This window comes from Clostridium thailandense (genome assembly GCF_019207025.1).
GTDB lineage: Bacteria > Bacillota > Clostridia > Clostridiales > Clostridiaceae > Clostridium_AM > Clostridium_AM thailandense.
The window spans coordinates 1-57671 of sequence record NZ_JAEEGC010000037.1 but is presented as its reverse complement, the minus strand read 5'-3'; the positions used below and the strand labels follow the sequence as shown (position 1 = coordinate 57671).

General features: G+C 30.6%; 51 protein-coding genes, 1 other RNA gene, 1 pseudogene and 2 riboswitches (1 of these 55 running past the window's edge). Of the genes and pseudogenes, 48 read left to right on the top strand and 5 right to left on the bottom strand.

The genetic code is table 11. From position 1 onward, the window contains the following. The 21 genes and pseudogenes from hrcA to I6U48_RS08820 form a co-directional block, all read left to right on the top strand. On the top strand, positions 1 to 441 hold the final stretch of the coding sequence (gene hrcA / locus I6U48_RS08920) for a heat-inducible transcriptional repressor HrcA (protein ID WP_218320065.1). Its footprint begins 597 nt before the window's first position; the window shows 441 of its 1038 coding nt (coding positions 598-1038); its start codon lies off the left edge, out of view; the stop codon is at positions 439 to 441. A gap of 45 nt (positions 442 to 486) precedes the next feature. Next, positions 487 to 1149, top strand: a complete 663-nt coding sequence (grpE, locus tag I6U48_RS08915; RefSeq protein WP_218320064.1) for a nucleotide exchange factor GrpE — start codon at positions 487 to 489, stop codon at positions 1147 to 1149. A 106-nt stretch (positions 1150 to 1255) separates the two neighbouring features. Continuing rightward, entirely contained in the window at positions 1256 to 3127 is a 1872-nt protein-coding gene (gene dnaK / locus I6U48_RS08910; RefSeq protein ID WP_218320063.1) for a molecular chaperone DnaK, read from the top strand. 127 nt (positions 3128 to 3254) lie between these two features. Next, on the top strand, positions 3255 to 4394 hold the full coding sequence (gene dnaJ, locus I6U48_RS08905) for a molecular chaperone DnaJ (RefSeq protein ID WP_218320062.1): 1140 nt from the start codon (positions 3255 to 3257) through the stop codon (positions 4392 to 4394). 165 nt (positions 4395 to 4559) lie between these two features. After that, positions 4560 to 5495, top strand: coding sequence for a 50S ribosomal protein L11 methyltransferase (gene prmA / locus I6U48_RS08900; RefSeq protein WP_218320061.1), 936 nt, complete (start codon positions 4560 to 4562; stop codon positions 5493 to 5495). Positions 5496 to 5514: 19 nt separating this feature from the next. Continuing rightward, on the top strand, positions 5515 to 6309 hold the full coding sequence (locus tag I6U48_RS08895; RefSeq protein ID WP_218320060.1) for a 16S rRNA (uracil(1498)-N(3))-methyltransferase: 795 nt from the start codon (positions 5515 to 5517) through the stop codon (positions 6307 to 6309). A gap of 43 nt (positions 6310 to 6352) precedes the next feature. Further along, a complete protein-coding gene (gene mtaB / locus I6U48_RS08890; protein WP_218320059.1) occupies positions 6353 to 7654 on the top strand; it encodes a tRNA (N(6)-L-threonylcarbamoyladenosine(37)-C(2))-methylthiotransferase MtaB in 1302 nt (433 codons plus the stop codon). Positions 7655 to 7767: 113 nt separating this feature from the next. Continuing rightward, positions 7768 to 8112 carry a histidine triad nucleotide-binding protein gene (locus I6U48_RS08885; protein ID WP_218320058.1) on the top strand — a complete coding sequence of 115 codons (345 nt, stop codon included), beginning with the start codon at positions 7768 to 7770 and terminating at the stop codon, positions 8110 to 8112. Positions 8113 to 8312: 200 nt separating this feature from the next. Beyond that, positions 8313 to 8489, top strand: coding sequence for a 30S ribosomal protein S21 (gene rpsU / locus I6U48_RS08880; protein ID WP_066618478.1), 177 nt, complete (start codon positions 8313 to 8315; stop codon positions 8487 to 8489). 23 nt (positions 8490 to 8512) lie between these two features. Then, a pseudogene (locus I6U48_RS08875) lies at positions 8513 to 8713 on the top strand (GatB/YqeY domain-containing protein); the annotation flags it as partial. A 92-nt stretch (positions 8714 to 8805) separates the two neighbouring features. Next, complete coding sequence (gene yqfC, locus I6U48_RS08870; protein ID WP_218320057.1) at positions 8806 to 9090, top strand: sporulation protein YqfC; 285 nt, start codon at positions 8806 to 8808, stop codon at positions 9088 to 9090. Beyond that, the gene (gene yqfD, locus I6U48_RS08865) at positions 9083 to 10237 is read left to right on the top strand and encodes a sporulation protein YqfD (RefSeq protein WP_218320056.1); all 1155 of its coding nucleotides are present in this window, start codon (positions 9083 to 9085) and stop codon (positions 10235 to 10237) included. Before yqfC ends, yqfD begins: the two co-directional genes overlap by 8 nt. A gap of 35 nt (positions 10238 to 10272) precedes the next feature. Then, entirely contained in the window at positions 10273 to 12354 is a 2082-nt protein-coding gene (locus I6U48_RS08860) for an HD family phosphohydrolase (protein WP_218320055.1), read from the top strand. Positions 12355 to 12369: 15 nt separating this feature from the next. Continuing rightward, positions 12370 to 12870 carry an rRNA maturation RNase YbeY gene (ybeY, locus tag I6U48_RS08855; RefSeq protein WP_218320054.1) on the top strand — a complete coding sequence of 167 codons (501 nt, stop codon included), beginning with the start codon at positions 12370 to 12372 and terminating at the stop codon, positions 12868 to 12870. Positions 12871 to 12908: 38 nt separating this feature from the next. Next, positions 12909 to 13607, top strand: coding sequence for a diacylglycerol kinase (locus I6U48_RS08850; protein WP_218320053.1), 699 nt, complete (start codon positions 12909 to 12911; stop codon positions 13605 to 13607). A gap of 236 nt (positions 13608 to 13843) precedes the next feature. Further along, on the top strand, positions 13844 to 14725 hold the full coding sequence (gene era / locus I6U48_RS08845; RefSeq protein WP_218320052.1) for a GTPase Era: 882 nt from the start codon (positions 13844 to 13846) through the stop codon (positions 14723 to 14725). 54 nt (positions 14726 to 14779) lie between these two features. Then, positions 14780 to 15544: a DNA repair protein RecO gene (gene recO / locus I6U48_RS08840; RefSeq protein ID WP_218320147.1), complete on the top strand. Its 765-nt coding sequence runs from the start codon at positions 14780 to 14782 to the stop codon at positions 15542 to 15544. Positions 15545 to 15603: 59 nt separating this feature from the next. After that, on the top strand, positions 15604 to 16254 hold the full coding sequence (locus I6U48_RS08835) for a DUF4342 domain-containing protein (RefSeq protein WP_218320051.1): 651 nt from the start codon (positions 15604 to 15606) through the stop codon (positions 16252 to 16254). Positions 16255 to 16723: 469 nt separating this feature from the next. Continuing rightward, positions 16724 to 17365, top strand: a complete 642-nt coding sequence (ccpN, locus tag I6U48_RS08830) for a transcriptional regulator CcpN (protein ID WP_218320050.1) — start codon at positions 16724 to 16726, stop codon at positions 17363 to 17365. A gap of 64 nt (positions 17366 to 17429) precedes the next feature. Continuing rightward, the gene (gene ppdK / locus I6U48_RS08825) at positions 17430 to 20069 is read left to right on the top strand and encodes a pyruvate, phosphate dikinase (protein ID WP_218320049.1); all 2640 of its coding nucleotides are present in this window, start codon (positions 17430 to 17432) and stop codon (positions 20067 to 20069) included. Between the two features lie 253 nt (positions 20070 to 20322). After that, the gene (locus I6U48_RS08820) at positions 20323 to 20910 is read left to right on the top strand and encodes an SPOCS domain-containing protein (RefSeq protein WP_218320048.1); all 588 of its coding nucleotides are present in this window, start codon (positions 20323 to 20325) and stop codon (positions 20908 to 20910) included. Between the two features lie 311 nt (positions 20911 to 21221). Here I6U48_RS08820 and I6U48_RS08815 read toward each other — a convergent pair whose 3' ends face one another. Next, entirely contained in the window at positions 21222 to 22289 is a 1068-nt protein-coding gene (locus tag I6U48_RS08815; protein WP_218320047.1) for a CotS family spore coat protein, read from the bottom strand. 123 nt (positions 22290 to 22412) lie between these two features. On the opposite strand from I6U48_RS08815, the gene I6U48_RS08810 reads away from it, so the two are divergent. The 10 genes from I6U48_RS08810 to I6U48_RS08765 all read left to right on the top strand — a co-directional run bounded on the left by I6U48_RS08810 (position 22413) and on the right by I6U48_RS08765 (position 33083). After that, entirely contained in the window at positions 22413 to 23441 is a 1029-nt protein-coding gene (locus tag I6U48_RS08810; RefSeq protein WP_218320046.1) for a deoxyguanosinetriphosphate triphosphohydrolase, read from the top strand. Positions 23442 to 23685: 244 nt separating this feature from the next. After that, positions 23686 to 25455 carry a DNA primase gene (gene dnaG / locus I6U48_RS08805; protein WP_218320045.1) on the top strand — a complete coding sequence of 590 codons (1770 nt, stop codon included), beginning with the start codon at positions 23686 to 23688 and terminating at the stop codon, positions 25453 to 25455. After that, positions 25455 to 26540, top strand: coding sequence for an RNA polymerase sigma factor RpoD (gene rpoD / locus I6U48_RS08800; RefSeq protein WP_218320044.1), 1086 nt, complete (start codon positions 25455 to 25457; stop codon positions 26538 to 26540). Before dnaG ends, rpoD begins: the two co-directional genes overlap by 1 nt. A 93-nt stretch (positions 26541 to 26633) precedes the next feature. Then, complete coding sequence (locus I6U48_RS08795; RefSeq protein WP_218320043.1) at positions 26634 to 27521, top strand: PH domain-containing protein; 888 nt, start codon at positions 26634 to 26636, stop codon at positions 27519 to 27521. A gap of 26 nt (positions 27522 to 27547) precedes the next feature. Continuing rightward, positions 27548 to 28237: a tRNA (adenine(22)-N(1))-methyltransferase gene (locus I6U48_RS08790; RefSeq protein ID WP_218320042.1), complete on the top strand. Its 690-nt coding sequence runs from the start codon at positions 27548 to 27550 to the stop codon at positions 28235 to 28237. Beyond that, positions 28228 to 29043 carry a Nif3-like dinuclear metal center hexameric protein gene (locus I6U48_RS08785; protein ID WP_218320041.1) on the top strand — a complete coding sequence of 272 codons (816 nt, stop codon included), beginning with the start codon at positions 28228 to 28230 and terminating at the stop codon, positions 29041 to 29043. Before I6U48_RS08790 ends, I6U48_RS08785 begins: the two co-directional genes overlap by 10 nt. Positions 29044 to 29185: 142 nt before the next feature. After that, on the top strand, positions 29186 to 29335 hold the full coding sequence (locus I6U48_RS08780; RefSeq protein WP_218320040.1) for a hypothetical protein: 150 nt from the start codon (positions 29186 to 29188) through the stop codon (positions 29333 to 29335). Positions 29336 to 29422: 87 nt separating this feature from the next. After that, positions 29423 to 29769: RNase P RNA component class A (gene rnpB, locus I6U48_RS08775), an RNA gene on the top strand. Positions 29770 to 30075: 306 nt separating this feature from the next. After that, the gene (gene lgt, locus I6U48_RS08770; protein WP_218320039.1) at positions 30076 to 30834 is read left to right on the top strand and encodes a prolipoprotein diacylglyceryl transferase; all 759 of its coding nucleotides are present in this window, start codon (positions 30076 to 30078) and stop codon (positions 30832 to 30834) included. A 32-nt stretch (positions 30835 to 30866) separates the two neighbouring features. Next, positions 30867 to 33083: an N-6 DNA methylase family protein gene (locus I6U48_RS08765; RefSeq protein WP_218320038.1), complete on the top strand. Its 2217-nt coding sequence runs from the start codon at positions 30867 to 30869 to the stop codon at positions 33081 to 33083. A gap of 27 nt (positions 33084 to 33110) precedes the next feature. On the opposite strand, the gene I6U48_RS08760 is transcribed toward I6U48_RS08765, so the two are convergent. Continuing rightward, positions 33111 to 34343 (bottom strand): S1C family serine protease, encoded by a 1233-nt coding sequence (locus tag I6U48_RS08760; RefSeq protein ID WP_218320037.1) that lies wholly within the window; start codon positions 34341 to 34343, stop codon positions 33111 to 33113. Positions 34344 to 34631: 288 nt separating this feature from the next. On the opposite strand from I6U48_RS08760, the gene I6U48_RS08755 reads away from it, so the two are divergent. Then, on the top strand, positions 34632 to 36020 hold the full coding sequence (locus tag I6U48_RS08755) for an MATE family efflux transporter (protein ID WP_218320036.1): 1389 nt from the start codon (positions 34632 to 34634) through the stop codon (positions 36018 to 36020). A 36-nt stretch (positions 36021 to 36056) separates the two neighbouring features. Here I6U48_RS08755 and I6U48_RS30050 read toward each other — a convergent pair whose 3' ends face one another. Further along, the gene (locus I6U48_RS30050; RefSeq protein ID WP_281421807.1) at positions 36057 to 36191 is read right to left on the bottom strand and encodes a hypothetical protein; all 135 of its coding nucleotides are present in this window, start codon (positions 36189 to 36191) and stop codon (positions 36057 to 36059) included. Positions 36192 to 36304: 113 nt separating this feature from the next. On the opposite strand from I6U48_RS30050, the gene I6U48_RS08750 reads away from it, so the two are divergent. From I6U48_RS08750 to I6U48_RS08730, 5 genes are all read left to right on the top strand, one after another. Beyond that, on the top strand, positions 36305 to 37450 hold the full coding sequence (locus tag I6U48_RS08750; protein ID WP_218320035.1) for a metallophosphoesterase: 1146 nt from the start codon (positions 36305 to 36307) through the stop codon (positions 37448 to 37450). A gap of 23 nt (positions 37451 to 37473) precedes the next feature. After that, the gene (locus I6U48_RS08745) at positions 37474 to 39246 is read left to right on the top strand and encodes an N-6 DNA methylase family protein (RefSeq protein WP_246615261.1); all 1773 of its coding nucleotides are present in this window, start codon (positions 37474 to 37476) and stop codon (positions 39244 to 39246) included. 213 nt (positions 39247 to 39459) lie between these two features. Next, positions 39460 to 39560, top strand: a riboswitch (purine riboswitch). Positions 39561 to 39636: 76 nt separating this feature from the next. Further along, a complete protein-coding gene (locus I6U48_RS08740; protein ID WP_218320033.1) occupies positions 39637 to 41073 on the top strand; it encodes an NCS2 family permease in 1437 nt (478 codons plus the stop codon). Positions 41074 to 41342: 269 nt separating this feature from the next. Continuing rightward, complete coding sequence (locus I6U48_RS08735; protein ID WP_218320032.1) at positions 41343 to 41936, top strand: YdcF family protein; 594 nt, start codon at positions 41343 to 41345, stop codon at positions 41934 to 41936. Between the two features lie 84 nt (positions 41937 to 42020). Then, positions 42021 to 42266, top strand: a complete 246-nt coding sequence (locus I6U48_RS08730; protein WP_218320031.1) for a hypothetical protein — start codon at positions 42021 to 42023, stop codon at positions 42264 to 42266. A gap of 11 nt (positions 42267 to 42277) precedes the next feature. Here I6U48_RS08730 and I6U48_RS08725 read toward each other — a convergent pair whose 3' ends face one another. Beyond that, positions 42278 to 42859: a GDSL-type esterase/lipase family protein gene (locus I6U48_RS08725; protein ID WP_218320030.1), complete on the bottom strand. Its 582-nt coding sequence runs from the start codon at positions 42857 to 42859 to the stop codon at positions 42278 to 42280. A 209-nt stretch (positions 42860 to 43068) separates the two neighbouring features. Continuing rightward, positions 43069 to 43170: riboswitch (purine riboswitch) on the top strand. Between the two features lie 131 nt (positions 43171 to 43301). Between I6U48_RS08725 and purE the strand changes: the two genes are divergently transcribed. The 11 genes from purE (at position 43302) to bcaP (I6U48_RS08670) (ending at position 56611) form a co-directional block, all read left to right on the top strand. Further along, positions 43302 to 43781, top strand: coding sequence for a 5-(carboxyamino)imidazole ribonucleotide mutase (purE, locus tag I6U48_RS08720; RefSeq protein ID WP_218320029.1), 480 nt, complete (start codon positions 43302 to 43304; stop codon positions 43779 to 43781). Between the two features lies 1 nt (position 43782). After that, positions 43783 to 44490, top strand: a complete 708-nt coding sequence (gene purC / locus I6U48_RS08715; protein WP_218320028.1) for a phosphoribosylaminoimidazolesuccinocarboxamide synthase — start codon at positions 43783 to 43785, stop codon at positions 44488 to 44490. Positions 44491 to 44533: 43 nt separating this feature from the next. After that, entirely contained in the window at positions 44534 to 45973 is a 1440-nt protein-coding gene (gene purF / locus I6U48_RS08710; protein WP_218320027.1) for an amidophosphoribosyltransferase, read from the top strand. Between the two features lie 19 nt (positions 45974 to 45992). Further along, positions 45993 to 46988, top strand: a complete 996-nt coding sequence (gene purM / locus I6U48_RS08705; protein ID WP_218320026.1) for a phosphoribosylformylglycinamidine cyclo-ligase — start codon at positions 45993 to 45995, stop codon at positions 46986 to 46988. Continuing rightward, positions 46976 to 47587, top strand: coding sequence for a phosphoribosylglycinamide formyltransferase (gene purN, locus I6U48_RS08700; RefSeq protein WP_218320025.1), 612 nt, complete (start codon positions 46976 to 46978; stop codon positions 47585 to 47587). Before purM ends, purN begins: the two co-directional genes overlap by 13 nt. Positions 47588 to 47731: 144 nt before the next feature. Next, on the top strand, positions 47732 to 49231 hold the full coding sequence (purH, locus tag I6U48_RS08695; RefSeq protein WP_218320024.1) for a bifunctional phosphoribosylaminoimidazolecarboxamide formyltransferase/IMP cyclohydrolase: 1500 nt from the start codon (positions 47732 to 47734) through the stop codon (positions 49229 to 49231). Between the two features lie 37 nt (positions 49232 to 49268). Next, complete coding sequence (gene purD, locus I6U48_RS08690) at positions 49269 to 50513, top strand: phosphoribosylamine--glycine ligase (protein WP_218320023.1); 1245 nt, start codon at positions 49269 to 49271, stop codon at positions 50511 to 50513. Positions 50514 to 50763: 250 nt separating this feature from the next. Continuing rightward, positions 50764 to 51780 (top strand): phosphodiester glycosidase family protein, encoded by a 1017-nt coding sequence (locus I6U48_RS08685; protein ID WP_218320022.1) that lies wholly within the window; start codon positions 50764 to 50766, stop codon positions 51778 to 51780. Positions 51781 to 51794: 14 nt separating this feature from the next. Next, on the top strand, positions 51795 to 52841 hold the full coding sequence (locus I6U48_RS08680; protein WP_218320021.1) for a hypothetical protein: 1047 nt from the start codon (positions 51795 to 51797) through the stop codon (positions 52839 to 52841). 445 nt (positions 52842 to 53286) lie between these two features. Continuing rightward, positions 53287 to 54702 (top strand): branched-chain amino acid transporter BcaP, encoded by a 1416-nt coding sequence (gene bcaP, locus I6U48_RS08675; protein ID WP_218320020.1) that lies wholly within the window; start codon positions 53287 to 53289, stop codon positions 54700 to 54702. Between the two features lie 496 nt (positions 54703 to 55198). After that, entirely contained in the window at positions 55199 to 56611 is a 1413-nt protein-coding gene (gene bcaP / locus I6U48_RS08670) for a branched-chain amino acid transporter BcaP (protein WP_218320019.1), read from the top strand. A 70-nt stretch (positions 56612 to 56681) separates the two neighbouring features. On the opposite strand, the gene I6U48_RS08665 is transcribed toward bcaP (I6U48_RS08670), so the two are convergent. Continuing rightward, on the bottom strand, positions 56682 to 57578 hold the full coding sequence (locus I6U48_RS08665) for an MBL fold metallo-hydrolase (protein WP_218320018.1): 897 nt from the start codon (positions 57576 to 57578) through the stop codon (positions 56682 to 56684). Between the last annotated feature and the right edge of the window lie 93 nt (positions 57579 to 57671).

The following is a 57671-nucleotide window of genomic DNA, read 5'->3' as shown; positions in this document are numbered from 1 at the left end:
ATAAATAATCTAAAGAGAGATTTAGAGGGTCATGAGGACATATTCAATGCTATTATTCCCGTTTTACATGAAAGCTTAAGTAACAACGATAGTTCAGAAATATATATGGAAGGCACAACCAATATATTTAATTATCCAGAGTATAAGGATATAGATAAGGCCCGTGAATTTTTATCATTGTTAGATAATAAGAGTAAAGTGAGTGGTTTGCTAAATAACTCCTCAAATATTTCAATTAAAATAGGTGCAGAGAATTTTACTGAGGGTGCAGAAGATTGCAGTGTCATTTCAGCTGTATATAACGTGAAAGATAGGCCAATTGGTGAAATAGGAGTAATTGGGCCAACGAGAATGCCGTATTCAAAAGTAATTCCAGTACTAGCAAATGTTGTTAGGGAATTAAATTTTATTTTAACCAATCTGTATGATGGTGACAAATAGACTTAAAGTATAAATTTAAAACACTAGATAGGAGGAAAGGCATAAATGTTCAATGAAAAAGAGAAAAAAGTAGAAGAAAATGAAGAAATTGATTTGCTAGAGAAGGAAGAAGATTTGCAGGAAAGCAGTGATGTGAAAGAAAACCAAAGCGAAGAAGATCTGAGCAAAGAAAATAAGGATACTTCAGAAGAAGAAAATTTAGAACAAGAAGATACATTAGAAGAGCTAGAAAAATCAGTAAAGGACTTAAAATATGAGAATAAAAAGCTATCAGATGAAAATTCTAAATTAAATAGTGAACTCGAGGCTTTAAAAGACAGACTTGTAAGAACAACATCGGAGTATGATAACTTTAGAAAAAGAAGTGCAAAGGAAAAAGAAGGTATTTATACAGATGCATGTGAAGATGTATTAAAAGAAATGCTTCCTGTATTTGACAATCTAGAAAGAGCAATATCAGTAGAAGGAAGTATAGAAGATCTTAAAAAGGGTATAGAAATGACAATAAGGCAATTTGGTAATGCATTAGAAAAGCTAAATGTTGAAGAAATTTCAACAGAAGGCGAGTTTGATCCTCATCTACATAATGCTGTTATGCATATAGATGATGAACAATATGGGGTAAATTCAATAGTTGAAGTCTTTCAAAAAGGGTATAAAAAAGGTGAGAAGGTTTTGAGATATAGTATGGTCAAGGTTGCTAATTAAAATATAACTTTATATTTATTAAAGTTAAAAAATTATAGATAAATGAAAATACCTTAAATATAAATTTGAAAATATAATTACATTTAATACTAGGAGGTAATTAAGAATGGCAAAAGTAATAGGTATCGATTTAGGAACAACTAACTCATGTGTAGCGGTTATGGAAGGTGGAGATCCAGTAGTTATACCAAATGCTGAAGGTGCGAGAACTACTCCATCAGTAGTATCATTTCAAGCAAATGGAGAGAGATTAGTAGGACAGGTTGCAAAAAGACAATCAATTACAAATCCAGATAAAACAATAATATCTATAAAAAGACATATGGGAACAAACCATAAGGTAAATATAGATGGAAAAGAATATACACCACAAGAAATATCAGCAATGGTACTTCAAAAAATAAAGGTTGATGCTGAAGCTTATCTTGGTGAAACTGTTTCACAAGCAGTAATAACAGTTCCAGCTTATTTTAATGATAGCCAAAGACAGGCAACAAAAGATGCTGGGAAAATTGCTGGGCTTGAAGTATTAAGAATTATAAATGAACCAACAGCAGCATCACTTGCTTATGGTATTGATAAAATGGATCAAAATCATAATATATTAGTATATGACCTTGGTGGTGGTACTTTTGATGTATCAGTATTAGAACTTGGTGATGGATTATTTGAAGTTAAAGCTACAAATGGTGATACAAAACTTGGTGGAGATGACTTCGACCAAAAAATTATGGACTATATAGCAGAAACTTTCAAAGCTGAAAATGGAATAGACTTAAGAAACGATAAAATGGCTCTTCAAAGATTAAAAGAAGCTGCAGAAAAAGCTAAAATAGAGTTATCATCTTCAATGCAAACTAATATCAATCTTCCATTTATAACAGCAGATGCGACTGGTCCAAAGCATATTGATATGAATTTAACTAGAGCTAAATTTAATGAATTAACTCATGACTTAGTTCAAAGAACAATTGAACCAATGAGAAAAGCATTAAGTGATGCTGGACTTTCAATAGATCAAGTAGATAAAATTATACTTGTTGGTGGTTCTACAAGAATACCAGCAGTTCAAGAAGCTGTTAAAAACTTCACTGGAAAAGAACCTTCAAAAGGAGTTAACCCAGATGAATGTGTTGCAGTAGGTGCTGCTATTCAAGCAGGGGTTTTGACTGGTGATGTTAAGCAGGATATAGTACTTGTTGATGTTACTCCATTAACACTTGGTATTGAGACTTTAGGTGGAGTTGCTACTCCATTAATTCCAAGAAATACAGCAATACCAATTGAAAAGAGTCAGGTATTCTCAACAGCAGCAGACGGACAGACTTCTGTTGAAATTCATGTAGTTCAAGGTGAAAGACAAATGGCTGCTGATAACAAGACTCTTGGAAGATTTACACTTTCAGGAATAGCTCCAGCACCAAGAGGAATTCCACAAATAGAAGTTAAATTCAATATAGACTCTAATGGAATTGTTCATGTATCTGCTAAAGACAAAGGAACTGGAAAAGAAGCTAATATAACAATTACTGCTTCAACTAATTTAAGTGATGATGAAATAGATAAGGCAGTTAAAGAAGCTGAAAAGCATGCAGAAGAAGATAAGAAGAGAAAAGAATCAATAGAAGTTAAAAATAATGCTGATCAAACTGTTTACCAAACTGAAAAAACATTAAAAGATCTTGGTGACAAGGTATCAGCAGAAGACAAGACAAAATTAGAAGATCAGATAAAAGCTGTTAATGCAATTAAAGATGGAGATGACTTAGAAGCTATAAAGAAAGCTACAGAAGAGTTAACTCAAACATTCTACGCAATTTCATCTAAGATATACCAAGCTGCAAATCCTGAGGGAGCTGCTGGTGCTGGATTTGACCCAAATAATATGGGTGGAGCCAATACTGCTGGTGGCAATACTGGAGCAAAACAAGATGATAACGTAGTAGATGCTGATTACAAAGTTGAAGATGATAAATAATAATTTCCTCTTCACTCTTTAAGCACATGTGTGTATAATATATAGTAATGTAAGGGAGGAGTCTATACTCTTCCCTTAATTTAAGTAGTAAACTATTTTACTTTAATTAGGTGGTGAAAAATAAGGGATGGCAAAAAAAGATTATTATGAAATACTTGGACTAGAAAAAGGTGCTAGTGATGATGAAATAAAAAAGGCCTTCAGAAAAATGGCGTTAAAATACCATCCAGACAGAAACCAAGGCAGTAAAGAATCAGAAGCGAAATTTAAGGAAATAAATGAAGCTTACCAAGTTTTATCAGATCCCGAAAAGAAAGCTCAATATGACCAGTATGGAACAACTGATTTTAATGGAGGCGGATTTGAAGGAGGATTTGATTTTTCAGATTTTGGAGGTTTTGGAGGCTTTGGAGATATATTTGATTCCTTCTTTGGTGGAGGCTTCTCTGGTTCAGGAAAAAGAAGAAATGGTCCTGAAAGAGGCGCTGATCTTGAGTATTCATTGAATTTAACTTTTGAAGAAGCTGTTTTTGGAGTAGAAAAGGAAATAAGTATTACAAGAAGTGAAAGTTGTGAAAAATGTGGAGGCACTGGGGCAAAGTCTGGAAGCCACCCACAAACCTGTGATAAATGTGGTGGAACAGGTCAGGTAAGAACTCAGAGAAATACTCCTTTAGGAAGCTTTGTAAGTATGAGCACTTGTGATAAGTGCGCAGGTAAAGGAACTATAATAACTGACCCTTGTCCTGAATGTAAAGGAAAGGGTAGTGTTAGAAAACAAAGAAAAATAAAAATAAATGTACCAGCAGGTGTAGATACTGGAAATATAATACCTATAAGAGGACAAGGCGAGCATGGAAAAAACGGTGGCCCAACAGGCGATTTATATATAAATATTAGAGTATCTCCTCATGCTACTTTTAAAAGAAAAGGCTTTGATATCTATATAGACACTCATGTAAGCTTTGCTAAAGCTGCATTAGGAACAGAAATTAAGGTTCCTACAGTAGATGGAGATGTTAAATATGATGTTCCAGCAGGAACTCAACCAGGCACCATATTTAGATTAAAAGGCAAAGGGGTTCCAAAAGTTAATGGACATGGCAGAGGCGATCAGTATGTTAATGTAATAGTTGATATACCTAAAAATCTAAATCAAAAACAAAAAGAAGCTCTTGTAATGTTTATGGAAGCTAGCGGAGAAATTCCAGCTGGAGATGGTAATAAGAAATCTTTCGTTGATAAAATAAAAGATAGTTTTAAATAATAAAAATTAAGATGTGATTTTTTAGAGGACAGTGAAGGTGAGTTTTCTTCCTTCATTGTCCTCTGTCAATTGTCAACTTTCCTCTGAAAAGTGCGTCGAATAATTTTTAAGCTACGAATTAAAATGATAAAAAATGTAAAACATTAAAATATATGGAGGTTATTTATGGATAAAGAATGGATAGAGGTTACAATAGTTACTAGTAGTGAAGCTGTAGAAGCTGTTTCAGGCATATTGTACAATACTGGAGTTAAAGGAGTATCTATAGAAGATCCAGAAGATATAGAATTTAAGAAAAAACATCCTGGAGATTGGGATTATTTTGACGAAACACTACTTGATGTAAGGGATGGAGCAATAATTAAAGGATATTATAAGGAAGATGAAAAATTTGATGAATATCTAAAGTATATAGAAGACAGCGTTAATAATTTAGAGCAATTTGGTATAGATAAGGGTAAAGGTCTAATTACAGCGAATAAAGTAAATGAAGAAGACTGGGAGAACAACTGGAAAAAGTATTATAAACCTACTAAAATAGGAGAAAGAATAGTTGTAAAGCCTATTTGGGAAAATTATGATGTTAAAGAAGATGAATTGATTGTAGAGCTTGATCCAGGTATGGCTTTTGGTACAGGAACCCATGAAACTACTAGGATGTGCATTAAAGCATTGGAAAGGTATGTTAAGCCAGAATCAACAGTATTTGATATAGGAACAGGATCAGGAATTTTAGCTATTACTGCAGCAAAGCTTAAGGCTAAAGAAGTAATAGGGGTGGATTTAGACCCAGTAGCAGTAAAATCTGCACAAGAAAATGTAAAATACAATAACATAGATAACATAAAAATAATGCATGGAAATCTAATGGAAGTTGTTGAAGGAAAAGCAGATATTGTTATAGCTAATATAATTGCAGATGTAATAATATTCTTAACTGAAGGAGTTAAAAACTTTATAATACCAGGTGGATTGTTTATATCATCAGGTATTATTAAAGATAGAAAAGATGATGTAATAAAAAAGCTTGAGGAATGTGGGTTTAAAATAGAGGAAGTAAACGTAGATGGAGAATGGGTCTGCATTGTAGCTAAAAACTAGTAGAAAGAGGTTTTATGTTATGCATAAGTTTTTTGTTGCAAAGAATAGCATAATTGACGATAAAGCATATATTGAAGGAGACGACTTAAAACATATATATAAAGTTTTAAGACTTCAAGAAGGTGAAAAAGTTAGCATAAATAATTGCGAGGGTGAAGAATTTTTAGGTGTTATAGAAAAAGTAGATAAAAAAGAAGCTATCGTAAAAATTATAGAGAAATTAGAAACAAATAATGAAAGCAATATAGAAATTTATTTATTTCAAGGCCTTCCTAAATCGAGTAAAATGGATTTAATAGTACAGAAGGCTACAGAGCTTGGAGTGAAAGAAATAACACCTATAATAACAGAAAGAGTTATAGTTAAAAATGAAATAGGTGAGTTTAAAAAAATAGATAGATATATTAGAATTGCATTGGAAGCTTGTAAACAGAGCAAGAGAAGTGTGATACCCGAGGTAAAGAACCCATTGGAGTTTGATAGACTTCTAACTAAACTCAAGGAAATGGATTTAATTTTAGTACCTTATGAAAATGAAGAAGGATACGGAATAAAGAATGTAGTAAAAGATATAGCTCAAAAAGATATAAAAAAGATTGGTATAATAATTGGTCCAGAGGGTGGATTTGAGGAAAATGAAATAAATATTTTAAAGGAACTGGGAGCATATATAATTACGCTTGGTCCTAGAATACTCAGAACAGAAACTGCAGGTTTTGTATGTACATCTTTAATTATGTATGAGTTAGGAGATTTGGGAGGTCAAAGTCCTAAATTGGGCTTTAACGAGCAATTAGCTAGCAGGAGTGAGTAATTCTAATTGCTCAGTGTTCCGACTAAAAAGGAGGAATAATCTAATGAAAGTTGCTTTTACCACTTTAGGTTGTAGAGTTAATCAGTATGAGACTGAGGCTATGACTGAAAAATTTAAAAGAGAAGGTTATGAAGTAACACCTTTTGAAGAATATGCAGATGTATATGTTGTAAATACCTGCACTGTAACAAATATTGGCGATAAAAAATCTAGGCAGATGGTAAGTAGAGCGAGAAGAAAAAATGAAGATGCTATAATAGCAGTTGTTGGCTGCTATTCACAAATCGCTCCTGAAGAAGTTTCAAAAATAGAAGGTGTAGATGTAGTACTTGGAACTAGAAATAAAGGAGATATAGTATATTGGGTAAATAGGGCTAGAGAAGAAAAACAGAAAGTAATTGAAGTTAGCGATGTACTTAAAAATGATGTTTTTGAAAATTTAAATATAAATGAATATCAAGACAGAACAAGAGCATTTTTGAAAATTCAAGATGGATGTAATAGATTCTGTTCATATTGTCTAATCCCTTTTGCTAGAGGAGCAGTGTGTAGTAAAGAACCAGAAAAAGTTATCAATGAGGTAAAAGAACTTGCGGCACATGGCTTTAAGGAAATAATACTTTCAGGTATACATATAGCCTCATATGGTGTGGACTTAAAAGGTGATTATAACCTACTTAAGATACTCGAAGAAATAGATAAGGTTGAAGGGATTGAAAGAGTAAGAATCGGTTCTATTGATCCTCAATTTTTTACAGAAGGAGTTATAGATAAACTTAGTTCATTAAAAAAACTTTGTCCTCATTTTCACCTTTCACTGCAAAGTGGATGTGATGAAACACTTAAGAGAATGAACAGACGTTATACGACTAAAGAATATAGAAATATAGTTGAAGGACTAAGAAGAAGTATAAGGGATGTTTCTATAACTACGGATATAATAGTGGGATTTCCAGGCGAAGGTGAAGAAGAATTTAGTAGTACATACGAGTTTTTAAAAGACATAAAGCTTTCAAAGATGCATATATTTAAATACAGTCCAAGAAAAGGTACAAAAGCTGCAGGTATGATTGAACAAATAAATGGAAAAGTGAAAGATGAAAGAAGTAATATACTCATTGAATTAGATAAAGAATTAGAAAGTGAATTTATGAGTAAGTTTATTGGAAGAACCATGAAAGTGTTATATGAGCAGAAGCAAAATGGTTCAGATTGTCTATATGAGGGGTATACTCCTAATTATATAAAGGTAGTATCAAAAATTAACTCTAATGTGGAAGAAAAAATTATAAATACAAAATTAACTGAGGTTAAAAATGGAGTTATAGTAGGTGAATTCATTTAAAGGAAATATCTGATTAAGTTACATTAAATTTTAAATTTTTTAAAAATATTGTTTTATTTAGAAGGATATTTTCTATTAATATTGAATACTATAAAATCAAAGGAGGTGAAATTATGGAAGATTGTATTTTCTGTAAAATAGTGAAGGGTGAAATACCATGTGAAAAGGTTTATGAAGATGATAAGGTGCTAAGCTTTAAAGATATAAATCCAGGAGCTCCAAACCATGTTTTGATAATACCAAAACAACATATAAGCAATTTAAATGAAGTCACTGAAGAGGAGTCAATGCTGATAGCGCATGTGTTTTTAGTAGCAAAAGAAATTGTTAAAAAATTAGGTATTGATGATACTGGATATAGAATTGTTTCGAACTGTGGAGAAGATGGAGGGCAAACAGTACAGCATATTCATTTTCATGTATTAGGTGGTAGGTCACTTCAATGGCCTCCAGGCTAGAATACTACTGTTTTTAGTTATAGCCTGGTATATCATTCGTTGTAAGTTAATGGGATCGAATTAGTAATATTGTAAATATGAAATGAAATTGTTGACAGTTTCTAAATTAATGTTGTATAATAAACAATGTGCTATGTGACCCACATTGGCTGCATTTAATTTTTAGAATTAAATTGAGCTAGCGGAGGGAGGGATAAGATATGTCAGAAATAAGAGTTGGAGAAAACGAAACAATAGAAAGTGCATTAAGAAGATTTAAGAGAAAATGTGCTAGAGCTGGTGTTCTTTCTGAAGTTAGAAAAAGAGAACACTATGAAAAACCAAGTGTAAAGAGAAAAAAGAAATCAGAAGCTGCAAGAAAGAGAAAATTTAAATAGAACTCTTTTGTAAGAAGGTATTAATTGAACTTTTGTTAGATTGTCTTCCTTCAGCAGTTAAGCGAAGAGGAAATTTGCGAAATTGTTCGTCAAGCAGTTAGTAAAGTGGGAGTTAATAGCATAAAAGATATGGGTAAAGTAATGCCTGCAGTAATGTCTAGTATTAAGGTAGGACTGATGGTAAACTTGTAAGTCAAATTGTAAAACAATATTTGAATAAATAAAAGGTTGAGATGTTCTCAACCTTTTTTATTTTGTCATTTATTAAATTTATATCACATAAATTTAGTATGAAAGAATTTTTAGAGGTGGTAAAGTGGAGGACAAAATATATAAGACCAAACAAAGTATTGTAAAAAAACTAGATTTACCTAGAGATATAATACTGAATATGCCCAAAATTACTGTTACTGGCGACAACGAGATAGTTATAGAAAACCATAAGGGAATTGTACTCTTTGGTGAAGATCAAGTTAAAATTAATTCAGGAGTAGGGTTGATATCAATATATGGAGAAAGATTTGAAATATTGTTTATGGGTGGAAGCACCATAACAATAGGAGGGAAATTCAAATCTATAGTGTGTGAAGGAAATGAATAGATTTAAAAACCATAAAAAAGGCATAATTACCATAGAAATTCAATCCTTAATACCTGAAAGATTTGTTAATTTGATGTGGAAAAGTGATATTTATATAAAGAACATTAAGAAAAAAAGCATTACTACTATGACTATGGAAATTAATTTAAGTGATTACGATAAGATTGAAGAAATAGCTAAAAAAACAAGAACAAAAATTAAAATAACTGGAAGGAGAGGTTTGACTTTTCTTATCATTAAAATAAAGAGAAGAATAGCTTTGTCAGTAGGAATATTAGTCTTTATGGGGGTATTATATTATTTATCTACATTTATATGGAACATTGAAATAAGTGTAGACCACAATTTATCCCCCTATGAGATAAGGCAACAATTAATATCCTTTGGAGTCAAACCAGGAATAAGTAAAAGGAATATAAATGTATATGATATAGAGGAAAAGTTAATAAAAAGCAATGAAAGTATAATGTGGGTTAGAGCTAGAGTAGAAGGTGCTAAATTAAAAATAACAGCGGCAGAGAGACAATCACCACCTAACATCATTTCAGAAGATACTCCTTGCAATTTAGTAGCAAAAAAAGATGGGGAAGTGGTTAGGGTATACACTAAAGCAGGTACTTCGGTGGTGAAAAAAGGTGACATTATTAAAAAAGGACAAATATTAGTTAAGGGCGAGCAAGGAAAGGAAGGGGCTGTATACTCAGTCCATGCAGTAGGAGATGTGATATGTAGAACCTTCTATGAAGAATCTAAAAGTGTAAAAATTGATACGGTAAAAAAGGAGAGGACAGGAAATAAAATTGAAAATTTATATTTTACTATAGGTGGCAGAGATATATATTTAAAAAAATCTGTAAATAAGTTTAATAAGTATGATAAAATAGAAGATAATATATTTTTTATTAAGAGGCAAACTTACTATGAGGTAAAAGAAACTAAAATACATGGAGACTCTAAAAAAATTGTGGAAGATACCACAAATGAACTTTATTCAAAGATAACTGCGAACTTAGATAAGTCCGTTACAATCGTAGATAAAATAGTAAATTATGAGGCTGGGGATGCTTATATGATTAGAGTTTTAGTTGTGGCAGAAGAAAATATAGCAATACCAGAAAAAATTTCGGAGCAGAATGAGGAAAAGTAATGCATTAATTTACTAAAAATAAAAAGGTGGATAAGATGAAGAATATATCATTAAATGTACTTTTAAGTAAAGAAAAAGCTAATAGGGTATTAACGTTTATATTAACATTTGTTTTTATATATTCCGTATTATTTACAACATTAGTAACTAAAAGATATAACTTGAAGGAGGGAGATATTGCAAGATCAGATATCAAAGCTCCAAGAGAGGTGAAAGACCAGATATCTACTGAAGCAAGAATACAACAGGCAGTTGATTCGGTTCCAATTCAATATAGCAAAAAAACTGAAGTTAAAACTGATACAGTAAATAAAATAAATTCTTTCTTTACACGAGTATCTCAAATAAAGGATACTTCTGGAGATGAAAAAGATAAAATTCAAGCCTTAAAAAGTGGTTCTGAAATTAGTTTATCAGATGATGATTATTTGACATTGATAAAATTAAATAAAGAAGATATAAAAACATTAGAAAATTTTTTAGATAAAACGATGGTTGATCTTTATGATAATAATAACATAAGTGATAATAGTCAAAAAGATAATATAGATGATATAAAAAAGGCACAAGAGAATATATTATTTACAGTAAATTCATCAAAAATTTCCAAATCTCTTAAAGATGTAGCTGTATCTATAGCTTATTCACAAGTAGCTCCTAACTTTTTCTATGATAAGGAAAAAACTGAGGAGTTGAAGAATGAAGCTATTAAAAAGGTTCCACCAATTATGATTAAAAAGGATCAAATAATAGTAAAAGAAGGAGAGCCGATAACAAAATATCAAATAGAATTGCTGAAGGATTTAGGACTTTTAAATGATAACTCTCATTTTCAATGGTATATATATATTAGTTTAAGTATACTGATACTTTTAGTGATATCAGTAGAATGGTTTTATCTATACAAATATCATGAACAAGTCTATAATGACACAAATACACTTATGATGATAAATATACTAAGCTGTATATCTGTACTTTTAGCAAGAATATTTTCAGTAGTTTCACCATTTTTAATACCACTTGCATGTGTACCAATGCTTTTCACACTTTTGGTAAATCATAAAATATCTCTAACAATAAATGTGTTAAACTGCATATTAATAGCTGGAGCTGTGGACTTTAATATAGAAATAATCATACTAGCCACATTAAATGCTGTCGTTGGCGCAATAATATTGAAGAAAATGCAGCAGAGAAACGATATACTTTATTCTTCCTTATATATAGCCATAATTAATGTTATTTTTACTTTTTCAGTAGGATTCTTATTGAGCAATAGCATTGGAGATGTAACAAAAAGGGCATCATATGCATGTGTAGCTAGTATATTGTCTGGGGTATTGACTATAGGTCTTTTACCATTTTTAGAAAGCACTTTTGATATAGTAACTACAATAAAATTACTAGAACTTTCAAATCCTAATAATCCTTTGCTAAAAAGATTATTAATTGAAGCTCCTGGAAGTTATCACCATAGTATTTTAGTTGGTAATTTAGCGGAAGTTGCGGCAGAAGAAGTTGGAGGAAACCCTGTACTTGCAAGAGTTTCGGCTTATTATCACGATATTGGAAAAATAAAAAGACCTTATTTTTTCAAAGAAAACCAACTTGGAAATGATAATCCTCACGATAAAATTACGGCCAATTTAAGTACTCTTATAATAACTTCCCATGTTAAAGATGGGGTTGATTTATCAAGAGAATACAAAATTCCTAAGGTTATAAGAGATATAATAGAGCAGCATCATGGAAAAACACTTGTGAAATATTTTTATGTTACTGCTAAAAATTCCAGTAAAAATCCAGAATCCATAAATGAAGAGGAATTTAGATATCCAGGTCCTATACCAGAAACAAAAGAGGCAGGAATTATGATGCTTGCAGATAGTGTAGAGGCTGCAGTGAGATCTATAAGTGATCCTACTAAGTCTAAAATTGAAGAAATGGTGAATAATATTATAAGGGATAGACTTAACGAAGGTCAACTTGATAACTGCGATTTAACTTTAAAGGACATAAATAAAATTAAGCAAGCCTTTTTTAAAGTCTTAACTGGAATATATCATCAAAGAATAGAGTATCCAGAAGAGAAACCTAAAAATAGTAATGTCTAGCAAAGGAGTAAGTAAATGATTTATATAGATGATCGACAAGAAAAAATTCCTGTCAATGAAGAGCTGAAAAAAAATATAGAATCAGTAATTGAATATGCATTAAAAGAAGAAAAGGTTAATATACCTTGCGAGGTAAGTGTTATATTTGTAGATAATAATGAAATTAGAGAAATAAATAGAGAAAATAGAAATATCGATAAGGCCACAGATGTGCTTTCATTTCCAATGCTGGAATATCCAGAAAGTAGGGTGTTCAAGGAAGTATATTTAAATTATAACTTTCATCCTAGTGACTTAGATGAAGGAAACTTAGTACTTGGAGATATAGTTTTATCTTTAGAAAAAGCAGAAGAGCAGAGAATAGAGTTTAATCATTCCTTTTTAAGAGAGGCGGCATATCTTACAGTACATTCTGTGCTTCATTTACTTGGATATGACCATATGAAAGAAGAGGAAAAAAAAGTCATGAGGAAAAGAGAAGAAGAAATTCTAAAAGAATTTAGAATATTAAGGTGATATTATAGCTTTTAACTATGCTTAAAGGTGGTGTTACTATGAAGGTAAAAAAATTACTAGACAGCTTTAATTATGCAATAGAAGGAATAATATATGCAGTTAGAACTCAGAGAAATATGAGGATACATATGATAGCAGCTCTGGTTGTTCTAGCTGCTTGCTTTTTTTATGATTTATCCAAAATGGAAATTTTAGCAATAACAATTACTGTAACGATGGTCATTATGGCGGAGCTTTTAAATACTGCGATAGAGTTTGCAGTGGATGCGACTACTAATTACTATCATCCTCTTGCTAAACTTGCTAAAAATGTAGCAGCAGGAGGAGTGCTAATAACAGCTATAAATGCAATAGTTGTTGGATACGTGATATTTTGGGATAAACTAAAACATATAAATTTTATATTAATTAAAAAGATGAAAGATTCAAGCCCTTATACAATATTTATAATACTTGCAATTGTGTGTATTACTACTATAGTGGTAAAAGCGATTTTTGGTGAAGGGACTCCTCTTAAAGGAGGAATGCCTAGTGGTCATAGTGCAATAGCCTTTTCTATAGCAACGACTATAGCACTTACCACAGGACAGCTGAGTGTATTAATCTTAAGTTATTTACTTGCATTTATAGTAGCACAAAGTAGAGTAGATTCCGAAGTACACTCTATTATAGAGGTTATTGCAGGTGGAATTTTCGGAACTTTGATTACGGTACTTTTGTTTAGAATATTTAGCTAAAAAGTATTTAAGCGTATTACTATAATTTTTTAAGATTAAGAAAGCTAATGAATAAAAATATTGCAATAGATGAAAATAATGTTATAATTTATTTACAACACTTAGGGTATAATTATTTATAGCAGGTAAAAATAATTATTGCTAAGAATAAAGATAAATATATAATTAGAAAAATTAGAGAAAGTTTTACCAGAAGCTTTTACTAAAGAAGGTTTAGGAAAGTAAGGAGAGAACGTATGTTTAAATCAGGATTTGTAACAATTATAGGAAGACCTAATGTAGGAAAATCAACATTACTTAACAGAATTATGGGAGAAAAATTATCTATAGTATCTTGCAAGCCTCAAACTACTAGAAATAACATTCAGACAATACTGACAGAAGATGATTTCCAATTAGTATTTGTGGATACTCCAGGAATTCATAAACCCAAACATAAGCTTGGTGAATATATGGTTAAAATTGCTCAGGATTCTGTAAAAGAAGTTGACCTAGTACTCTTCTTGATTAACCCAGAGAATGAAGTTGGAAAAGGTGACTTATACATATTAGAACAGTTAAAAGAGTGCGGAGTTCCTATATTTTTGGTTGTAAATAAAATTGATGAAAATCCAGCAGAAAAAGTAGCAGAAACATTGAAAAGTTATTCAGAACTTTTTAATTTTAAAGAAATTATACCTATATCGGCATTAAATGGAAAAAACGTAGATAAATTAAAAAAGCTCATGGTTGAATATATGCCAGAAGGTCCTAAATATTATCCAGAGGATATGATTACAGATCAACAAGAGAGGTTTATAGTAGCAGAGACAATTAGAGAAAAGGCACTAAGACTTCTTTCTCAAGAAGTACCTCATGGTATAGCAGTGGATATTATTACGATGAAGAAAGATGAAAAAGGAATCTATCATATTGAAGGAAATATATTGTGTGAAAGAGATTCGCACAAGGGAATAATTATAGGAAAAAATGGGGCAATGCTAAAAAAAATATCTACTTATGCTAGACAAGATATCGAAAAATTTCTTGGCAACAAAATTTATTTAGAATTATGGGTCAAAGTGAAGAAAGAGTGGAGAGACAGTATAACTACATTGAAGGATTTAGGATATAAATAAAAAGTTCAAATTACTTTAACAAGACACACTATCTAGCAATTAGGGGATGATTTTCTGTCTATATTTAAAAGTAGAGCTGTAGTAATAAAAACACAGGATATAAAGGAAGCAGATAAATTGGTTTGGCTTTTTAGCGAAAAATTAGGAAAGATATCTACCATTGCAAAAGGAGCAAAAAAAAGTAGAAATAATTTATTTACAACTACTTTACAGTTTTGTTATGGAGATTATGTGGTTTATAAGGGAAAAAGTCTTTATACAATAAATGAAAGTAGAATAATAGATTCTTTTCAAGATTTGCTTAATGATTTAGATACATTAACCTATGCATCATATTTTTGCGAACTCATAGATATATGTATGCAGGATGAAGAAAGCAATAGGGAATTATTTAGACACTTAGTTACAGCATTTTATCTTATAAAAAATAAAGCTGTTGATATGGAAACCTTAGCAAGAGCCTACGAAATAAAGGTTCTGGAAGCTACTGGATATGGTTTGAATTTAGAAAAATGTTGTATGTGCAAAAAAAAGCTAAATCATTGTAACTATATAAGTTTTCAGTATTCTGGAGGGACTTGTTCAGATTGTGAAAGAGTTAATGGTACATATATAAGCAATGCGACTTACAATGCGTTAAGATATTTATCTAGAATACCATTGGAAAATGTATATAGAATCTCCTTATCAGAGGAAATAAAAAAGGAGCTTTATAAAATACTATCTTTAATTATATCTCAAAATTATTTTAGAAAACCAAAAAGTTTGGATACCCTTAGTTATCTGTTAAACTTTCAGAATAATCAAGATGAATTTTAAGTAAACTAAAATTATTAATATTATAAATCTATATACATTAATGAAAAGGAGTGAAAGAAATGAGTGAAATTACTTTAGAAAAAATAGACATAATAAGAGAAAGAACTGCAGTAAGTTACACAGAGGCCAAAGAAGCCTTAGAAATTTCTCAAGGCAACGTAGTTGATGCTTTAATATATATAGAACAAAGTAAAAAATCAACCATGGATAATATATACACTACGAAAGACGAATTTTTGGATTGGTTGAAGGACTTAGTCAATAAGGGCAATGTTAACAGAATAAGGATAAAAAAAGAAGAAAGAGTAATAGTTGATATACCAGTAAATGCTGGTATTGCAGCAACTTTGACAGCATTAGTTTGGCCTCCATTAATAGCTATTGGGATCTTAACTGCAGTTGTTACAAATGTTACAATAGAAATAACAAAAGATGATGGTACTGTAGAGGTTATAAATAAAATTATAAAAACTAGTGTAAAAGATACTGTAAAAGACACTGTGAAAGATGTAAAAGAAAAGGTAGCTGATGTAGCATCCACAGTAAAAGAAAAATTTACTCATAAAGATGAAAATAAAGAGCATAAGGTAGAAAATACTTATCAATACACAGTAAAATTTGAAGATATAGAAGATGATGTTAAAAGCAATGGAACTGTAGACTATCAAACTGTAATAAATGAAGATATGGACGATAATGGTAAAATATAGAGATAAATGTAGATAAAGATATGTAGTTTAAAAAAATTGTAATTTATATTTGCGGGTAAATTAAGGAATAAACTTGTTTACGTATAAATAAAAATAATTAATGTACTAATGAATAAGGATTTACTAAAAAGTCAGCTAACAATATTTTTTTATTGCTGACTTTTTATAATTTTAAAAAATAAGTCTAAAAAAAAATATGTACAATTTAACTGTAATGTTATAATATATAATTTACATATGATTATTAAACCAAGGATTTAATTAATATTAAAAAATTTTAAAAAAACTATATAAATTGATTATAAAAAATTCAAAAAACAACTAAATTTTTAAAAGTGATATACTACTTATTTTAATGTGTGTTATAATTGACAAGAAGAAAATATATAGTATATCAATAAAACACATAGCTAATTAAGGGGAATTTTTCACTTTAGAAAATCCCTAGGGCTATTGATTAAGAGGGAGGGTGATTATTATTAAATTATCACCAAGGCAAGAACAAATAATAAAATTAGTCAAAGAAACTGAGCCAATCACAAGTGAGCAATTAGCATCTAAGCTTAGTGTAACAAGAGCTGCTTTGAGGCCAGATCTAGCTATTCTTACTATGACGGGTATTTTAGAAGCTAAGCCAAAAGTAGGCTATGTGTATTCCCAAAAGCCCTCTCATAGCTTAGTTTATGATTATATTAGAAATATAAAAATAAAAGACATAATGTCGAAGCCAGTAGTAGTAGATGAAAATACAACTGTATATGATGCAATAGTGCATCTATTTTTAAACGACGTGGGTACATTGTTTATTGAGAATAATGGGGTACTTATTGGGGCTGTATCCAGAAAAGACTTTTTAAAGATAGCTATGGGTGGAACAGATATTCATAAAGTTCCAGTAGGTATAATAATGACAAGAATGCCTAATATTATTTTTGTGGAAAAGGAAGATACGGCATACATAGCTGCATTTAAAATTATGGAGCATGAAGTGGATAGTCTTCCAGTTGTGGAAAAAGTACTTATGGATGGAAAGGAATCTTTTAAAATTGTAGGAAAAGTTTCAAAAACTAATATTACAAAGCTATTTGTAAAAATGGGGGAGAATAGCTAAAGAAAGTGAATGGATTTTTTAAATCCGTTGACATATAAAATATAATAAAAGGGGATGTGACTTTATGGCAGGTAAAAAATATGTATACCTTTTTAATGAGGGAAATGCAAGTATGAAGAACTTGCTTGGAGGCAAAGGGGCTAACCTTGCAGAAATGACGAATTTAGGAATACCAGTACCACAAGGGTTTACAGTATCTACAGAGGCTTGTACTAGATATTATGAAGATGGAAAGAAATTGTCAGATGACATTATTGAGCAAATTTATACATCTTTAAGTAATATTGAAAAGTCGACAGGAAAAAAATTGGGCAGCGTGGAAAATCCCTTACTTGTCTCAGTAAGGTCAGGAGCAAGGGCTTCGATGCCAGGAATGATGGATACAATATTAAACTTGGGATTAAATGATAAGACTGTAGAAGGGGTATCGAAGCTTACAAACAATGAAAGATTTGCATATGACTCCTATAGAAGATTTATACAAATGTTCTCAGATGTTGTTATGGGAATTGAAAAAAGAAAATTTGAAGATATACTAGATAAAGCTAAAGAAGATAGAGGTGCAAAATTTGATACTGATTTAAGTGCTTCAGATTTAAAAGATATAGCTAGAAAATACAAGGATTTATACAAGAAAGAACTAGGAAACGAATTTCCACAGGATCCAAGAGAGCAACTGTTAGAATCTGTAACAGCTGTGTTTAGATCGTGGGATAATCCTAGGGCTATAGTTTACAGAAGACTAAATGATATACCAGGGGATTGGGGTACAGCTGTAAATGTTCAATCTATGGTATTTGGTAATATGGGAGATACATCGGGAACTGGTGTTGCATTTACAAGAAACCCTGCTACAGGAGAAAAGCTGATATTTGGAGAGTATTTAATAAATGCGCAAGGTGAAGATGTTGTTGCAGGAATTAGAACCCCTCAACCTATAAAAAGATTAAAGGAAGATCTGCCAGACTGTTATAAACAATTTATGGATATAGCGAATAGTCTTGAAAAGCATTATAAAGATATGCAAGATATGGAATTTACGATAGAGCAGGGTAAGCTATATTTCTTGCAGACAAGAAATGGTAAAAGGACAGCTCAAGCGGCATTAAAGATAGCTGTTGAGATGGTTGAAGAGGGACTTATAACAAAAGAAGAGGCAATGCTTAAGGTAGATCCTAAACAATTAGATTCACTCTTACATCCAAATTTTGACCAAAATGAGATAAAGAATGCTCAAGTGATAGCAAAAGGCTTACCAGCATCACCAGGTGCTGCTTGTGGTAAAGTTTATTTTACTGCCGAAGATGCTAAAATGCATCACGAACAAGGAGAAAAGGTAATCCTGGTAAGATTAGAAACTTCACCAGAAGATATAGAAGGTATGGTTGCTGCTGAGGGTATACTTACAGCAAGAGGTGGAATGACTTCACACGCTGCAGTTGTTGCCAGAGGAATGGGAACATGTTGCGTAGCTGGTTGTGGAGATATAAGGGTTAATGAGGATTCAAAAATATTTGAAGTCGGTGGCAAGGTATATCACGAAGGAGATTATATATCACTTGATGGCAGTACAGGAAATGTATATGGTCAAGCAATTAAAACTGTTGATCCCGAAATAAGTGGATATTTTGGAACATATATGGCATGGGCAGATGAAATTAGAACGCTAGGGGTTAGAACAAATGCTGATACTCCAAGAGATGCTAAGCAGGCTATTAAGTTTGGTGCACAAGGCATAGGACTTTGTAGAACTGAGCATATGTTCTTTGATGAGGATAGGATACCGGCGGTTAGAGAGATGATACTATCTAAAACGGAAACTCAAAGAAGAAAAGCGTTAGATAAGTTATTACCAATGCAAAGAGAAGATTTTATTGGAATATATGAGGCCATGGAAGATAGACCAGTGACTATAAGGCTTTTAGATCCACCACTTCATGAATTCTTACCACAGGAAGATGAAGATATTAGAGATCTAGCAAAAGAGATGGATATAAGCTTTGAAGAATTAAAATCCACTGTAGAATCATTACATGAATTTAATCCAATGATGGGACATAGAGGCTGTAGACTTCCAGTATCTTATCCTGAAATGGCAGAAATGCAGACTAGAGCTATAATAGAGGCAGCTTTAGATGTTAAGAAGAGAAATGGATATAATATTGTTCCAGAAATAATGATACCACTTGTTGGTGAATTAAAAGAATTAAAATTTGTAAAGGATATAGTTGTTAGAATAGCTAATGAAATCATAGAAAAACAAGGTGTAGAAATGAAATATCTTATAGGTACTATGATAGAGATACCAAGAGCAGCTCTTACAGCAGATGAAATTGCAAAAGAATCGGAATTCTTTTCCTTCGGAACAAATGATTTAACTCAAATGACTTTTGGATTCTCAAGAGATGACGCTGGCAAATTCCTAAACGATTATTATGATAATAAAATATATGAGTTTGATCCATTTGCTAAGCTAGATCAAGTTGGAGTTGGTAAACTTGTTAAAATGGGTGTAGAACTTGGCAGAAAAACAAGGCCGGATATACACCTTGGATTATGTGGAGAACATGGAGGGGATCCATCTTCTGTTGAATTTTTCCACAATGTAGGATTGGATTATGTATCTTGTTCACCGTTTAGGGTTCCGGTAGCTAGACTTGCAGCCGCACAAGCAGAGGTAAAGAATCCACGATTAAGCAAATAATAAAAGAATAATAGGCATTTAAAGCTATATACTATAAAAAATAAGGTATTGCGATTTAGAACTAATTATTAATTTTAAAAGCAATACCTTATTTTTATTTATAAAATTAATAAACTATTTTATTAAGCGAAATATGAGTAGCAAAAAAAACATTAGAGAATATAATATACTATAACAAAAGAAAAAATGAAAATAATTGGTAGAATAATTTTTTTCTATTAAAAGAACAAAATTATTAGGAGTGATAAGCATTATGTCATGTAAGACGAATCTAATTCCACCTCAATATCAACCTGAATGTGAATCAAAAAAATTAATTCAAGTTCCAAAAATTATTGGATTTGGGAAAAAACAAGAATTCGTAGTTAGAGAACTAACAATTTCACCACCAAGTCCTGCAGTTTTTCGTATTGAAGATATTGATAAAATAGTTGTAATTACAGATTTTAAATTAATACCATTAAATACGAATAATTATGGGCGTAAAGTTTGTGATAAGTTCTTTGGAAAAGTAATCATTGATGGTTATGTTGATAAGAATATAAACTATAAAACAATAACAGATTTTACAGGAACTGATGTAAATGGTCCTTTATATCACTTCACAACAAGAGTAGACTTTGCTACTTTCGTTGAGGTAGTTGCAACAGAGCCTATCAAAGAAACTGATAATGTTGAAATATTAAGCGCTTTTGTAGAAGGTGAAAAAGAAGAACTTCTAAATCCAAATTCTGTACCAGTAGGAGCTCCAAGTTGGGCAGTAACTTATAATTCAATTCTTGAAAAAATGATTATAGGTATTGAACTTAAAGTTACAAGAAGTGAGCATATTTATTGTTAAAAATATCTTGAATTGTCAAAAATAAAAATTGAATACTGATTTTAAATAATATAAATTAGATTACCTTTAAAAATTTTCTTAAGGCTGCAGATAAAAATAATTCATCTGCAGTTTTTTTACGTTTAGTAAGTCTGATGAGCAGATAGATCAGTTACATCCAAGGCAGACGCTTACCTCATACGCAGGGAGATGTTTACATTCTTCCAGCATATGAGGTAAGTGCTTGGTTTAGATATCTTATTGCAAAAGACAATCATTACAGTGGCTTTCAGCCACGATCAATAAAAGTAACTTAGCTTCAAGACAGCTTCCTAAGTTATTTTAGTATTAAATTTATTCTCTATATATTTGCCAAAGTTAATGATAAACTCTAAGTGTTCTGTATCTTTATTTGTTGCTTTTTTTAGCAAATAAAAGAAGGAGTTGTGATTGCATTTTTTTATATTGTTATAATAGTCTTTAGAAATTTTCCAAAACTTTTGAGGAAAGGCTAAATAAGCAAGTATATATTTGTATTCATCTAAATTTAGTGGACATACTTCCTCATATAAATTCAAACATTTTAAAGAAAGTTCTAAGTTCCAGATTGTATTCTCTCTTCTTAAAAGTCTTCTAAGAAAATAAGATATGTCGTGAGTAGAATAATCGATGCTACACTTATCAAAGTCTATTACCCATACATCACCATTTTCGTCGAATATTATGTTTTTATTTACATAATCTAAATGGCATAATGATTTAGTCAAATTAGCATTGTCTATTGTAGATGAGACCTGATAAGCTATTTCTGCTAATAGTGAATTGATATTAAAGTTTTGTAGAAATAGCTTTGAAAAATTGTCACCATATTTAAATGCTAAATTAGAACAGGATAGAAGTTGATGAAAATGCTTGCTTATAGAGGTACTAATATTTTCAAAGTGAGTTCTTATAGTACTGCCTTCTATAGGCTTAAAGCTTTTTCCTGATTTATGCATATAAGCTAGGTTTCTTATTGAATTAAGAATGTGATCAGTATTGTCATAATTACATTTGGTACCTTCTATCCATGGGGTAAGTATAAATAACATATCATTATATGTTATAAATCTGCCATTAGTATTTGTAGGAAGTATTCTTGGTGTATTAATATTATTTCTATATAACCATTCGATTGCTGAATAAACAAAAAGTAGATCTTCCTTTGAAAAATAAACCTTTTTAAGACAATAATTTTTATTTAAAGCAGTAACCTTATAAACTGCTCTTTGTTTATCTGTATCTTTGAATTTAATTCTAGATACTTCAGAATTTTGAAGATTATAATATGGTAATACGTATTTTTTTACACTTTCTTCAGATAATAGATCTAAACTATATTTTTTAGCCGCATAAGGCATTATTAACACTCCTTAAAAAGCTATTTCTTTATAATAATATTAATAAAATCGTTACAATATACATATTCAATAAAAAAAGGAGTTTTAGTTATATATATAGAATAAGTTATAAGGTGGTTTATTATGATTTTAAGAGAAAAGATAGAAAAAAATGAAGAACTTATACTAATACCAGAGGCAACATTTTCTGCGAATTCTAAAGGAAGAAAAATAGAAGAGCATAAAGATGAATTAAGAACTGTGTTTATGGTCGACAGAGACCGGATCATACATAGCAAGTCATTTAGAAGACTTAAACATAAAACTCAAGTATACATAAAAACATGGGGAGATCATTACAGAACAAGACTTACACATACGCTTGAGGTATCTCAAATAGCTAAAACCATAGGAAAAGGAATAGGGCTAAACGAAGATTTGATAGAGGCAATTGCTTTAGGACATGACATTGGACATGTAGCTTTTGCTCATAATGGAGAAGAGGTCTTGGACAAACTTTTACCAGGAGGTTTTAGGCATAATGAAAATAGTGTACGAGTCTTAACGAAAATTGAAGGCCAGGGAATGGGATTGAATCTTACTGAAGAAGTATTAGATGGAATATTATATCATAGTGGCTTTTCAAATTCTGATTTAGAAGCATCAACATTGGAAGGGCAAGTGGTGAGGTATAGCGATAAAATAGCTTACGTAAATCACGATATAGATGATTCAATAAGGGCAGGCTTACTAATGGAAGAAGATTTACCGCAAAATTTAATAAGTATACTAGGGAAGAGTCATGGCAGAAGGATTGATATATTAGTTAAGGATTGCATATATACTACTATAGCAAATATAAAGAAAGGAACTTGTAGGGTTTCTTTAAGTAGTGAAATGGGGAAGGCTTTATCAGAACTTAGAGATTTTATGTTTCAAAAAGTTTACAAAGGACCTGTACTTAAAACAGAAAGAGATAAAGCCAAATTTGTATTAGAACAGGTTTTTAAATATTTCCTGAAAAACCCAAATGAGATGCCCAAATTTTATATGAGCATTGTAGAAAAGGAAGGCTTATATAGAGGAGTTGCAGACTATATAGCTGGAATGAGTGATGACTATTGTTTGCTTTTATTTAACAGTATATATGTTCCTAAAATTGTTGTATATTAGGAATAATTTTTAGTATTAAATGGGTAAAATAACAAAAGTCAAGTAAAAATTGCTAAATTGATGGTAATATTAAAATTAATTTAACAATAATATTGTTCTGGAAGGATATTTAATATCTATAAAGAATATATATAATATATTAAAATAAAAATATTTGATATTACTAGGAGGAATGTTGTAATTTATGTCGAATATAGTTAATCCGGGTATATTAAATTAATAATTAGATAGGTGGGAGTATTTATTGATATCGGAAGATGTCATTCAAAGGGTAAAAGAAGAAAATGATATAGTAGACATTGTATCAGAAAGTGTAAGATTAAAAAGAGCAGGAAGAAATTATTCAGGGTTGTGTCCATTTCATCATGAAAAAACACCATCTTTTAGCGTTTCGGTGGATAAACAAATCTATAAATGTTTTGGATGTGGAGAAGCTGGAAATGTTATAACCTTTGTTATGAAAACGAAGAATTTAACTTTCCCAGAAGCTGTAAAGTTATTGGCTGATAGAGCAAATATAGATTTAGAGTTAGATGATGAAAATAAAACCCAAAAAAATAATTTTGAAAAGTTATATAAAATAAACGTAGAATCTGCTAGGTATTTTTTTTATTGTCTACAGAAAAATGAAAATGCTAAAAGGTATTTGATTAATAGGGGAATAACAGAGACTACAATAAGAAGATTTGGACTAGGATATTCTGTTGATAAATGGGATGGATTGCTGAAGCATCTGAAAGCAAAAGGATTTACTGAATTAGATATGTCTACGGCAGGACTTACAATAAAAAGTCAAAAAAATTCATATTATGATAGATTTAGAAATAGAATTATATTTCCTGTTTTCAATTATAGCGGTAAAGTTATTGGTTTTGGTGGAAGAGTTCTAGATGATTCTAAACCTAAATACCTAAACTCCCCAGAAACGTTATTATTTAAAAAAGGAATAAATCTATATGGACTGAATTTTGCTATAAAGAATAATAACTCGAGAATGTTTATAGTAGTGGAAGGCTATATGGATTGTATATCTCTCCATCAGTATGGCATAACTAATGCTGTAGCATCTCTTGGAACAGCATTAACTTTAAATCAAGCTAAGCTTATGAAAAGATATGCTGATAAAGTCATAATTTCATATGATGCAGATAGTGCAGGACAAATGGCTACATTGAGAGGGTTAGAAGTACTTAAAAAAGTAGGGTTAGAGGTTAGAGTTTTAACGGTCCCACAGGGTAAAGACCCAGATGAATTCATAAGAAATAATGGAAGAGAGGCTTTTCTAAAACTCATAGATGAAGCTTTATCACTTATAGATTATAGAATGGATAAACTTAAAGATGGAATAAATTTAAATGATTCTGATAATGTTATAAAATATGCAGAGAAGGTATTGGAAGTACTTGAAGAATTAGATCCATTAGAAAAAGAGGTCTACATAAAGAGGTTATCAGAAGAAACAAAAATTAGAGATCAGGCTTTATATGACATAATAAATAGTGAAATTCAAAAAAATGTAAATAAGTCCGAAAATATGAATATAGATAACAATTTTGGACAAAAATTATATTTAGAACCGGCATATTTAAAAGCAGAAAGAGGACTCTTAAAGCTTATGTTAAAGGATAAGAATGCATTTGAATATGCAATAAATATTATAGAAAAAGATAATTTAGTATTGGATAGTCATAAGAAGATATTTGTTTATATTGTTGAAAACATTCAATTTGATGAGAAGGAAAGGGAAAAACGCATAGAATTAAAGTGTGATGATATAGATACTTCTAAAGAATGGGTAAACATTTTAGAAACTAACTTAGTATATGGGAAATATGATTATACTAATATGATAAGCGATTTTGTAAAGAAAATTGAAAAATATAAACTTGAAGAAGAAAAAAAAGAACTTATGAATAGGATAAAGCAGTATGAATCACAGGGAAGGCTTGAGGAATCATTAAAATTAGCACAGGAACTAATTGAAATACAAAAAAAGATTGGTGGGATACAGTGATGGCTGAAGGAGGCAAAAACATGAAAGATAAAAGTGCAAAGATGCAAATAGTTAAAAAACTAATTGAAAAAGGTAAAAAAAATGGCACTTTGACTTATAAAGAAATAATGGATGAATTAGATGAAGTTGATTTAAGTCCTGAACAGATAGAAAAAATATATGAAGTACTTGAATCAATGGGAATTGAAGTTATAGGAGATATGCAGGATGTAGAAGTTGATGAAAAAGACTTAGATTTAACAATTCCAGAAGGAATTGCTATAGATGATCCTGTCAGAATGTATTTAAAAGAGATAGGAAAGGTACCGCTACTTTCCTCAGAAGAAGAAATTAATTTAGCACAAAAAATAGAAGATGGAGATCAAGGTGCTAAAAAGAAGCTAGCGGAAGCGAACCTAAGACTTGTTGTAAGTATAGCTAAAAGATATGTAGGTAGAGGTATGCTTTTCCTAGATCTTATACAAGAAGGAAATCTTGGTCTTATAAAGGCAGTAGAGAAGTTTGACTATAGGAAAGGATATAAGTTTAGTACCTATGCTACATGGTGGATAAGACAGGCAATAACAAGAGCAATAGCAGATCAAGCAAGAACAATAAGAATACCTGTTCATATGGTTGAGACTATTAATAAACTTATAAGAGTGTCAAGACAGCTTCTTCAAGAGCTTGGAAGAGAGCCACAACCTGAAGAGGTAGCCAAAATTATGGAGATGCCTGTAGATAAAGTAAGAGAAATCATGAAAATTGCTCAAGAGCCTGTATCTTTGGAGACGCCAATAGGAGAAGAGGAAGATAGCCATCTAGGAGATTTCATTCCTGATGACGAAGCTCCAGCTCCAGCTGAAGCAGCAGCCTTCACTATGCTAAAAGAACAACTTATAAATGTTCTAGATACATTGACACCAAGAGAAGAAAAAGTATTAAGATTAAGATTTGGGTTAGACGATGGAAGGGCCAGAACATTGGAAGAAGTAGGAAAAGAGTTCAATGTTACTAGAGAAAGAATAAGACAAATAGAAGCTAAAGCTTTAAGAAAGCTTAGACATCCAAGTAGAAGTAAAAAATTAAAAGATTATCTAGATTAGAAGCACCAGTTTATGGTGCTTTTCTTATGTGGACAAAAATTGATTTATTATTAAATAGTGATTATGGTATAATATATGAAGGAAGGTGATGGTGTGAAAACATATAAATCAGTTAAGGGTTCAGGTGTATATTCTATATTGGGTATAACTGTTGCATATGATGTTTTTCTAACGATACTTTTATACCTTGTTAGCTATTATGAAATTACAACATTGCTAAAGATAACAATTGTCATTTTTAATATATACCAACTTTATTATATGCTCATCAGCTGCTCTTTAAATTATTCTATAGATAATGAAAATTTATATATTGACAGCGCCTTGGGGCTTAAGAAGATCAGATTGTCCTTGGATTCAATACAAGGATATCAGAAATCTCAAGGCTACATAAAAGGGGTTAAGTTATCAGGTTATGGAAATAATAATTATGCCATTGGAAGATCTATAATAGATAAAATAGGAAGCACTTATATGTTTGTGACTTCAATGAAAAATATAATATATTTAAAGACAGAAGATACAAATTATGGACTATCTCCAGAGAAGTTCTCTGAATTTGAGGAGGAACTAAATAAAAAAGGTGTAAATGAATTAAGTTGGAGTTATAAAATAAACAAAAATGTTAATCTCTATAAGGATAAAAAATTCTTTATTCCATTCTCTATTGTTGCTGTAATTGTAAGCATCATAACTGTAACACCCCTAATACTATATGTTTACAACAAGTTACCAGGAATGATGCCTTTAAATTTTAATGCTCAATTTGTGGCGGTTAAATTTGGAACGGCCAAGCAGTTTGCATTTAAGCACATGTTTTATGGAATACTTAATATGGCTATTTTAGTTTGTATGTATTATGCGGCTTATTTTTGTGCAAAATACGATAGAAAATCAGCTTATAAATTTATGTATGTACCATTAATTTTATCTGTTGTGTTTCTTTTCATGCAGATAAGAATATTATTAACTTTTAGATAGACTACATTGAAATGGAGAATAATTTAATGGAAATTAGTTTAAGACTTAAAACAATTGCAAGTATGGTTGATTCATGTGAATGTGTAGCAGATATAGGAACGGATCATGGGTATGTACCAATATATTTAGTTAAAAATGATATATGCAGTAAGGCTATAGCTTCAGATATAAATAAGGGTCCCGTAGAAAAGGCAAAAATTAATGTTAAGCTTGAAGGTTTGGAGAATAAAATTCAATGTAGATTAGGGGGAGGACTTACTACAATTAAGTCCGAAGAAGTACAAGGAATAGTTATTGCAGGTATGGGTGGAAACTTAATAAGAGATATTATAGAAGATGGAATAGACGTATTTAAAAAAGCAAAGTTTGCAGTACTTCAACCAGTTCAAAATCCTGAAGTATTAAGAGAATACATTTATACAAAAGGATATAAAATAATTGATGAAGAGTTATGTATTGAAGACAATAAACTTTATGAGATTGTTAAAATATGCTATGATAGAAAAACAGAAGATATAGATAGTATATACTATGAGATTGGAAAAACATTAATAGAAAAAAGACATGCACTTGCAAATAGATATATTGAGATGAAGATAGAGCGTTATATAAAGATATTGGAAAATATAACAGAAGAATCAGAGAGTGCTAAAAATAGAAAGCTTGAAGTAAAAAGTAAAATTGAAAAGCTTGAGGAGATGTTAGAATGCCTTTAAAAATCATGGATATTGATAGAATAATGGAAGAACATGCACCAGCAAGATTTAAAGAAAGTTATGACAATGTAGGACTTATGATTGGGGACAAAAGCAGTGAAGTAACATCAATACTAATATCTTTAGATTGTACTTTAAATGTCATAGAAGAAGCTAAGAGAAAGAAGTGTAATCTTATACTCACTCATCATCCTTTACTTTTTAAAAAGCCCAATAATATAACAACTGATACATTATTAGGAAAGAAAATAATTGAAATTATAAAAAGTGAAATAAATGTTTATTCAAGTCATACTAACTTAGATTCTGTTGCAGGTGGAATAAATGATATTATTATGCAACTATTAGGGTTTAATAATTATAAAACTATAGAACTATCAGATGCTAGAAGAGATAATGACTTTAGTACAGGTATAGGAAGAATTGCTGTACTAGAAGAACCAATAATGTTATCTGATGTGTGTGATAGAATTAAGCAAAGCTTAGGCATTCCTTTACTTAGGTACAGTGGAAATGATATAAAAAAGGTTAAAAAGGTGGCTGTTATAAATGGCAGTGGTCAAGGATATTTTAATGCTGCTATACGATTAGGAGCGGATTGTATAATTACAGGAGATACAACCTACCATTATGTTAGTGATTTACTGGAGGAGGGTATACCTGTTATTGACGCTGGACATTTTGGAACTGAGTGGCCTGCTATGAAAATTCTAGCAAAATGGCTGAAGAACACTCTAGAAGATATGGGATTCAACAACCCTGTACATATATCTGAATTGAATAAAAATCCTTATAAATATAAATAGAAATAGGCGTACGCCTATTTCTATTTTTTTATAACATTAGCTTAATATTTCTTTAACTATAATAATATAAAATTTAAGTATCAATGTGAGAGAAACATATATTAAGATATCAAATTTTTATAGAATATGAGGAGGAAAAAGAATGAGTTTAAGTATGCTTTTGGAGATTGAAGAAAATCATAAAATAATAAAAGAAGGCATAAAAACATTAAAGAATGGCTCATGCATCTACATATTGAGAAAGCTTAAATTGGAATTTGAAAATGAAGCAGAGCTTAAAAAAGCGAAATAATTATTTTTCTATTAAGGAACGAAATATGATGTTTTACAGTAAAATACTATTTGCATTTTATTATTATATGTGATAATATAATATCTGCGAGTAAGCCAGACAATCGCTGCTGTGGTAACACAGGAGAGGAAAGTCCGAGCTCCGTAGGGCAGGGTGCTGGATAACCCCCAGTCAGGGTGACCTGAAGGAAAGTGCAACAGAGATATACCGCCGGAACTTTGTTTCGGTAAGGGTGGAAAGGCGAGGTAAGAGCTCACCAGCGCATTGGCGACTTTGCGGCTATGTAAACCCCACTTGGAGCAAGATCGAATAGGGAAGCGTTTAAGGAGTGGCCCGCTTCGCTTCCGGGTAGTATCGCTTGAGCCTATTGGTAACAATAGGCCTAGATAGATGATTGTCAAATACAGAACTCGGCTTATAGGTTTGGTCGCAGGTTATATACCCACTTTGTAGTGGGTCTTTTTGTTTTTTGTTCCTCTTTTGCTACTGCTTAATATACATCAGTGATGATGTTTAAATCTGCAAAAGTTAACAAAAACTTTAAAAAGGACGTATTAGAATCAGTTTAATAAGAGATTTAATGATTGTTTAATTACTGTAGAACTTTTGTGATAATTGTCACAAGTGGGTATGAGAAATATAAAGGCTTTTAACTAAAATTTATTAGCTGGAAGTCTTTTATTCTTTGTAGTATTATATAAAGTGATATAATTTTATATATATAGAAAGGATGTAAATTTATGAATCCAGTAGCATTTTCAATAGGAAGTTTTGAAATAAGGTGGTATGGAATAATAATAGCACTTGGAATTACTGCAGCCCTTATACTTGCAAATTTTAATTGTAAAAGAAAGAACTATAATTATGATAAACTTATAGATACTTTCTTAATAGCTTTTCCTTTTGCCATAATAGGAGCAAGAGCCTATTATGTAATATTTCAATTTAGTGATTACAGAGACAATCTGATAAATGTATTTAATATAAGGCAAGGAGGGCTTGCAATTCACGGAGGAGTTATATTTGCCTTAGCTTCGGCTTATATATATTGCAAGCGAAAAAAGTTAGATTTTTGGGAAATGGCTGATATAGCAGCCCCTTCATTAATATTAGGTCAAGCGATAGGAAGATGGGGAAACTTTTTTAATGGTGAGGCTCATGGTGGACCTGTGACTTATGATTTTATAAGTAAATTTCCAAGTTTCATACAAAAAGGTATGTACATAGATGGCACTTATTATCATCCAACTTTTCTATATGAATCTATGTGGAATCTTGTAGTTTGTCTAATTCTTATATATCTATTAAATAAAAAATTAAAGAAAGGTACTATAATTTTTACATATGTAGGATTATATTCTTTAGGAAGATTTTTTATAGAAGGAATGCGAACAGATAGCTTAATGTTCGGTATTATAAGAATGGCCCAATTGGTAAGCTTAGCGGGAATTGTATTATGCATAGGTTTCTATATATATACTTATAGAAAAAAGGTTTAGATTTATATCCATAATTAAAGGAGAAGAGATCTATGAATGCCATAGGAAGTACGTATGAAAAGTTAAAGGATAAAAATATTAGAAAATCTATGGGAATATTCTATACTCCAGATTATATAGTTGATTATATACTAAAATATACTGTTTCTGAGGCGGATGTGTTAGAGAATCCATTTGTAAAAGTTCTTGATCCCACTTGTGGCGCAGGATATTTTTTAATTAAAGCCTATAATATATTGAAAAAGAAGTTTTTAGATAATTTAGATGAGTTAAGAATTAAGTATAAGAACTGCATCTATTATATGGAAAATAAAAAATCTTTTAGCAATAATTTAGAGAAAACTATGGGAAAAGATTATTGGGTAGAAAAAAATATAGACTATCATATTATAAAGAATTGCCTATACGGGGTTGATTTAGATCCATCAGCAGTAGAACTTACAAAAAAAAATCTTTTAGGTGTATGCAAAAATAAAATTGAAATTGATGTGAATATAATTGAAGGGGATAGCTTAATAAAATGGGAAAAGTTAAATTCAAATGATGAACTCAATTCAATTATATATAAAGATTCTTCAGATATAAAAATAATTGATAAAAAAATCTCTAAGTTAAGAAAATTGTGGGATAATCAGTTTGATTATATAGTAGGTAATCCTCCATATGTAATGTTATTACAGTCTGAAATAGAAAAGGATTATTGGGATTATATTGTGAACAACTATAAAACAGTAGGATATAAGAAGAACACTTTTTATTTGCTTATGGAAAGAGTTTTAGAAAAGTTAAAATATGGAGGAAAACATGGCTTCATAATACCAGATAGGTATTTTTTAGCAAGTAGTTATGCAGAATCAAGGAGAAATTTAGTTAGTAATTTTAAAATATTAAATATAACCCGTTTTTCAGAACAAATATTTGAAGATGCTATTGTAGGAACAGTTATTTATATTATAGAAAGAAGCACATATATAGATAATGACATTGTACAACTAAAATTAGAATATATTAATGAAGATAATTTTTATAGCAGCTGTATTAAACAAAGGTATATAAGTGAAGATAAGAAATTTACAGTAAACATACTCACAAGAAATGAATATCAAGGGGTGATCAAGAAGATTAAGAGCAATTCAAAGTCTCTAAAAGAATTTTGTGATGTTCATGTTGGCATGATGGTAAAAAACAAAGGCTATTATTTGAACAAATATAAAGATAACAGTATGACAGATAAGATAGTATTAGGAAGAGATTTAGATGAGTATATAATAGATAATGATAATAGATGCTTTTGTATAAATGATATAGAAATATTTGGAGGAACTAGAGATGTTAAAAAGCACAATCTTTACCCAAAAATATTGTTAAGAAAGACAGGAAATAACTTGGTTGCAGCTATTGATGAAAAAGGATTTTTCGCAGAGCAATCAGTATACTTAGTTATTCCTTGTAGTAGCTATAAAGTTTATAATTTGTTAGGGCAAATCCAATCAACTTTAAATAACTTTTATTTTAAAGAAGCTTTAATAACTAATCCTAAGGCTTATCCTTATATACAGCATTATGATGTAGAGCAATTACCTATTAATTTGAGTTTAATGCATGATGAGGAATATGAAAAACTGATTAAAAATATAGTAGATATAAAAGAAAAAATTAAATTTTTAAAATTAAGTTTTACAGTGAAGAATAAGGGCTATGATGAAATTCTACATAGTTATAAGGAATTTAAAGATAGAAAAGTGAATTTAAATTTGGAACTGAAAGCAAGCATTAAAATGAGTAATCGTATTTTATATTCTTCTTATAAACTTACAAAAGAAGAAATAGTATTAATAGAAAGTGCGATTAATGAAAAATTATTAACTAAAAAAAATTCTAATTGTAGAATAAATGAAGAGTATACCGAATTACTTGATGAAGCTTTTGATATTTTGAGGTTAGAAGTCATAAAGCTTTTAGAAGATAGTAAAAAATATTTATCTATTAGAGACATAGAAAAAGGCTTAGAGAATGAAATGGAAAATTTTTACGATGTTATAAAAATAATTGAAAATTATAAGTATAAGAGATGCAGTGAAAATATAATAAGGAATGTACTAAATTTAAACTCGATTACCTGGAATATGTATATAAGTAATAAAAGTAAGAAAGAACTAATAAAATATAGCAAAAATGAATATGGATTGACTTCGTGGACAGAAAAAATTCATAGGATATGGTTTTTAGATAATAAAAAAGCACCTTAGCAAATTGTTATTGCTAAGGTGTTTAAATTATTCTGTTAGTTTAAGGGTTAAGCTTTTATTTTCACCATTTCTATATACATCTACCTGAACTTTGTCACCAGATTTATGTTCAGATTTAATTTTGTTTATATCATCTACAGTTTTAATGGATTTACCATCAAATTTTGTGATTATATCTCCAGTTTGAATTCCAGCATTTTCAGCAGCACTAAATTTTTGAACTTGAACTATATGAACTCCTTGAGGAACATTATAACGTGAAGCCATATCTGAAGTTACTTCCTCAGCAGATATACCAACCTTCAATATTGGCTTTAGAAGGCTATTTATTTTAGTTTTAACTGTATCTATAGGTATAGCAAAACCTATGCCTTCTACGCCATTTCCTCCGATTTTAGCACTGTTTATACCTATAACTTGACCAAGAGAGTTAACAAGAGCACCACCACTATTTCCAGGATTTATAGCTGCGTCTGTTTGTATAAAGGTCTGCTTAGAGTTACCTACACTAATTTCTCTATTCATAGCACTTACTACTCCTGTAGTTACAGAGCCTAATAATTCTTTTCCTAATGGATTTCCTATGGCTACTACAGGATCTCCTACTTGCATATCCTTAGAACTACCTAGCTCAGCAACAGCTGGCATTTTGACGCTCTTTGTAACTTTAATGATGGCTAAATCAAGACTAGAATCGTAATTTACCACTTTTGCAGGTACTTCCTGTTTATTGTTAAGAATTACGCTTACTGTATCGGCACCACTGATAACGTGGTTGTTAGTAAGAATATATCCATCCTCATTTATGATAATACCAGAACCCATACCCTCTTCTTCCTGTGAAGAAGAAAAGAAATCACCTTGAGAAGTGCTTTTTACAGATACCCCAACTACTGCAGGACCTACTTTTTTGGCTATGTCAGCAACTGAAAGAGAGCCTTTTACAGAAGACATAGGTGAAGCACTAACAGTTTTAGCACTGCTGCTTTGAGCTATACTTTGGTATAAAGGAGTGTCCTTAAAAAAGCTCGATTTAGGTAAAAGATATAATGAAGCAGCAGTAGAAGCAGTACCTCCTATTACGCTGCATAGCAATCCTACCATTACATAAGATAAAACCTTTCTTCCTTTATGTTTAGAAGGCTTTGGCGACTTTGCATTTTCATCACAGTTATAAAATTTTACATCGTTAACTTCGATAAGGTTGTTGTTATTTTCCATATCTATACTTTTTTTAGTTTCATTATCAAAATTATTCATAAGTTATTCCTCCTTAAATATATAAATTTACATAATAATTTTTAAATAGAATTACTATACAACAGTAACTTTATATTTAACTGTATAACATAATATTAATTATATTTTGTTACACTTAAGTGACAAAAATGTTAATGGTATTTAACTTTTTTGTTTAATAATTGTTAACTTAACTGAAAATTGTGATTAAGATGGCTGTTGACAAACTAAATTTATGTGTGTAGAATAATTTGGATAATTGATTAGATATTCATATAAGTTATATAAAATTTAATGGGAGGTTATTAAATGGAGCGCTCGAAAAAGTTGGCTGAGGAAGGTGTTGGAAAATTACTTTTTGAATTTTCTATTCCAGCAATAGTCGGAATGTTAGTAAACTCATTGTATATTATAATTGATAGAATATTTATAGGAAGAGTAGTAGGTGCTATGGCTATCTCAGGTGTGAGTCTTACTTTCCCGATAGGAATCTTAATTATGGGCTTTGGAATGCTAGTAGGTATTGGAGGGGCAGCCCGTATATCTATTAAATTAGGGCAACATAAAAAAGAGGATGCAGAAAAAATATTAGGAAATGCTTTTACTCTATTAATAATAGTTTCGTTAATAGTCACGTTTTTGGGAATTATGTTTATGGAGCCTATGCTTAGATCTTTTGGAGCAAGTAATAACACCATAGGTTATGCCAAAGAGTTTATAACCATTATTTTAGCTGGTGCTGTGCTTCAAAACTTAGGATTTGGATTGAATAATATAATTAGAGCTGAAGGAAATCCTAAAAAAGCAATGACAACTATGCTTATAGGATGTATATTAAATATAATTTTAGATTACATATTTATATATGTATTTAATTTTGGTATAAAAGGAGCTGCTACAGCAACGGTTATATCACAGGGATTTAATACTATTTGGGTGCTTTCATATTTTAGTGGGAAAAGTAGTTTATTGAAGCTTAGGAGAAGAAATTTCAAATTAGAAAAAGATGTAGTATTAAGTATATTTGCTATAGGAATGTCACCCTTTGCTATGCAAATTGCGGCTAGTGCTGTTAATGTCATTTTAAATAAAAGCTTGGGAGTTTATGGAGGAGATTTGGCAATTGGTGCATTTGGAATAATAAATAGTATCGCAACTATGATTCTGATGCCTATTTTTGGTATAAACCAAGGCTCTCAACCTATAATAGGATTTAATTATGGTGCTAAAAAGTATGAACGCGTAAAAAGAGCTTTAAAGCTTGCGGTAGTTGCGGCTACGGTAATTGCGACTGTTGGTACCTTAATAGTCTTTGTCTTTCCAGTAGTCCTAGTTAAAATGTTCAATAAATCTGATGTTAGTTTAACGCAAATAACTACACATGGCATAAAAATATTTATGTTAATGTTTCCGCTAGTAGGATTTCAAATAGTGAGTTCAAATTTTTTTCAAGCTATAGGTAAAGCAAAAATATCAATGTTTTTAGCTCTTTTAAGGCAGGTAATAATTTTAATTCCTATGTTACTAATTCTACCAAGTATTTTTAAATTAAATGGTGTTTGGGCAGCTGCACCTATATCAGATTTTATAGCTTCTATTTTGACAGCTGTATTTTTATCATTAGAGGTAAAGAAGCTCAAGGAAGAAAAAGAATCATTGCAGTCTGAAGATAAACAATCTAAAGAGTGTTTGGAATAACTATAAAACCCCGGAAATTTTTCTGGGGTTTTATAGTTAAGGATTACTGATTCTATCGATATCAAGAGCACTTTTTGGCTGCCTTTTTTCCATTTCTTCTTCATATTTTATATCTGGTTTTGAAAGTTTTTTATTTTGTGGTTTTGTAGCTTTTTTACTTTCTCTATGCATTAGTAGACCTCCTTTCTCTGTTTATAGAGTAACCTCTAAAAAGTCTTTTTATACTTTGTTTGGTTTGTGTTAAAATATAATAATTAAGGAAAGATTAATTAAAGGTGGTTTAAATGGTATATTTAATAGGAATAATATTTTTGACTATTTTTGCAGCGATAAACCTGACTGTAGGTTTAAGAGGATGGATAATTATAAGACAACTGCTTCCCTTTATAAATGTATACTTATATTGGATATTATTTGCGTTTATAGCCTTGTCGTTTTTTTTAGGAAGATTAGGTGGAAAATTTTTACCTTCTACTGTTGATGCAGCCTTTAATATAGTTGGAGGCTATTGGATTGCTGCATTATATTATTTTATTATTCTTGCAGTATTATTAGCTATAGTGAAAGTGTTAATAAAGTTAGCAAGTTCAGGAGTATTGTTTAGAGGATACAATGTGGAACTAATTTTAAATATGTCAATATTTATTGTAATTTTTATTATTCTAGCCTACGGTACCTATAATGCTACTCATTCGAAGATCATCAAATATGATATAGCTATAGATAAAAGAGCTGGAGATTTGAAAAACTTAAACATTGTAACTGTATCAGATATTCATCTAGGAAGCATAGTAGGGAAAAGCAGACTGAATAAAATGATTGTTGAGATTAATGGGTTAAAACCAGATATAGTATTTTTGTGTGGAGATATTGTAGATGATGATATAAGTCCATTTTTAACAGAAAACATGGGAGAAACCTTCAAACAAATTAAATCAAAATACGGAGTTTACGCAGTGCTTGGAAATCATGAATACATTGGAGGAAACATTCAGGAAATAGAGAAGGCATATAAAGAGGCTAATATTATACTTTTAAAAGATGGTGTGGAAAAAGTAAATAATAGTTTTTATGTAGTTGGAAGAGATGATGTTTCGGGTGTCAGAGTAAATGGAAAAAAGAGAGAAGATATTTCGAAACTAATCGAAAGGTGTGATAAAACTTTGCCTATAATAGTTTTGGATCATCAGCCGGTTAAAATAGAAGAAGCTAAAAGTGCAGGAGTGGATCTTCAATTTTCAGGACATACACATAAGGGACAATTTTTCCCGACAAACTTAATAACAAAAAAAATATTTAAAATAGATTATGGGTATTTAAAAGAAGATAAGTTTAATATTATCGTGACTTCAGGATTTGGTACATGGGGACCGCCTATAAGAGTGGGCAGCAATTCTGAAATTGTAAAAACTGAGGTTGATTTTAAATGATTTAATTCTAGAAAGGTATGTATATGAACGATAAAGAACATGGGTCAATTGTAATGGGAAAAGATTATGAGCAAAATATGGATATGAAAACTCGAAAAGATTATGGAAGGTTTTATACACCAGACTTTATAATTGATTATATTATAGAAAATACTATAAAAAACATAGATATAGAAAAAAATCCTTTTGTAAAAATATTAGACCCTGCATGTGGGAGTGGCTATTTTTTAGTTAGAATTTATGACTTATTAATTAAAAAATTTTTACAAAGACTTTCTTCTCTAAGACAAAAGTATTATGATTACGAATTTACAATGTGTACAGAAAATGGTGAGAAGAAGGTAAAAGGAATAGAATATTGGACCTATGAAAATTTACATTATCATATAATAAAAAATTGCATATATGGATCGGATATAGATGATAATGCAGTAGAACTCGCTAAAATAAATCTGTCTTCAAAATCCACCGATAGGTCATATTTAAGTCCAAATATAATTTGCTGTGATACTTTAATAAAGTATGAGGAAGATTATAATTGGAAAAATATCGTAAAGACAAAGAATGGGGCATATTTATGTGAATATGTGGATATTGAAGGTGTTTTAATAAATAAGGAATTAAGTTATACAGAAAATAAGAAGCTAGTAGAAATTTGTGAGTTTTGGAGCGAAAGATATGATTACATTGTAGGAAATCCGCCTTGGGTTTCGTTAAGCAGAAAGCATAAAGGTGATATAAAAAAAAAGTTAATTAGATATTATATAAGCAAATATCAGGGAAATAGTTACTTACCTAACTTGTATGAATATTTTATTAAAAGATCATTTGAACTTGCTAAAAATGGTGGAGTAATTGGATTTGTTGTACCAGATAGATTTGCAAATAATTTACAATATAAATCGCTTAGAAAGAAAATACTCGATGAATACAGTATTTTACAGCTATTTTTTGAAATAGAATTTCCAAATATAAATACTGATACTATGATTTTCATAATTGAAAAAAAATATAATCTAAACAATAAAATTAAATTAGATATATATGAAAAGAGAAAGTATATTGTTGATCAAAGAGAATACTTGGATAATGAAAATTATGAATTTTTATATGAAAAGAATGATTATTACAGGCATATAAAAAATAAGATTGAAAATGAAAGCGAATTCCTGGGAGATATAAGTTCCACATTTACAGGATTTATTGGAGATTCGAAAAAGATAACTAAAGAAAAAGTAAAGTCCTCTCAGATAGAAATAATTAAAGGTGAAAATATAAATAAATTTAATGTATCAGGCAAATGCTATTACGAGTTCTTACCAGAAAACATAAAAGGAGGTACAAAAAATATGACAAAATTAAAATCCCCTTTTAAAATATTGGTTAGAAAGACAGGAAACAAGTTAATATCTGCGATAGATAGCAGCGGATATATAATAGAACAATCGCTTTATGGGATAATAAATTTAGATAATAAATATTTACATGAATATGTTTTAGCAATCTTGAATTCAAAACTCATGGAGTGGTACTATTTAAATTTTCTTGTTACAAATTTAAATAGTACCCCACAGATTAAAAAGTATAGCTTGAACAGGATACCAATTAAAAGATGTGATTTAAGTGAGCAAAAAAAGATAGAAAAAGTAGTTAATGATATAATTGCAGCAAAAAAGTGGAATGATATAAATAGGATTCATGAACTTGAGATGGAATTAGATAATACAATATTTGACTTGTATAGGATGGATTACTCTGATAGAAAAATCATTAATTTGAAAAGTGGAGTTGATTAATATTTATATCATAATTGATGAATACCAATTAATGATCTAGATAGAACTTTATAAATTACCATACATATAAAAATGTTTAATGTTCGACACATTACGAATGTTAACTGTGAAAAAAAATGTATAATAAAGACAGACAAGAACAATATGGACGAAAAATAGCAAAATAATGTTGACTTTGTCCTTTGACGATGATAATATATGTAATGTAATAATATTAATATAATTTACTTCGTCCGTATAATCTTGATAATATGGTTCAAGAGTTTCTACCAGAGTACCGTAAATCTCTGACTATGGGTGAATCCGTTAAAACTATTTTACTAAGTGGAGTTTCTAGTTCGGATTTACTCATGATTCGAATCAGGAGCTTTTTTTATTGGAGGGAAAATAATGAACATGAAAAAAGCTAACCCTGTGGGAGAACAAAAATCATTTTTAGGCTCATTTTTTAAGTTGTCAGAAAATAATACTAATGTAAAGACAGAAATAATTGCTGGGATAACTACGTTTATTACAATGGCGTATATCATTTTTGTAAATCCAGCTATATTAATGCAATCAGGTATGAATTCTCAAGGACTTATGGGAGATGCTGCTGTTAAAGCTGGTATTTCAGCAATTAATGATCCAATTGTAGCTTCAGTATTTGGAGCAACATGTATAGCAGCTGCGATAGGTACTTTGGTAATGGGGCTTTATGCTAATTTGCCATTTGCTCAAGCACCAGGTATGGGACTTAATGCCTTCTTTACATACAGCGTATGCTTAACTTTAGGATATACATGGCAACAGGCATTGGCAGCAGTATTCGTGTCAGGTGTACTTTTTATAATAATAACAGTAACATCAATCAGAGAAAAAATAGTGGATGCACTTCCTCAAAATCTTAAACTTGCTATTTCAGGCGGTATAGGTTTGTTTATAGCTCTTATAGGATTTAAGGGTGGTGGAATTATAGTATCTAGCCCAGCGACTTTGGTTTCCTTTGGAAAGTTTACTGATCCTCACGTTATGGTAACCCTAATAGGTATTGTCATTATAGCAATATTAATGTCAAAAGGAGTTAAAGGTTCTATACTTATTGGAATAATATTAACAACTATTGTAGGAATACCATTTGGAATAACTCATCTTCAAGGAATAAAAATAATAAGTGTACCACCATCAATAGCACCTACTATGTTTGCTTTTGATTTTAAGGGCCTTTTAGGACTAGGAAAAGCAGGTATGGTTGGAGCTATTACAAGTTTAATTATGGTTGTATTAACTTTTAGTTTAGTGGATTTATTTGATACTATAGGAACATTAGTTGGAACAGCACAAAAAGCTAAGATGCTTGATAAAGATGGAAGAGTTCTACGTATGAACAAAGCTCTTTTATCAGATGCAGTAGCAACAACTGTTGGTTCAATGCTTGGAACAAGTACTGTAGTTACTTATGTAGAATCTACATCAGGTATATCAGAAGGTGGAAGAACAGGTCTTACATCTCTTACAACAGGTGTATTGTTCTTGCTCTCATTGTTCTTTGTTCAATTAGTAGGAGTAGTTCCATCTGAAGCTACAGCACCAGCGCTTGTAATTGTTGGAGTGTTGATGATGGGAGCTGTTACAAAAATAAACTTTGAGGATTTTACAGAGGCACTTCCAGCTTTCTTTACAATAGCTATTATGCCATTCAGCTATAGTATAGCAAATGGGATTGCAGCAGGAATAATTTTTTATCCTATTGTAAAGTTAGTAACAGGTAGACGAAAAGAAGTTCATCCAATAGTATATATACTAGCAGCATTATTTATAATAAGATTTGCTGTGTTAGGTGAATAATTATAGATTTTAATATATTCAGATGGGGCTTTTGCTCTATCTGATTTTTTATAAGCAAGTTTTTAGAGTATATAGGTAAATATGACCGGAACTTAATTTGTATTCAGCTATATGTTAAGTGTATAGTTTGTATATCTATAATGTATGACCTAGATGCAGATGATTAAATAATTTGTGGATATAAAGGAAAAGGTTGACATATGGTCGATGATCGTCATAAAATAAAGAATAGCAGTATTTGAGTATCTTGTATACAAGGAGATTAATTTATGAATAAGGTGTTTAAATTTTTCAAGGTTATATTAATATGTGGGGTGATATTTATATTATTTTCCTTGTGCTCAGTAATTTATTTTGGACAAAATGTCAGACCTCAAAAGTCAGATTGCATTATAGTTTTGGGTTGTAAAGTATATGGAACTACACCAAGTCCTTTCCTGACTTCTAGACTTGAACATGCTATTGAATTATATGAACAAGGTTATGGAAATTACATTATTGTATCCGGTGGGCAAGGTGCTGGAGAGAGTATATCTGAAGCTGAGTCCATGAAAAGATACCTAGTATCTAAGGGAATTAAAACAAATCATATTATAGCAGAAGATAAATCTATGACTACTATGGAAAATCTATCAAACTCAAAAAAGTTAATGGAAAGAAACAATTTTAAGACAGCTTTAATAGTATCTAATAAATATCACTTAAAACGGGCTAGTTTAATAGCACTTTATTGTAAAATTAATGCTTCATATTCTGGTGTTTTTGTTAAGGAGTATAAATCCCATGAAGTCGCAGGGTATTTGAGAGAAGTTCCTGCCCTAATAAAATTTTATCTACAGTATATATATTATAAATTTTTTTAGTTCTTAAAAAAGGAAATTGAGTGAAAATATAGAATATATAAAATTGAGGTAAAATTCAAATGACATGCTAGGAGGTATTATTATATGGAAAGACTCTATTATTGTTCAGAATGCAAAAGAGTTATAACGAATGAAGATGAGTGTACTTACTGTAATTCTAATGACGTAAAAGAGCTTATGCTAAAAACTCCTGTAAATGTTATAGGAACAAAAACTAAAGGAAAAGTACTTAAAATTAAAGACGGAAAAGTAAATCTTATTATCATGGATGAAGCCAACAGTAAATTAGTTAAAGAATATGATGTAACACAGTTGAAAAAAGTATTATAGGGTTTAAAACCCTATAATACTTTTTTAAAGAGATTGATAACACATTTAGCCATAAGTTCATGCCCATAAGGGGTTGGATGTAAACCATCCACATATAATTCTCTTGGATCTTTATCTTTGAGTTCTTCTATAAACTTATTGTGAAAATCTATATAATTTATATTTTTTTTATCTGAAAAGTTAATAATCCACTTCCTGTACTCACATAATATTAAATTTATTTTATCGTAATCTACAGCATCAGTCCACTTCCTTTCTGCTAATATCCTATCTATAGGAGGTTCTATGCCTATTATGGGAACAATCTTATTTTCGATAGCTTCATTTACTAATTGTTTAATATTTTCTTCTACTAAATGTAAGGGTCGATTTGAAATAAAGTCATTAGTTCCACCCATAATAATTACATGTGTAGGGGTGTTTTGGACAATATCTTCATAGGATCTTGAAAGCATTCCTGCAGTTGTATCTCCATTTATTCCTACATTAATTATTTCTATATTAAGTTCATTTTCTAAAAGATGTACCCAACAATCTTTTCTAAAAATAGCATATCCATAAGTCAAGCTATCTCCCATACATACAAGCTTCATAAAGAGACCTCCTTTAATTACCGTTATCACTATTATTAATTATTATAACATATAATAATTAATAGATATGATTAATTCACAATGTTCGTTACAGTACGAATTATAAACAGTAGAAAGAAAGTTAAGGCTTTATAAATGACGAATATTTAACTCAAAATAAATAAAAAACGTATTGATTTTTTGAAAGTGCTATGTTAACATGAATATACAAGAGAATAAAAAAAGTCATCCGTATAATCCTGATAATATGGTTCAGGAGTTTCTACGAGGAAACCTTAAATTTTCTATCTATGGGTGAATCTAGTGTTGTAATAGTAGCCATTAATCTAATTTATTAGGTTAATGGCTAGTCAGGTGAAGTTTTGCTACTGGATTCTCCGAGAGTCTTAGCAAAGCTTTTATTATATTTAATATTAATCGACTACTTAAGGAGGATTTTTCTATGAAAGTTGCTATTATTTTTGGCAGTAAGTCTGATACTGATAAAATGAAGGGTGCAGCGAGTGTACTAAAAGAATTCGATGTGGAATATGAGGCATATGTGCTATCAGCTCATAGAGTGCCTGAAAAACTTATGGATACAATAAAAAGAATTGAAGCTAAAGGATGTGAATGTATTATAGCAGGAGCAGGTCTTGCAGCTCATCTCCCAGGAGTTATAGCTTCTCATACAGTTCTTCCTGTTATAGGGGTTCCAATTAATGCGGCAGTTAATGGAATGGATTCTCTTCTATCAATAGTTCAAATGCCTAAATCAATACCAGTTGCAACTGTTGGAATAAATAATAGTTACAATGCAGGTATGCTTGCGGTTCAGATGCTATCATTAAAATATCCAGAAATTAAAGATAAATTAATTGAATATAGAAAAAACATGAAAGAAAAATTTATAAAGGAAAATGAAGAAGGAGTGGAATTTTAAAATGGAAAAAAGAGAAATGTTATATGAAGGAAAAGCAAAGAAAATCTATGCTACAGATGATGCAGATAAGGTAATAGTTTATTATAAAGATGATGCTACTGCTTTTAACGGAGAAAAGAAAGGACAAATCGAAGATAAAGGAACTTTAAATAACTCAATAACTTCAGCATTATTTGAATTGTTAGAAAAGAATGGTGTAAAAACTCACTTTGAAGGAAAACTAAATGAAAGAGAACAACTTTGTAAAAAGGTTGAAATTATTCCTCTTGAAGTTATAGTTAGAAATGTGGCTGCCGGAAGCATGGCTAAGAGATACGGAATAGCTGAAGGTACAGAACTTAAAACTACAGTATTTGAATTAAGCTATAAAAATGACGATTTAGGAGACCCATTAATAAATGATTACCATGCAGTTGGAATTGGACTTGCGACTTTTGAAGAATTAGATGCTATATACAAAATAGCGGCAAAAGTTAACGATATTCTAAAGGGATTTTTCTTAAAGCAGGGAATAAAACTAATAGATTTTAAAATAGAAGTTGGAAGATACAACGGAGAAATTCTTTTAGCAGATGAAATTTCACCAGATACATGTAGATTCTGGGATGTAAATACTAACGAAAAACTTGATAAGGATAGATTTAGAAGAGACTTAGGTAACGTTAAAGAAGCATATGTAGAAATATTTAATAGAATAAGTGGAAAGTAAGTTATACACTAATTAATAATTATGAAGAGAGGTAAAAATTTATATGAGCAACCTAAAAGAAAATTTTAATACTCCTTTATCATTGGATTTTGAAGAGGATAAATTTAAGGATGAGTGTGGAGTATTTGGTATATTTTCAAAGGATAATTTAGATGTAGCATCTATAACTTACTATGGATTATATGCACTTCAACATAGAGGTCAAGAAAGTGCAGGTATTGTTGTATCAGATGGAAAAGAACTAAATATGCACAAGGATATGGGATTAGTATCTGATGTATTTAGTGAGAATACATTGAAAAGTTTAAAAGGTATGTCAGCTATTGGCCATGTAAGATATTCAACTACAGGTGCTAATAATGTCAACAATGCTCAGCCTATAATTGGAAAATATAAATTAGGTTCTATTGCTATTGCTCACAATGGAAATCTTGTAAATCCAGATGTAATAAGGGAACTTTTAGAGGATGGAGGATGTGTATTTCAGACTTCAATAGATACAGAAGTAATTCTAAATCTTATAGCAAGAGGGGCAAAAAGAGGGATAGAAAGAGCTATCGTAGATGCAATTCAAGCTATAAAAGGTTCTTATGCTATTGTTATCTTAACTGAAGATAAACTAATTGGTGTACGTGACCCTAATGGAATAAGACCGTTGTGTATAGGAAAAATGAATGATAGCTATATATTAAGTTCTGAGAGCTGTGCTTTAGATTCGGTTGGTGCAGAATTCATAAGAGATGTAGAGCCAGGAGAAATTGTTATTATAGATAATGAAGGTATTAGATCTATAAATTTTGCAGAAAGAACAAAATGTGAAACTTGTTCCTTTGAGTATATATATTTTGCAAGACCAGATAGTACTATAGACGGAATAAATGTTTATGAATCAAGATTAAGAGCAGGAAGAAAACTATTTGAAGAAAACCCAGCAGAAGCAGATATAGTTATTGGTGTACCAGATTCAGGTATTGCTGCAGCTGTAGGCTATGCAGAAGCTTCGGGTATACCATATGGAATTGGGTTTATAAAAAACAAATATGTGGGAAGAACATTTATAACACCTTCACAGGAATTAAGAGAAAAGGCTGTTTCAGTAAAGCTTAATCCTTTAAAAGTAAATGTTGATGGAAAAAGAGTAGTAATTATAGATGATTCTATAGTTAGAGGAACTACAAGTAGAAGGCTTGTAGAAACTTTAAGAAAAGCTGGTGCTAAAGAAGTTCATTTTAGAGTCTCATCACCTATAGTAAAATATCCATGTTACTTTGGCATAGATACTCCATATAGAAGTGAGCTGATAGGAGCAAACTGTACGGTAGAAGAAATAAGAGAAGAAATAGGTTCAGATAGCTTAGGTTATATAAGTATGGAAGGACTTTTAAAGTCACTAAAAGAAGATAAAGGTTTTTGTTTGGGATGCTTTAGCGGAGTGTATCCTGTAGAAGCACCAATGGAAGCGGCAAAGGATAGACTAGAATAATAAAAATAGAGGTGATGTTATGGTAACCTATAAGGATTCAGGAGTTAACATAGAAGAAGGTTATGAATCAGTAAAGCTTATAAAAAATCATGCAGCAAGAACAATGATACCTGGAGTTTTAAATGGCTTAGGTAGTTTTGCAGGCATGTTTGAACTTGGACAATACAAAAATCCTGTTATAGTGTCAGGAACAGATGGAGTTGGAACAAAACTTGAAATAGCTTTTAAAATGAAAAAGTATGATACTGTAGGCATAGACTGTGTAGCTATGTGCGTAAATGACATTTTGTGCCATGGTGCAAAACCAATATTTTTTCTTGATTATATAGCTTGTGGAAAGCTTGATGCAAAAGTTGCAGCAGATTTAGTTAAAGGAGTCTCAGAAGGATGTGTTCAGTCTGGATGTGCTTTAATAGGTGGAGAAACAGCAGAAATGCCTGGTTTTTATCCAGAAGGAGAATATGATATAGCGGGATTTGCAGTAGGAGTTGTAGAAAAAGACAAAATAATTGATGGAAGTAAAATTGAAGAAGATAATGTTTTAATAGGAATAACTTCTAGTGGTCCTCATAGTAATGGGTATTCACTTATTAGAAAACTTATTCCTGATATTAATAAAGATTTTGGTGGGAAAAAGATAGGAGAAGCACTGCTTACTCCGACAAAGATTTATGTAAAGCCAATATTAGAACTACTACAAAAATTTGATATTAAAGGAATGGCTCATGTAACTGGTGGTGGATTTTACGAAAATATACCAAGAATGTTTAAGGATGATTTTACTGCTGTTATAGATAAAAACAGTTTTGAAGTTCCTGAAATACTTAAGTATATTATGAGCCTTGGAGTAGAAGAAAAACATATGTTCAACACATATAATATGGGGATTGGCTTTGTTCTATGTGTTGATAAAAAAGATGTAGAAGATGTTATTGCAGAGCTCGGTAAAATGGGGGAAAAAGCATATAAAATAGGATATGTTAAAAAAGGGGAAAAAGAAGTATGTTTAAAATAGCTGTTCTTGTATCAGGAGGCGGTACAAATCTTCAATGTATTATAGATGCTATTAATAATGGATATTTAAAGAATTGCAGCATTGAAGCAGTTATAAGTGATAGAATAGGGGTATATTCACTTGAAAGGGCAGTATCAAATGATATAAAAGTCTATGTTATTGATAAGAAAACACATAAAGGTAAGATTTCTGATGAGATACTTAAGCTTCTTCAAGATAAAGTGGATTTGATAGTTTGTGCGGGATGGCTTTCTATACTTGAAGGAGATTTAATTCCTGAGTTTAAAAATAAAATAATAAATATACATCCATCTCTAATACCAGCATTTTGTGGAGAAGGAATGTATGGAATTAAGGTGCATGAAAGTGCTATTAAGTATGGAGTAAAAGTATCTGGTTGCACAGTTCATTTTGTAGATAATGGAACAGATACGGGACCAATTATAATTCAAAAAACTGTTCCAGTATACAGCGAAGATACTCCAGATGTTTTACAGAAAAGAATTTTGGAGCAAGAACATATGGTTCTTCCAGAAGCTATAAAGCTAATATCTGAAGAAAAGATTAGAGTTGAAGGAAGAAAAGTAATCATAAAATAGTTGACAGTGGATAGTTGACGGTAAATGATGTTTTTCAAAATGAAAAACTAATTTATTACAATTTTTACATTGAAAAATAAAAATTGTAGCTAACTATCTACTGTCAACTGTTCATTGTTAACTAAAAAATTGGAGGTATGTAGAATGTTAAATTGTGCTCTTATAAGTGTTTTTAATAAAGATGGAATATTAGAGTTAGCTAATTTTTTAGCTAAAAAAGGAGTTGAGATACTTTCAACAGGTGGTACTTATAAATACTTAAAAGATAATAGAATTACAGTTACAGAGGTTTCAGATGTAACTGGATTTGAAGAAATATTAGATGGAAGAGTTAAGACTCTTCACCCAATTATACATGGTGGTATTTTAGCTATAAGAGACAATGAAAAACATATGAAAACCATAGAAAGAAAAGGAATAAAACCAATTGATATGGTGGTAGTAAATCTATATCCTTTCTTTGAAAAAGTTAAGGAAAACTTGGAGTTTGAAGAAAAAGTTGAATTTATTGACATCGGTGGACCTACTATGATAAGGGCTGCTGCTAAGAATTTTCAGGATGTTATTGTACTTACAGATGTTAATGACTACAGTGATGTTATAAATCAAATAGAGCAAGACGGAGATGTAAGTTTTAATACTAGAAGAAAGCTAGCTGGAAAGGTATTTAATCTTATGTCAGCTTATGATGGAGCTATAAGTAATTTCCTTTTAGAAGAAGAATATCCAGAGTATTTAACTCTTTCTTATAAAAAATCAATGAATTTGAGATATGGAGAAAATCCACACCAAAGTGCTGCCTATTATACTTCAACAGTAGAAAAGGGTTCTTTGAAGGACTTTGAACAATTAAACGGAAAAGAGCTTTCCTATAATAATATAAAAGATATGGATATAGCCTGGAAGGTTGTTAGTGAATTTGAGGAAATTGCTTGCTGTGCAGTAAAACATAATACTCCGTGTGGAGTGGCTATTGCGGAAACCGTATATGATTCATATATTAAAGCGTACGAATGTGATAACACTTCAATTTTTGGTGGTATTGTAGCTATAAATAAAAAAATTGATAAATGTACAGCAGAGGAACTAGTTAAAATTTTCTTAGAGATTGTAATAGCTCCAGATTTTGATGAAGACGCTTTAGAGGTATTAAAAGAAAAGAAAAATCTAAGAGTTATTAAGTGTGATGTAAAACCTCAAAGCAAATCAGAACTCGCTAAAGTTGATGGAGGAATACTTGTACAATCTGTTGATAATAAATTGGCTAATGAACTAAAAGTAGTAACAGAAAAAACTCCAACAGAAAAAGAAATGAACGACTTAATATTTGGAATGAAAGTTTGTAAATATGTAAAATCCAATGCCATAGTTGTAGTCAAAGATGGGGCTGCCAAAGGAATAGGTGGCGGACAGGTTAATAGAATATGGCCTACTATAGATGCTTTAAATAGAGCTGGAGATGGAGTAGTATTAGCATCAGATGCTTTCTTCCCATTTAATGATATAGTTCAAGAGGCTGCAAAACATGGAATAAAATCTATAATTCAGCCAGGTGGTGCTATGAGGGATCAAGATTCTATAGATGAATGTAATAAAAATGGTATATCTATGGTATTTACAGCAATAAGACACTTTAAGCACTAGAAAAAATTTTAATAAGAATTAAATTTAGAGGTGGAGTATGAAAATATTAATAGTTGGATCTGGTGGACGTGAACATGCGATTGCTTGGAAAGTAGCTCAAAAAGACAGTGTAGAAAAGGTATATTGTGCCCCAGGAAATGGTGGAACTGCTGTAGAAAATAAATGTGAAAATGTAAATATAGAAGATATAAATAAACTTGCAGATTTTGCAGCTGAAAATAATATAGACCTTACTATTGTAGGGCCAGAAGTTCCTCTTATGAATGGTATAGTAGATAAGTTCAAATCTTTAGGTTTAAAGGCTTTTGGACCATGTGCTGATGCAGCCATGCTTGAAGGAAGCAAAGCATACTCTAAAGATTTTATGAAAAAATACAATGTAAAAACTGCAGCATATGAAGTCTTTGAAAACAAAGATGAAGTGTTAAAATATCTAAAGTCTTGTGAATATCCTACAGTAATTAAAGCAGATGGATTGGCAGCAGGAAAAGGTGTTGTCATATGTGAAAACTATGAGCAAGCGGAAGAAACTGTAATAGAATTTATGGTTAACGATATTTTTAAAGGTTCAGGAAAGAAACTAGTGGTTGAAGAATTTTTGGAAGGACCAGAAGCATCCATACTCTCAATAACAGATGGAGAGATAATACTTCCATTTATCTCAGCTAAGGATCATAAACAAATTTTTGATGGTGGTAAAGGACCTAATACAGGTGGAATGGGAGCTATATGTCCAAATCCATACTGTACAGAAGAAGTTTTAGAGGCTTTCAAAAAAGACATAATGGAACCTACTTTAAAAGGCATTAAGGAAGAAAAGCTAGATTTTGCAGGGATAATATTCTTTGGAGTTATGATAACTAAAAAAGGGCCGTATTTACTTGAATATAATATGAGATTTGGAGATCCAGAAACTCAAGCTGTTCTTCCTATGATGAAAAGTGATCTAGTGGATTTAATACTTGCTTCGTTAGATAAGAAACTATCAAGTTTTGATTTAGCATGGAATACAGGAGCATCATGTTGTGTAGTTGCAGCTTCTGCAGGTTATCCAGGAAAATATGAAACAGGATTTGAAATTACAGGCATAGATAAGACAAATAGGGTTTTTGCTGCTGGAGTTAAATATGAGGATAACACTTTAAAAACTAGTGGTGGAAGAGTCTTGTGTACTGAAGCGTTAGGGGATACTATAGAAGATGCAATTGAAAGAGCATATGAAGATTTAAAGAATATAAACTTTAATGGTATATACTATAGAAAAGATATAGGAAGACTATAATATATTTTTAGGGCATGTATTGTGAAAACAGTGCATGCCCTAAAAAAATATGATTAATATTACATAGTTGTAAAATAAAGTAAAATATTTTATAATAAAATTATAAAAATTCAAAGCTTGTTCAAAACTATATGGTAGAAAAAAAATAAAAATAATAGTAAAATGTGTTATGTATATTTGTTTAAGTGGAAAAAATTATTATGTATAATTTACTTATTCGTAGAAAATACTTATGTATTTGGAGGTAAAAATGAGAAATGAAAGAAGAAACAACAAGCAGAAGAAAAGGAAGAAGTTTTCAGTTAAGCTATTTATAATATTCATAATTTATGAATTTATAATAGCTGCTATTGTAGCGCCGCTATTAGTTTTTTATGGTCCTTTTGAAAATGTAAAAAGGACTGTAGTGGGAACTGCAATGGCAACCTTTACACATCAATACATTGCTACTACTTTTTTATCAAATGATGAGATAAATAAGCTAATAAAAAGTGATCAAAGTGGTGGAGCAAGCGAAAATGAATCGGAAAATTTAAGTAAAATTGAAGTTAGTCATACTAGTGACAAAGATATAGAGAGATATGATATACCAAATAAAAAATTTGATGGATACATATTAGAAATTAAGGATCCAACTAGAATAAAAATAGGGTATACAAAAAAGCTTGGTGAGGTAGGTCAGCGAACAAGTGAAATAGCAGAGGAGAATGGTGCTGTAGCTGCTATAAATGGAGGAGGCTTTACAGATAGATCCTCAACAAATGGGAAGTTGTGGGCTGGAACGGGAGCTTATCCTGAGGGAATTGTTATATCTGATGGAAAATTGGTATACAGCGATGTTAAGTCTAATAATACTAGAATTAATGTTACTGCATTCACAAAGGATGGAAAGTTAATTGTTGGAGATCATACTATAAATGATTTAAGAAAAGAAAATGTAGTTGAAGCTGTTTCTTTTAGAAACACCCTTGTGGTTAACGGTAAGCCAACGGTAGTTGATGATGAAGGATTAAATCCTAGAACAGCCATAGGTCAAAAGGCAGATGGAACGATTATAATGTTAGTTATAGATGGTAGAACAGGTTTAAAGCCTGGAGCATCCTTAAAAGAAATGCAAAATATACTTATCCAACAAGGAGCATATAATGCAAGCAACCTTGATGGAGGTTCCTCATCAACAATGTATTTAGATGGAGAAGTTATAAATAATCCTTGTGACTGGAATGGTGAGAGAACTGTAGCTACAGCATTATATGTAAAACCTTAGAGGAGAGTGTAGTGATGAATAAAATAAAAAGATTAATTATATGGAGTTTGATTCCAATAATATTAGAGCTAATAGGACTTTTATACTTTAATAATTTTTATCTAAATGATGAAACTACTTTTAATACTAAAAAAGTTGATTTAGCTTCTAAAAAGAGTCCTAATAAGATCAATGCAAAAATACCAGAAAACGCAGAAAATATATCTGTATCATATAATGGAAATTATATTTCTTACTGTGAGGATGGTGTATTAAATGTAATAGATACTTCTAATAACAAAAGTAAAGAGATAAAAATTGATGATGGAAAACTTTCTTATTACAAATGGCTTCCAGATAAGGATATAATACTTATAGGAGAAAAATATATAAATTACTCTGGAGATAGTTATCTAAAATTTGAATCTTATAATGCAAAGAAAGATGAAAAAAGTTTTCTAAGTGACGAAAAAAATAAAGAAATGAAAATATCACTTTCAGATGAAAAATATGAGGTTTTAGATATAGCTGTATCAACTGCTACTAATGTAACCTATATTAAAGTTGGTAAAGAGGGTGCTAAAAGTAGGTTATATCGTATAAATGTAATGGCTCAAGTAGAGGAAACTAAGTATCTTGAATGTAAATTAGGAAAAATAGCTGCACAAAATAAAGAAGATAGAATAATTTATGAAGATATGACTTATAATAGAATAAGAGCGGTGGGAATGAAAAATCCTATTGCTACAGGAGAGAATGCTACGCATTATCTTTTAAATACAGATAGTGAAGACAGAATTTATATTGGAAATGGAACAAATGGAAAAATTAAAAAGATATTTATTATTAATTTAAAAAGTTCTAAAGAGAATGTTAAAACCATAACTTTACCGCAAATGGTAGATAAAAGTAATATATATATAGGAAGGGATGGTAAGGTACTTGTTGATGATATCTCGAAATCTATAGTAACCGAGATGACTTCCGGTAAAGAAACTAAGTACACTGGTAAATTGATTGGAGTATACAGTTATGGTGTTATATCAGCTGATGGCAAAAAGATAATAGGTAGCTTATTTTAAGGTATTTAACGATTACTCATAAAAATTTTAAAATTAGGAGTAAAAATGCATAATTTAATTCAATACATTTGCGGATACTCCTAATTTTATGAATTAAATAAATTTATTAATGCCAATTTGTAAAAATAATAATAATATACTGAAAATACAAACAATTTTTTTAAATGAATAAAAAAGAGTTATTATTGACAATAAATACGTAAATATACGCAGATTTTGATGAAAAATTAATAAAAATTTAAAAGAATATTATGAATAAAGTATAGTTAGAGTCCTGCAGACGTTGATTTTACTTATTTAGATTAAAAACAACTAAAATGTAAATAAAATATTCGGAATATTGCGAAAAATAAATAGTTCGCTTTAAAATATGCTATAATTACAATAGTTAAAAAATTCATTATTTTTTTATGTTATTTTATATTTGAAAGGAGTGTTTCAAAAAATGGCTAGTAACAAGTCTATTTTTAGAACCAAATCACTTGAGGCCATGTTAGCCCAAACAAAAGGCAAAGGACTCAAAAAAGTATTGGGAGCATTTGAGCTCACAATGCTAGGTATCGGTGCAATCATAGGTACAGGTATTTTCGTACTTACAGGGGTTGCTGCAGCAGATTATGCAGGACCAGGACTTATGTTATCATTTATATTTTGTGGTATCACATGTGCTTTCGTAGCACTATGCTATGCTGAACTCGCTGCTATGATTCCGGTTGCAGGTAGTGCGTATACCTTCGGGTATGTCGGGTTAGGTGAGATATGGGCATGGATTATAGGTTGGGACTTAATCCTAGAATATGTAGTTGCAGTTGCAGCAGTTGCAGTAGGATGGTCCGGTTACATTTGTTCATTGTTAAAAGCAGGTGGAATAGTTGTTCCAGCATCATTAAGTAATGCCCCAGGACAAAACGGTGGTATAGTAAATCTGCCAGCAGTATTAATTCTAGCAGTTATTACATTACTTCTAATCAAAGGTGTTAGTGAAAGTGCTAAGCTAAATAACATACTTGTTATAATTAAGTTAGCTGTTGTAATCCTATTCATAGTTGTTGGTGTTGGACATGTTAAACCAGCTAACTGGAATCCATTCTTACCATATGGTGTTAATGGTATATTCAAAGGAGCAGCTATAATATTCTTTGCTTACCTTGGATTTGACGCAGTTACAACTGCAGCAGAAGAAGTTAAGAATCCTCAGAGAGATTTGCCAATAGGTATACTTGGATCATTAGCAATATGTACAGTATTGTATATAATAGTATCAGGTATATTAACTGGTATGGTTCCTTACGCTCAATACCATAACAATGCAGCTCCAGTTGCATATGCATTAGCAGCTGTAGGAATAAATTGGGGTTCAGCGTTAGTATCTGTTGGTGCAGTTTGTGGTATATCTTCAGTATTACTTGTTATGACATTTGGAGCAACTCGTATACTATATTCGCTTTCAAGAGATGGACTGTTACCAACTGTATTTGCAGATGTTCATCCTAAGTTTGGAACACCTATAAAGAGTACTATACTTGTTGGTGTATGTACAATGATTCTTTCAGGATTCGTTCAAATAGGAAGACTTGCTGAAATGACAAACATAGGAACACTTGCAGCATTCTGCGTAGTTTGTGCTTCAGTTATGGTTCTTAGAAAGAAAAGACCAGACGTTGAAAGACCATTTAGTTGTCCTGCAGTTCCAGTAGTTCCTATCATCGGAATTATATTCTGCTTATACTTAGTATATTCATTACCTAACTTTACAAAAATGGTATTTGTAATTTGGCTTCTTATAGGATTTGTAATATACTTTGGATTTGGAAAATCTCATAGTACAATGAACTTTGAAGATACTTCAAGTACAAAATAAATTAATACTTAAATAAAAGATCATCTTTATAGTTGATATAAAGATGATCTTTTATTTTTTGGTGCGTCCAGCGAAGCTAAAGTATAATTGCTGAAGAAAGTAAGTTATTATAATGGACTTTATTTATGTCTTAAAACAATGATTTTGAAAAATAAAAACTATTCAGTTAAAAGAAATACTTTATTTAAAATATATCTAATAATACTTTGAAAAAGTTATTTTGTAATTAGAATTTTTTCATCTATCCATAGATTATAAAAAAAATAATAGAAATAATTCCCTGTTTACGTTTCAGTATTTACAGTAATGTATTGATATGACTGATTTTATAGCATACATAATATATAAATTTCATAAACATTGGGAAAATAAAGAAAAATAAAACTTTTAAAGGGTTGAAAAAAATCCATGCTATTATATAAGTAATTCAATTCAATCAAATTTTTTAAAATTTTTTAAATTTTATATTTATTAATTAAGGGGAGGAATGACTAAAATGTCAAACTCAAAGTCAATTTTTAGAACTAAGCCTATTGAAGAGCTGTTAGCTCAGGCTTCGGGAAAAGGATCGCTTAAAAAAGTGTTGGGAGCATTTGAACTCACGATGCTTGGTATTGGTGCAATTATAGGTACAGGTATCTTCGTACTTACAGGAGTTGCTGCAGCAGATTATGCAGGTCCGGCACTTATTCTTTCATTTATTGTTTCGGGTATTACCTGTACATTCGCAGCTTTATGTTATGCAGAACTTGCAGCAATGATTCCAATTGCAGGTAGTGCTTATACATATGGTTATGTCGGACTTGGTGAGATTTGGGCATGGATTATAGGATGGGATTTAATACTTGAGTATACCGTTGCTGTTGCTGCAGTTGCAGTAGGATGGTCAGGTTATGTTGTAGAACTTTTGAAAGCAGCAGGGATTAATATTCCAGCAGCGCTATGTAATCCTCCAGGACAGAATGGTGGAGTAGTAAATCTTCCATCGATAATAATACTAGCAGTTATAATGTCTTTGCTTATTAAAGGTGTTAGTGAAAGTGCTAAGTTAAACAATATACTCGTTATAGTTAAATTAGCATGTGTTATTTTATTCATAGTAGTAGCAGTTGGACATGTTAAACCAGCTAACTGGAATCCATTTTTCCCATATGGTGTTAATGGTGTGTTCACAGGAGCAGCAATTATATTCTTTGCATATGTAGGATTTGACGCTGTTGCAACAGCAGCAGAAGAAGTTAAGAATCCTCAAAGAGACTTACCAATAGGTATAGTAGCGTCTCTTTTAGTATGTACAGCATTGTATATTATAGTTTCAGCTATATTAACGGGAGTTCTTCCTTATAGTGTATACAAAAACAATGCAGCACCAGTTGCTTACGCATTATCCCAAATAGGTATTTCTTGGGGATCAGCCTTAGTATCAGTTGGAGCAGTAGCAGGAATTACATCAGTTTTACTTGTTATGACTTATGGAGCAACTCGTATATTGTTCTCCTTGTCAAGAGATGGGCTATTACCAAAGGTATTCTCAGATGTTCACCCGGTTTTTGGGACTCCAATAAAGAGTACTGTATTAATAGGTGTTTTGACCATGATTTTATCAGGATTTTTACAGATAGGTAAATTGGCAGAGATGACTAATATAGGTACATTAAGTGCATTTGCTATAGTTTCAATATCAGTTATAGTTCTTAGAAATAAAAGACCTGACATTAAAAGAGAGTTTAAGTGTCCAGGAGTTCCAGTTACTCCGTTAATATCAGTAGTATTTTGTGTATTTTTAATTTTTAAATTACCAACTTTCACAAAATTAGTATTCGTAGTTTGGCTTCTTATAGGATTTGTAATATATTTTGGATATGGTAGAAGTCATAGTGTAATGAACATAGAAAAGAAAGTATCTTAATCTTAAAAAAATGTAATCGTTTATAACATGGGGATGTTGTCTATATAGTGCAACATCCCCATATTTTTAATTATTCAGGTTTTTTAAAATAATAGAGTCTTCCATCTTCGATGGAATATTCAATAAGTTTATTGGCGAGCAAATAGGAAACAAAAGCTGAAACTCCACCAAAATTTAAGTAGTATTGATAAAAATTAAAGCTTAAATCGTTTAAGATAACTAAATTCTCCAATATATCTTCGCGGGTCATAGGTTGGTCTAGCAAATCTAATATTTGTTTTATGTAGTTACTTATATTTTCTAAATTTTTATCTGCTAAAACTTTAATTTGTTCACTATTTAATATTTCTTCAGCATGGCTTATTACAAAATAATCTGCATCAATCTCTTTTATTGTATTTAAAGTGTTTATGCTTTCATTTATATCATAAAGGTAAGGAAAAGAGTATTTTTCTAGTATTTCATTACTAAATATAGAATCACCAAGAAAGCATACTTTTTCAGAAGTTATTATTCCTATTTGTTCAATAGAATGTCCTTTTAAAGAAACTATTTCAAATTTTTCATCTCCAATTTTATTAGTACCATAATTTAGAACAAAATCTACGGTTAAAGGTTTATTACTTTTATCGATACCTTTAATAGGGGATGAAGAAGATAACATTGACGCTTGAAGTTCTTGATTCTCCATGAATAGCTTTTCTTTTAATGAAGTATATACTAGGCAACCTGAGTAATTCTTCTGAAAATATGTATTTCCTCCGCTGTGGTCAAGATGATTATGTGTATTAATTATATATTTAGGATGAAGATTATTTTCTATAAGTAGTTCATCAATTTTTTTAGCATCAGAATTATTGCTTCCAGTGTCAATTATAAGACAATTCTTATTTTTAAAGACAAATATACCTGAATTTGTTACAGAATCTATGTAATAGGTATTCCCTTTAATTTTATGTAATGACATGAAATAACCTCCTTAAATCTAAAATCATAAAATAATAATATCATTATAAAAGTATAAGTTCAAATTAGGCTTCTAATATAGATACTTACGGCC

Bases quoted from the DNA above. Each gene is read 5' to 3' on its own strand.
- grpE (WP_218320064.1), top strand. From the start codon at position 487: ATGTTCAATGAAAAAGAGAAAAAAGTAGAAGAAAATGAAGAAATTGAT.
- dnaK (WP_218320063.1), top strand. From the start codon at position 1,256: ATGGCAAAAGTAATAGGTATCGATTTAGGAACAACTAACTCATGTGTA.
- dnaJ (WP_218320062.1), top strand. From the start codon at position 3,255: ATGGCAAAAAAAGATTATTATGAAATACTTGGACTAGAAAAAGGTGCT.
- prmA (WP_218320061.1), top strand. From the start codon at position 4,560: ATGGATAAAGAATGGATAGAGGTTACAATAGTTACTAGTAGTGAAGCT.
- I6U48_RS08895 (WP_218320060.1), top strand. From the start codon at position 5,515: ATGCATAAGTTTTTTGTTGCAAAGAATAGCATAATTGACGATAAAGCA.
- mtaB (WP_218320059.1), top strand. From the start codon at position 6,353: ATGAAAGTTGCTTTTACCACTTTAGGTTGTAGAGTTAATCAGTATGAG.
- I6U48_RS08885 (WP_218320058.1), top strand. From the start codon at position 7,768: ATGGAAGATTGTATTTTCTGTAAAATAGTGAAGGGTGAAATACCATGT.
- rpsU (WP_066618478.1), top strand. From the start codon at position 8,313: ATGTCAGAAATAAGAGTTGGAGAAAACGAAACAATAGAAAGTGCATTA.
- yqfD (WP_218320056.1), top strand. From the start codon at position 9,083: ATGAATAGATTTAAAAACCATAAAAAAGGCATAATTACCATAGAAATT.
- I6U48_RS08860 (WP_218320055.1), top strand. From the start codon at position 10,273: ATGAAGAATATATCATTAAATGTACTTTTAAGTAAAGAAAAAGCTAAT.
- ybeY (WP_218320054.1), top strand. From the start codon at position 12,370: ATGATTTATATAGATGATCGACAAGAAAAAATTCCTGTCAATGAAGAG.
- I6U48_RS08850 (WP_218320053.1), top strand. From the start codon at position 12,909: ATGAAGGTAAAAAAATTACTAGACAGCTTTAATTATGCAATAGAAGGA.
- era (WP_218320052.1), top strand. From the start codon at position 13,844: ATGTTTAAATCAGGATTTGTAACAATTATAGGAAGACCTAATGTAGGA.
- I6U48_RS08835 (WP_218320051.1), top strand. From the start codon at position 15,604: ATGAGTGAAATTACTTTAGAAAAAATAGACATAATAAGAGAAAGAACT.
- ppdK (WP_218320049.1), top strand. From the start codon at position 17,430: ATGGCAGGTAAAAAATATGTATACCTTTTTAATGAGGGAAATGCAAGT.
- I6U48_RS08820 (WP_218320048.1), top strand. From the start codon at position 20,323: ATGTCATGTAAGACGAATCTAATTCCACCTCAATATCAACCTGAATGT.
- I6U48_RS08815 (WP_218320047.1), bottom strand. From the start codon at position 22,289: ATGCCTTATGCGGCTAAAAAATATAGTTTAGATCTATTATCTGAAGAA.
- I6U48_RS08810 (WP_218320046.1), top strand. From the start codon at position 22,413: ATGATTTTAAGAGAAAAGATAGAAAAAAATGAAGAACTTATACTAATA.
- rpoD (WP_218320044.1), top strand. From the start codon at position 25,455: ATGGCTGAAGGAGGCAAAAACATGAAAGATAAAAGTGCAAAGATGCAA.
- I6U48_RS08790 (WP_218320042.1), top strand. From the start codon at position 27,548: ATGGAAATTAGTTTAAGACTTAAAACAATTGCAAGTATGGTTGATTCA.
- I6U48_RS08785 (WP_218320041.1), top strand. From the start codon at position 28,228: ATGCCTTTAAAAATCATGGATATTGATAGAATAATGGAAGAACATGCA.
- I6U48_RS08780 (WP_218320040.1), top strand. From the start codon at position 29,186: ATGAGTTTAAGTATGCTTTTGGAGATTGAAGAAAATCATAAAATAATA.
- lgt (WP_218320039.1), top strand. From the start codon at position 30,076: ATGAATCCAGTAGCATTTTCAATAGGAAGTTTTGAAATAAGGTGGTAT.
- I6U48_RS08765 (WP_218320038.1), top strand. From the start codon at position 30,867: ATGAATGCCATAGGAAGTACGTATGAAAAGTTAAAGGATAAAAATATT.
- I6U48_RS08760 (WP_218320037.1), bottom strand. From the start codon at position 34,343: ATGAATAATTTTGATAATGAAACTAAAAAAAGTATAGATATGGAAAAT.
- I6U48_RS08755 (WP_218320036.1), top strand. From the start codon at position 34,632: ATGGAGCGCTCGAAAAAGTTGGCTGAGGAAGGTGTTGGAAAATTACTT.
- I6U48_RS30050 (WP_281421807.1), bottom strand. From the start codon at position 36,191: ATGCATAGAGAAAGTAAAAAAGCTACAAAACCACAAAATAAAAAACTT.
- I6U48_RS08750 (WP_218320035.1), top strand. From the start codon at position 36,305: ATGGTATATTTAATAGGAATAATATTTTTGACTATTTTTGCAGCGATA.
- I6U48_RS08745 (WP_246615261.1), top strand. From the start codon at position 37,474: ATGAACGATAAAGAACATGGGTCAATTGTAATGGGAAAAGATTATGAG.
- I6U48_RS08740 (WP_218320033.1), top strand. From the start codon at position 39,637: ATGAACATGAAAAAAGCTAACCCTGTGGGAGAACAAAAATCATTTTTA.
- I6U48_RS08735 (WP_218320032.1), top strand. From the start codon at position 41,343: ATGAATAAGGTGTTTAAATTTTTCAAGGTTATATTAATATGTGGGGTG.
- I6U48_RS08730 (WP_218320031.1), top strand. From the start codon at position 42,021: ATGGAAAGACTCTATTATTGTTCAGAATGCAAAAGAGTTATAACGAAT.
- I6U48_RS08725 (WP_218320030.1), bottom strand. From the start codon at position 42,859: ATGAAGCTTGTATGTATGGGAGATAGCTTGACTTATGGATATGCTATT.
- purE (WP_218320029.1), top strand. From the start codon at position 43,302: ATGAAAGTTGCTATTATTTTTGGCAGTAAGTCTGATACTGATAAAATG.
- purC (WP_218320028.1), top strand. From the start codon at position 43,783: ATGGAAAAAAGAGAAATGTTATATGAAGGAAAAGCAAAGAAAATCTAT.
- purF (WP_218320027.1), top strand. From the start codon at position 44,534: ATGAGCAACCTAAAAGAAAATTTTAATACTCCTTTATCATTGGATTTT.
- purM (WP_218320026.1), top strand. From the start codon at position 45,993: ATGGTAACCTATAAGGATTCAGGAGTTAACATAGAAGAAGGTTATGAA.
- purN (WP_218320025.1), top strand. From the start codon at position 46,976: ATGTTTAAAATAGCTGTTCTTGTATCAGGAGGCGGTACAAATCTTCAA.
- purH (WP_218320024.1), top strand. From the start codon at position 47,732: ATGTTAAATTGTGCTCTTATAAGTGTTTTTAATAAAGATGGAATATTA.
- purD (WP_218320023.1), top strand. From the start codon at position 49,269: ATGAAAATATTAATAGTTGGATCTGGTGGACGTGAACATGCGATTGCT.
- I6U48_RS08685 (WP_218320022.1), top strand. From the start codon at position 50,764: ATGAGAAATGAAAGAAGAAACAACAAGCAGAAGAAAAGGAAGAAGTTT.
- I6U48_RS08680 (WP_218320021.1), top strand. From the start codon at position 51,795: ATGAATAAAATAAAAAGATTAATTATATGGAGTTTGATTCCAATAATA.
- bcaP (WP_218320020.1), top strand. From the start codon at position 53,287: ATGGCTAGTAACAAGTCTATTTTTAGAACCAAATCACTTGAGGCCATG.
- bcaP (WP_218320019.1), top strand. From the start codon at position 55,199: ATGTCAAACTCAAAGTCAATTTTTAGAACTAAGCCTATTGAAGAGCTG.
- I6U48_RS08665 (WP_218320018.1), bottom strand. From the start codon at position 57,578: ATGTCATTACATAAAATTAAAGGGAATACCTATTACATAGATTCTGTA.